General features: G+C 65.3%; 57 protein-coding genes and 2 riboswitches (2 of these 59 cut by a window edge). Of the genes, 27 read left to right on the top strand and 30 right to left on the bottom strand.

The features are described 5' to 3' along the window. The 4 genes from gcvPA to FHS94_RS13555 form a co-directional block, all read right to left on the bottom strand. Positions 1-329 carry the beginning of an aminomethyl-transferring glycine dehydrogenase subunit GcvPA gene (gene gcvPA, locus FHS94_RS13570; RefSeq protein WP_184058957.1) on the bottom strand. 1,030 nt of this gene lie to the left of the window's left edge, so 329 of the gene's 1,359 nt are visible here — the first part of the coding sequence; it begins with the start codon at positions 327-329; its stop codon lies off the left edge, out of view. A gap of 68 nt (positions 330-397) precedes the next feature. Then, entirely contained in the window at positions 398-769 is a 372-nt protein-coding gene (gene gcvH, locus FHS94_RS13565) for a glycine cleavage system protein GcvH (protein WP_184058751.1), read from the bottom strand. A 1-nt stretch (position 770) separates the two neighbouring features. Further along, positions 771-1,961 (bottom strand): glycine cleavage system aminomethyltransferase GcvT, encoded by a 1,191-nt coding sequence (gene gcvT, locus FHS94_RS13560; protein WP_184058955.1) that lies wholly within the window; start codon positions 1,959-1,961, stop codon positions 771-773. A gap of 70 nt (positions 1,962-2,031) precedes the next feature. Beyond that, positions 2,032-2,137, bottom strand: a riboswitch (glycine riboswitch). Further along, positions 2,138-2,227: riboswitch (glycine riboswitch) on the bottom strand. It abuts the riboswitch before it with no gap. A 78-nt stretch (positions 2,228-2,305) separates the two neighbouring features. Continuing rightward, positions 2,306-2,917, bottom strand: coding sequence for a hypothetical protein (locus tag FHS94_RS13555; protein ID WP_184058953.1), 612 nt, complete (start codon positions 2,915-2,917; stop codon positions 2,306-2,308). Between the two features lie 122 nt (positions 2,918-3,039). Here FHS94_RS13555 and ispH point away from each other — a divergent pair, with 122 nt between their 5' ends. From ispH to rnhA, 3 genes are read left to right on the top strand one after another with little or no spacing between them, the layout of a single operon-like run. Beyond that, positions 3,040-4,011, top strand: coding sequence for a 4-hydroxy-3-methylbut-2-enyl diphosphate reductase (ispH, locus tag FHS94_RS13550; RefSeq protein ID WP_184058749.1), 972 nt, complete (start codon positions 3,040-3,042; stop codon positions 4,009-4,011). After that, positions 4,011-4,967, top strand: coding sequence for a homoserine kinase (thrB, locus tag FHS94_RS13545; protein ID WP_184058747.1), 957 nt, complete (start codon positions 4,011-4,013; stop codon positions 4,965-4,967). Before ispH ends, thrB begins: the two co-directional genes overlap by 1 nt. Continuing rightward, positions 4,964-5,431, top strand: coding sequence for a ribonuclease HI (gene rnhA, locus FHS94_RS13540; protein ID WP_184058745.1), 468 nt, complete (start codon positions 4,964-4,966; stop codon positions 5,429-5,431). The genes thrB and rnhA overlap by 4 nt, the downstream gene beginning before the upstream one ends. 3 nt (positions 5,432-5,434) lie before the next feature. Here rnhA and FHS94_RS13535 read toward each other — a convergent pair whose 3' ends face one another. Both FHS94_RS13535 and FHS94_RS13530 read right to left on the bottom strand, forming a co-directional pair. After that, the gene (locus tag FHS94_RS13535) at positions 5,435-6,517 is read right to left on the bottom strand and encodes an NAD(P)/FAD-dependent oxidoreductase (RefSeq protein WP_184058743.1); all 1,083 of its coding nucleotides are present in this window, start codon (positions 6,515-6,517) and stop codon (positions 5,435-5,437) included. Next, a complete protein-coding gene (locus FHS94_RS13530; RefSeq protein ID WP_184058741.1) occupies positions 6,514-7,473 on the bottom strand; it encodes an alpha/beta fold hydrolase in 960 nt (319 codons plus the stop codon). Before FHS94_RS13530 ends, FHS94_RS13535 begins: the two co-directional genes overlap by 4 nt. A 51-nt stretch (positions 7,474-7,524) precedes the next feature. Here FHS94_RS13530 and FHS94_RS13525 point away from each other — a divergent pair, with 51 nt between their 5' ends. From FHS94_RS13525 to FHS94_RS13495, 7 genes are read left to right on the top strand one after another with little or no spacing between them, the layout of a single operon-like run. Then, entirely contained in the window at positions 7,525-7,998 is a 474-nt protein-coding gene (locus FHS94_RS13525; protein WP_184058739.1) for an A24 family peptidase, read from the top strand. Between the two features lie 56 nt (positions 7,999-8,054). After that, complete coding sequence (gene cpaB, locus FHS94_RS13520) at positions 8,055-9,089, top strand: Flp pilus assembly protein CpaB (RefSeq protein WP_184058737.1); 1,035 nt, start codon at positions 8,055-8,057, stop codon at positions 9,087-9,089. Further along, positions 9,089-10,744, top strand: coding sequence for a type II and III secretion system protein family protein (locus tag FHS94_RS13515; protein WP_184058735.1), 1,656 nt, complete (start codon positions 9,089-9,091; stop codon positions 10,742-10,744). Before cpaB ends, FHS94_RS13515 begins: the two co-directional genes overlap by 1 nt. 16 nt (positions 10,745-10,760) lie before the next feature. Then, positions 10,761-11,399 (top strand): CpaD family pilus assembly protein, encoded by a 639-nt coding sequence (locus FHS94_RS13510; RefSeq protein WP_184058732.1) that lies wholly within the window; start codon positions 10,761-10,763, stop codon positions 11,397-11,399. Continuing rightward, positions 11,399-12,688, top strand: a complete 1,290-nt coding sequence (locus tag FHS94_RS13505) for a CpaE/TadZ family protein (protein ID WP_184058730.1) — start codon at positions 11,399-11,401, stop codon at positions 12,686-12,688. Before FHS94_RS13510 ends, FHS94_RS13505 begins: the two co-directional genes overlap by 1 nt. Positions 12,689-12,745: 57 nt before the next feature. Then, on the top strand, positions 12,746-13,720 hold the full coding sequence (locus FHS94_RS13500) for a type II secretion system F family protein (protein WP_184058728.1): 975 nt from the start codon (positions 12,746-12,748) through the stop codon (positions 13,718-13,720). 11 nt (positions 13,721-13,731) lie between these two features. Next, a complete protein-coding gene (locus tag FHS94_RS13495) occupies positions 13,732-14,727 on the top strand; it encodes a type II secretion system F family protein (RefSeq protein WP_184058726.1) in 996 nt (331 codons plus the stop codon). Between the two features lie 69 nt (positions 14,728-14,796). Here FHS94_RS13495 and FHS94_RS13490 read toward each other — a convergent pair whose 3' ends face one another. Continuing rightward, a complete protein-coding gene (locus tag FHS94_RS13490; protein WP_246348617.1) occupies positions 14,797-15,570 on the bottom strand; it encodes a hypothetical protein in 774 nt (257 codons plus the stop codon). A 241-nt stretch (positions 15,571-15,811) separates the two neighbouring features. Between FHS94_RS13490 and FHS94_RS13485 the strand changes: the two genes are divergently transcribed. After that, positions 15,812-16,225 carry a hypothetical protein gene (locus FHS94_RS13485; protein ID WP_184058724.1) on the top strand — a complete coding sequence of 138 codons (414 nt, stop codon included), beginning with the start codon at positions 15,812-15,814 and terminating at the stop codon, positions 16,223-16,225. A gap of 42 nt (positions 16,226-16,267) precedes the next feature. On the opposite strand, the gene ppdK is transcribed toward FHS94_RS13485, so the two are convergent. From ppdK to FHS94_RS13470, 3 genes are all read right to left on the bottom strand, one after another. After that, positions 16,268-18,970, bottom strand: a complete 2,703-nt coding sequence (ppdK, locus tag FHS94_RS13480; RefSeq protein ID WP_184058722.1) for a pyruvate, phosphate dikinase — start codon at positions 18,968-18,970, stop codon at positions 16,268-16,270. A gap of 105 nt (positions 18,971-19,075) precedes the next feature. After that, positions 19,076-21,277 carry a glycine--tRNA ligase subunit beta gene (glyS, locus tag FHS94_RS13475; protein WP_184058949.1) on the bottom strand — a complete coding sequence of 734 codons (2,202 nt, stop codon included), beginning with the start codon at positions 21,275-21,277 and terminating at the stop codon, positions 19,076-19,078. After that, positions 21,277-22,116, bottom strand: a complete 840-nt coding sequence (locus tag FHS94_RS13470; RefSeq protein ID WP_184058946.1) for a glycine--tRNA ligase subunit alpha — start codon at positions 22,114-22,116, stop codon at positions 21,277-21,279. The genes glyS and FHS94_RS13470 overlap by 1 nt, the downstream gene beginning before the upstream one ends. A 169-nt stretch (positions 22,117-22,285) precedes the next feature. On the opposite strand from FHS94_RS13470, the gene FHS94_RS13465 reads away from it, so the two are divergent. The 4 genes from FHS94_RS13465 (at position 22,286) to FHS94_RS13450 (ending at position 25,218) form a co-directional block, all read left to right on the top strand. Next, positions 22,286-23,209 (top strand): TraB/GumN family protein, encoded by a 924-nt coding sequence (locus FHS94_RS13465; protein ID WP_184058720.1) that lies wholly within the window; start codon positions 22,286-22,288, stop codon positions 23,207-23,209. A 136-nt stretch (positions 23,210-23,345) separates the two neighbouring features. Continuing rightward, entirely contained in the window at positions 23,346-23,945 is a 600-nt protein-coding gene (locus FHS94_RS13460) for a 50S ribosomal protein L25/general stress protein Ctc (RefSeq protein ID WP_184058718.1), read from the top strand. A gap of 119 nt (positions 23,946-24,064) precedes the next feature. Then, a complete protein-coding gene (gene pth, locus FHS94_RS13455; protein WP_184058716.1) occupies positions 24,065-24,634 on the top strand; it encodes an aminoacyl-tRNA hydrolase in 570 nt (189 codons plus the stop codon). After that, positions 24,631-25,218 (top strand): TIGR02466 family protein, encoded by a 588-nt coding sequence (locus FHS94_RS13450; RefSeq protein ID WP_184058714.1) that lies wholly within the window; start codon positions 24,631-24,633, stop codon positions 25,216-25,218. Before pth ends, FHS94_RS13450 begins: the two co-directional genes overlap by 4 nt. Here the strand turns inward: FHS94_RS13450 and FHS94_RS13445 are convergent, their stop codons facing one another. Then, positions 25,219-25,701, bottom strand: coding sequence for a hypothetical protein (locus FHS94_RS13445; protein ID WP_221234776.1), 483 nt, complete (start codon positions 25,699-25,701; stop codon positions 25,219-25,221). Between the two features lie 277 nt (positions 25,702-25,978). Here FHS94_RS13445 and ychF point away from each other — a divergent pair, with 277 nt between their 5' ends. The 3 genes from ychF (at position 25,979) to FHS94_RS13430 (ending at position 28,902) form a co-directional block, all read left to right on the top strand. After that, on the top strand, positions 25,979-27,079 hold the full coding sequence (ychF, locus tag FHS94_RS13440; protein WP_184058944.1) for a redox-regulated ATPase YchF: 1,101 nt from the start codon (positions 25,979-25,981) through the stop codon (positions 27,077-27,079). A gap of 75 nt (positions 27,080-27,154) precedes the next feature. After that, positions 27,155-28,453 carry an alkaline phosphatase family protein gene (locus FHS94_RS13435; protein ID WP_184058942.1) on the top strand — a complete coding sequence of 433 codons (1,299 nt, stop codon included), beginning with the start codon at positions 27,155-27,157 and terminating at the stop codon, positions 28,451-28,453. Next, complete coding sequence (locus tag FHS94_RS13430; protein WP_184058710.1) at positions 28,453-28,902, top strand: MaoC family dehydratase; 450 nt, start codon at positions 28,453-28,455, stop codon at positions 28,900-28,902. The genes FHS94_RS13435 and FHS94_RS13430 overlap by 1 nt, the downstream gene beginning before the upstream one ends. A gap of 75 nt (positions 28,903-28,977) precedes the next feature. On the opposite strand, the gene FHS94_RS13425 is transcribed toward FHS94_RS13430, so the two are convergent. The 4 genes from FHS94_RS13425 to petA all read right to left on the bottom strand — a co-directional run bounded on the left by FHS94_RS13425 (position 28,978) and on the right by petA (position 32,706). Beyond that, the gene (locus FHS94_RS13425; RefSeq protein WP_184058708.1) at positions 28,978-29,775 is read right to left on the bottom strand and encodes a hypothetical protein; all 798 of its coding nucleotides are present in this window, start codon (positions 29,773-29,775) and stop codon (positions 28,978-28,980) included. 150 nt (positions 29,776-29,925) lie between these two features. Then, positions 29,926-30,771 (bottom strand): cytochrome c1, encoded by an 846-nt coding sequence (locus tag FHS94_RS13420; RefSeq protein ID WP_184058706.1) that lies wholly within the window; start codon positions 30,769-30,771, stop codon positions 29,926-29,928. 51 nt (positions 30,772-30,822) lie between these two features. Next, a complete protein-coding gene (locus tag FHS94_RS13415) occupies positions 30,823-32,109 on the bottom strand; it encodes a cytochrome b (protein ID WP_184058704.1) in 1,287 nt (428 codons plus the stop codon). 12 nt (positions 32,110-32,121) lie between these two features. After that, complete coding sequence (gene petA / locus FHS94_RS13410; RefSeq protein ID WP_184058702.1) at positions 32,122-32,706, bottom strand: ubiquinol-cytochrome c reductase iron-sulfur subunit; 585 nt, start codon at positions 32,704-32,706, stop codon at positions 32,122-32,124. A 160-nt stretch (positions 32,707-32,866) separates the two neighbouring features. On the opposite strand from petA, the gene FHS94_RS13405 reads away from it, so the two are divergent. From FHS94_RS13405 to FHS94_RS13395, 3 genes are read left to right on the top strand one after another with little or no spacing between them, the layout of a single operon-like run. Continuing rightward, entirely contained in the window at positions 32,867-33,313 is a 447-nt protein-coding gene (locus FHS94_RS13405) for a tRNA (cytidine(34)-2'-O)-methyltransferase (protein WP_184058700.1), read from the top strand. Between the two features lie 22 nt (positions 33,314-33,335). Continuing rightward, the gene (gene hemF, locus FHS94_RS13400) at positions 33,336-34,178 is read left to right on the top strand and encodes an oxygen-dependent coproporphyrinogen oxidase (RefSeq protein WP_184058698.1); all 843 of its coding nucleotides are present in this window, start codon (positions 33,336-33,338) and stop codon (positions 34,176-34,178) included. A 4-nt stretch (positions 34,179-34,182) separates the two neighbouring features. Then, positions 34,183-34,776 (top strand): GNAT family N-acetyltransferase, encoded by a 594-nt coding sequence (locus FHS94_RS13395; RefSeq protein ID WP_184058696.1) that lies wholly within the window; start codon positions 34,183-34,185, stop codon positions 34,774-34,776. On the opposite strand, the gene FHS94_RS13390 is transcribed toward FHS94_RS13395, so the two are convergent. After that, positions 34,755-35,525, bottom strand: coding sequence for a hypothetical protein (locus tag FHS94_RS13390; protein WP_184058695.1), 771 nt, complete (start codon positions 35,523-35,525; stop codon positions 34,755-34,757). The two genes, FHS94_RS13395 and FHS94_RS13390, sit on opposite strands and share 22 nt — an antisense overlap. After that, positions 35,522-36,451, bottom strand: coding sequence for a DUF7847 domain-containing protein (locus FHS94_RS13385; RefSeq protein ID WP_184058693.1), 930 nt, complete (start codon positions 36,449-36,451; stop codon positions 35,522-35,524). The genes FHS94_RS13390 and FHS94_RS13385 overlap by 4 nt, the downstream gene beginning before the upstream one ends. Between FHS94_RS13385 and lipB the strand changes: the two genes are divergently transcribed. The 3 genes from lipB (at position 36,450) to FHS94_RS13370 (ending at position 38,397) form a co-directional block, all read left to right on the top strand. Then, positions 36,450-37,112 carry a lipoyl(octanoyl) transferase LipB gene (gene lipB / locus FHS94_RS13380; protein WP_184058691.1) on the top strand — a complete coding sequence of 221 codons (663 nt, stop codon included), beginning with the start codon at positions 36,450-36,452 and terminating at the stop codon, positions 37,110-37,112. The two genes, FHS94_RS13385 and lipB, sit on opposite strands and share 2 nt — an antisense overlap. Positions 37,113-37,200: 88 nt before the next feature. Continuing rightward, a complete protein-coding gene (locus tag FHS94_RS13375) occupies positions 37,201-37,488 on the top strand; it encodes a hypothetical protein (RefSeq protein WP_184058689.1) in 288 nt (95 codons plus the stop codon). A gap of 207 nt (positions 37,489-37,695) precedes the next feature. Next, on the top strand, positions 37,696-38,397 hold the full coding sequence (locus FHS94_RS13370) for a hypothetical protein (RefSeq protein ID WP_184058687.1): 702 nt from the start codon (positions 37,696-37,698) through the stop codon (positions 38,395-38,397). A gap of 18 nt (positions 38,398-38,415) precedes the next feature. Here FHS94_RS13370 and queE read toward each other — a convergent pair whose 3' ends face one another. The 7 genes from queE to FHS94_RS13335 all read right to left on the bottom strand — a co-directional run bounded on the left by queE (position 38,416) and on the right by FHS94_RS13335 (position 46,134). Further along, positions 38,416-39,048 carry a 7-carboxy-7-deazaguanine synthase gene (gene queE, locus FHS94_RS13365; protein WP_184058685.1) on the bottom strand — a complete coding sequence of 211 codons (633 nt, stop codon included), beginning with the start codon at positions 39,046-39,048 and terminating at the stop codon, positions 38,416-38,418. Further along, a complete protein-coding gene (gene queC / locus FHS94_RS13360) occupies positions 39,048-39,734 on the bottom strand; it encodes a 7-cyano-7-deazaguanine synthase QueC (protein ID WP_184058683.1) in 687 nt (228 codons plus the stop codon). Before queC ends, queE begins: the two co-directional genes overlap by 1 nt. 35 nt (positions 39,735-39,769) lie before the next feature. Further along, the gene (gene hslO / locus FHS94_RS13355; protein ID WP_184058681.1) at positions 39,770-40,675 is read right to left on the bottom strand and encodes an Hsp33 family molecular chaperone HslO; all 906 of its coding nucleotides are present in this window, start codon (positions 40,673-40,675) and stop codon (positions 39,770-39,772) included. Between the two features lie 119 nt (positions 40,676-40,794). Further along, the gene (gene argF, locus FHS94_RS13350; RefSeq protein ID WP_184058679.1) at positions 40,795-41,721 is read right to left on the bottom strand and encodes an ornithine carbamoyltransferase; all 927 of its coding nucleotides are present in this window, start codon (positions 41,719-41,721) and stop codon (positions 40,795-40,797) included. After that, entirely contained in the window at positions 41,714-42,910 is a 1,197-nt protein-coding gene (locus tag FHS94_RS13345) for an acetylornithine transaminase (protein WP_184058677.1), read from the bottom strand. Before FHS94_RS13345 ends, argF begins: the two co-directional genes overlap by 8 nt. A gap of 225 nt (positions 42,911-43,135) precedes the next feature. Next, positions 43,136-45,118 carry a DNA topoisomerase IV subunit B gene (gene parE / locus FHS94_RS13340; RefSeq protein WP_184058675.1) on the bottom strand — a complete coding sequence of 661 codons (1,983 nt, stop codon included), beginning with the start codon at positions 45,116-45,118 and terminating at the stop codon, positions 43,136-43,138. A 353-nt stretch (positions 45,119-45,471) separates the two neighbouring features. Beyond that, on the bottom strand, positions 45,472-46,134 hold the full coding sequence (locus FHS94_RS13335; RefSeq protein WP_184058673.1) for a GcrA family cell cycle regulator: 663 nt from the start codon (positions 46,132-46,134) through the stop codon (positions 45,472-45,474). A 67-nt stretch (positions 46,135-46,201) separates the two neighbouring features. On the opposite strand from FHS94_RS13335, the gene FHS94_RS13330 reads away from it, so the two are divergent. Both FHS94_RS13330 and FHS94_RS13325 read left to right on the top strand, forming a co-directional pair. Beyond that, positions 46,202-47,056 carry an ABC transporter permease gene (locus FHS94_RS13330; RefSeq protein WP_184058671.1) on the top strand — a complete coding sequence of 285 codons (855 nt, stop codon included), beginning with the start codon at positions 46,202-46,204 and terminating at the stop codon, positions 47,054-47,056. Then, positions 47,056-48,336: a serine hydrolase gene (locus FHS94_RS13325; protein ID WP_184058669.1), complete on the top strand. Its 1,281-nt coding sequence runs from the start codon at positions 47,056-47,058 to the stop codon at positions 48,334-48,336. The genes FHS94_RS13330 and FHS94_RS13325 overlap by 1 nt, the downstream gene beginning before the upstream one ends. 1 nt (position 48,337) lies before the next feature. Here FHS94_RS13325 and FHS94_RS13320 read toward each other — a convergent pair whose 3' ends face one another. Genes FHS94_RS13320 through FHS94_RS13310 form a run of 3 tightly spaced genes read right to left on the bottom strand, consistent with a single transcriptional unit; the run spans position 48,338 to position 50,736 of the window. Continuing rightward, positions 48,338-49,129 (bottom strand): LysR family transcriptional regulator, encoded by a 792-nt coding sequence (locus FHS94_RS13320; protein WP_184058667.1) that lies wholly within the window; start codon positions 49,127-49,129, stop codon positions 48,338-48,340. Between the two features lie 6 nt (positions 49,130-49,135). After that, positions 49,136-49,534 (bottom strand): Co2+/Mg2+ efflux protein ApaG, encoded by a 399-nt coding sequence (apaG, locus tag FHS94_RS13315; RefSeq protein ID WP_184058665.1) that lies wholly within the window; start codon positions 49,532-49,534, stop codon positions 49,136-49,138. Then, positions 49,531-50,736, bottom strand: coding sequence for a trans-sulfuration enzyme family protein (locus FHS94_RS13310; protein WP_184058664.1), 1,206 nt, complete (start codon positions 50,734-50,736; stop codon positions 49,531-49,533). The genes apaG and FHS94_RS13310 overlap by 4 nt, the downstream gene beginning before the upstream one ends. A 65-nt stretch (positions 50,737-50,801) precedes the next feature. Between FHS94_RS13310 and FHS94_RS13305 the strand changes: the two genes are divergently transcribed. After that, a complete protein-coding gene (locus FHS94_RS13305; protein ID WP_343055288.1) occupies positions 50,802-52,040 on the top strand; it encodes a phospholipid carrier-dependent glycosyltransferase in 1,239 nt (412 codons plus the stop codon). Here FHS94_RS13305 and FHS94_RS13300 read toward each other — a convergent pair. The 3 genes in view from FHS94_RS13300 to recO are tightly spaced (at most 33 nt apart) and all read right to left on the bottom strand, a layout consistent with a single transcriptional unit that may run on beyond the window. Beyond that, positions 52,037-53,137, bottom strand: coding sequence for a glycosyltransferase (locus FHS94_RS13300; RefSeq protein WP_184058940.1), 1,101 nt, complete (start codon positions 53,135-53,137; stop codon positions 52,037-52,039). The genes FHS94_RS13305 and FHS94_RS13300 overlap by 4 nt on opposite strands. A gap of 27 nt (positions 53,138-53,164) precedes the next feature. Further along, positions 53,165-54,202, bottom strand: coding sequence for a 3-isopropylmalate dehydrogenase (gene leuB, locus FHS94_RS13295; protein WP_184058938.1), 1,038 nt, complete (start codon positions 54,200-54,202; stop codon positions 53,165-53,167). A gap of 33 nt (positions 54,203-54,235) precedes the next feature. Continuing rightward, on the bottom strand, positions 54,236-54,695 hold the 3' portion of the coding sequence (gene recO, locus FHS94_RS13290; RefSeq protein ID WP_184058662.1) for a DNA repair protein RecO. Its footprint extends 272 nt past the window's final position; only the last 460 of its 732 coding nucleotides appear in the window; the start codon falls outside the window, past its right edge; its stop codon occupies positions 54,236-54,238.

Below are 54,695 nucleotides of genomic sequence, written 5' to 3'. Positions count from 1 at the left end.
GTGCCCTGCGCGATCTCAGGCTGGTACGGCGTATAAGCGGTCAGGAACTCACCGCGCTGGATCAGGTGATCCACGCTGGCGGGCACATGATGCCGGTATGCACCGCAGCCAAGGAAGAACGGAACCTCACCCGCAACCGTGTTCTGGCGGGCGAGCTTGGTCATGTGCCGTTCGACCGCCAGCTCGGATGCGTGATTGGGCAGGCCAGCAATCGGGCCCGACAGTCGCGCCTCCTCGGGCACGTCCACGAACAGGTCGTCGATGGAGGATGCGCCGATCACGGACAGCATTGCGTCCCGGTCGGGCTGGGTCAGGGGAAGGTAGCGCAACATGGATCTCCGGCCGACGGCCCTATCGAAACCGTCACCCCGGCCCGATGCCGAGGTGACGCAAAACATCACAGCTTGGCGACGAACGCCTCATAGCTGGCCTCATCCATCAGCTCGTCGACCTCGGACGGGTCGGACAAGGTGATGCGGAAAAACCAGCCTTCGCTTTCGGGGTCGCTGTTGACGAGGTCGGGTTGGTCGGCGAGCGCGGGGTTTCCCTCGATCACCGTGCCGGACACGGGGCTGTACACGTCGGATGCCGCCTTGACGCTCTCAATCACCGCGGCCTCGTCGCCCTTGCTCAGCTCACGCCCGTCGGCGGGCACGTCGACGAACACGATGTCGCCAAGCTGACCTTGGGCGTAATCGGAAATACCGACCGTCCCGACATTGCCGTCGAGTTCGATCCATTCGTGGTCTTCGGTAAAGTAGCGGGCCATGTCACTTGCTCCCGTTTCGGACGTAGCGGTGGGGGACGAATGGCATCGCGGTAACGACGCCGGTGTGGATCTTGCCGCGCTGGGCAAGGCGGATGCGGGTGCCGGGCTGAGCCAGAGCAGCAGGCACATAGGCCATCGCGATCGGCTGGCCGACGCTGGGCGCGAAGCCCCCAGACGTCACGCGCCCGACGTCGCCATCGTCATCGTCGATCACCGCCGCGCCTTCGCGCACCGGCTGGCGACCGTCGACGAGCAGGCCAACGCGCTTGACGGCCGGACCATCGGCGCGTTCCGCCAGAATGCGCTCAGCGCCCGGAAAGTCCGCGGCCTCGCGCCGGCGCTTCGAAATGGCGAAACCCAGGTCGGCCATGACCGGAGTCGTTTCGGGATCGAGGTCATGGCCATAGAGCGGCAGGCCCGCCTCCAGCCGCAGCGAATCGCGCGCGCCAAGACCGATCGGCTTGACCTCTGGCTGGTCGGTCAGCGCATCGGCAAACGCCGCCGCCGCTTCCGCCGGAAACGAGATCTCGAACCCGTCCTCGCCCGTGTAGCCGGAGCGGCTTATCCACAGGTTGTGGCCGCCCCAATTGAACGCGCCCGCCGTCATGAAGGTCAGCGCCTCGACCCCGGGCACGATGCGGGAAAGCGCGACCACGGCCTCCGGTCCTTGCAGCGCCAGCAGCGCCTGCTCGTCCTGCAGGTTGATCGTCACCTCGTCGGGCAAATGCTCAAGCAGGTGGCCGATGTCGTCATACTTGGTCGCGCCGTTGACGACCATGTAGATCTCGTCGCCAGCGCCCGACGACCCGTCGCCCGAACGCCTTGTCACCATCAGGTCATCAAGGATTCCGCCGCCCTCGTTCAGCAGCAGCGAATAGCGCATTCTGCCCTGGCCCAGGCCCGTGACGTCACCGGGCAGCACAGCTTCCAGCGCGCGCGCAACCGCCACCACGTCGATGCCGTCGCCAGTAAAGACGAGCTGGCCCATATGGCTCACGTCGAACAGCCCGGCATGTTCGCGGCACCAAAGATGCTCGGCCATGATGCCTTCGAACTGGACGGGCATGTGATAGCCCGCGAACGGCACCATGCGGCCGCCGCGTTCACGGTGCCACCTATCAAGCGGCAAGTGCTGGATTTCCGGAACGTCGGGATCGGGCGCGTCGGGATCAAGCGCGAGCCCTTCGGGCAGATGCTTCAGGTCGGTCACTGGCCGTCTCCAAAAGGGCGGACGCGCGCGGCCAACGCCGCAACTCGTTCCGGTTTCCCCCTCTGTCACGGAACCTGAGAGCTTTCCCCGGATCAGGCGATCCAGGTTACCCCTTCGGTGGCGCCCGCTAAAAGCGGCCGCGCTTTCCAGAGTGTCGACAGACCCGCGCGGTCCTTTTGCCTGAGAGATTCCGGGGCGGTTGCTCCTTCGGCGGCCCCGTTTCCAGGGCCCTCTCCCGCGCGTTCCCATGCCGGATGAACCAGCATCAACAAGCATTCAACTGACTGCCGGGCGGCCCGCTGTCAATCGCCCAAAGGCCTTTGCGGTCAGCGGGTCGCGTTATAGCGAAGCTGGGCGTCGGTCAGCTGGAACCCGACCAGCGCTTCAAACGTCGCCCGCTGCACGGCCTGACGGACCTCCGGCGCGGTCAGCGGATCGATCGCAGCATCCTCGTCGCCCGCCTTGCGCCGCCGGGTCAGGCGCTCACGCACTTCGGCGGGCAGCGTCGCCGCGGCGCGGGTCACTTGCGAGGATGCCTGACCCGACGCCTGTGTACGCGCCTGGCCGGCGTTGAAGTGCAACTGCACCTGCCCGACCCGCTTCGCCACCACGGCGCTGCCGCCGCGCACCACCGCCATGAAGTAGGGCAATGAAACGTCGCGCGCGTCATCGGTGCGGGTGCGGCGGGCCAGAACGTCAAAGGTCACCGTTGTCGCCACCTGCTCCCCTGCATCGTTGCAGGTGGAGCGGACGTTGGTCATTGTCGCGGTGACGTCCATCGCGGTCGCGCTGGTATCGCTCACCGGGTTGAACAGGGTGATGTCGCCGGTGGCGGCGGGAATCGCCACGGCGGGACAGGCCGAACGCACGGCGGTGATGCCACCAGTCGCGTCGATTTCCCCCGACCGATTGGCGCATCCGCCGAGCACGAGGAGCATGGCAGCGGCGGCAGGAAACGGGGCTTTCACGGGGAACGCAAACCTTTTGTCGGGGGTCGTACCGGGTCGCGCGGCACCATACGGCTTTCCCGCCGCCAAGCAATCGCGTAAGCGCTTGTGTCATGACCGACCCGGCCACCACCGACGCCGCCCTGCCCCCACTGGAGCTGATCATCGCCGCCCCCAGGGGCTTTTGCGCCGGAGTGGACCGCGCGATCCGGATCGTTGAGCTCGCGATCGAGAAGCACGGCGCACCCGTTTATGTCCGGCATGAGATCGTCCACAACAAATTCGTGGTCGACTCACTACGCTCGCAGGGGGCGGTGTTCGTGGAGGAACTGGACGAGGTGCCCGATGACGCGCCCGTCGTCTTCTCCGCCCATGGCGTGCCCAAGTCGGTGCCGGCCGCTGCGCAGGACCGCGGCCTCGCATATCTGGATGCGACCTGCCCGCTAGTGTCGAAGGTGCATCGCCAGGCCGAACGGCTGGTCGCGTCTGGACGGCATATCCTGTTCATCGGCCACCAAGGGCATCCGGAGGTGATCGGCACGCTGGGCCAGGTTCCCGCTGGAACGATGACCCTGATCGAGACGGTAGCGGACGTCGAAGCGTTGCAGCCCGCCAACCCGGAGAACCTAGCCTTCCTGACCCAGACCACGTTGTCGGTGGATGACACGGCAGCAATGGTCGACGCACTTCACCAGCGCTTTCCGAGCATCGAGGCGCCGAAGGGTGAGGACATCTGCTACGCGACGTCCAACCGACAGGCCGCGGTCAAGGCGATCGCGACGGCGTGCGACGCCATGTTGGTGATTGGCGCGCCCAACTCGTCCAATTCGCTCCGCCTGGTGGAAGTCGCCGCGCGGGAGGGCACGCCTGCCCGGCTGATCCAGCGCGCGGTCGAGCTCGACTGGTCGTTCCTCCATGGTGTGCGAACCCTGGGCATCACGGCGGGCGCTTCCGCGCCCGAGTTGCTGGTGCGCGAACTCGTTGACCGCCTTGCCACGCGATACACGATCACGGAGCGTGAGGTGGAAACCACGCGCGAAACCGTCGCCTTCAAGCTACCGCGGGGTCTGGAGGTCGCCGCCTAGTGGCGGTGTACACGCCGGTTTCGGCCGAAGCGCTGACCGGGTTCCTAGGCCGTTACGACGCCGGCGAGCTCGTGTCGGCGAAGGGCATCGCGGAAGGTGTCGAGAACTCCAATTACCTGGTCGATACAACCCGCGACCGGTACATTCTGACATTGTACGAGAAACGGGTTTCCGCCGACGACCTTCCCTTCTTCCTGTCCCTGCTGGACCATCTCGCTGCGAAAGGTCTGCCCGTGCCGCCGGCGATCGGCGACCGCGGTGGCCGGGCAATACAGCAGCTTGAAAGCCGTCCGGCCTGCCTGATCCGCTTCCTGCCGGGCGTGTCGCTCTCCCATCCGACCCCGGCGCAAGCGCACGCAGCGGCCGCCATGATGGGACGCATGCACCGCGCGGTCGCGGATTTCGCTTTGGCCCGACCCAATTCGATGGGCGCAGACACTTGGCGTCCGCTGTTCGAGCGCTGCGGGAGCGACCTGGACAGCATTGCACCGTCGCTTCGCGACGAACTGGCAAGCGGTCTGGATCGGGTGCTTCACGCCTGGCCCACTGACGGGGATCGCTGCGTCATCCACGCCGACCTTTTCCCCGACAATGTCCTGATGCGGGACGATCAGGTGACCGGGCTGATCGACTTCTACTTCGCGTGCACGGACCTGCGCCTTTACGATCTCGCCGTCATGCATTCGGCCTGGAGCTTTGATGTACGGGGCGAGCGATATGATCTGGCCGTGGGGCGTGCGCTGCTGGACGGTTACGCGGACAGCTATGGGCTGGGTGCCGAAGAGCGTCAGCAGCTACCCGTCCTTGCCATGGGTGCCTGCCTGCGCTTCGCACTCAGCCGCGCCTGGGACTGGCTGAACACGCCTGCCGACGCACTGGTGACGCGCAAGGATCCGCTCGCCTATACGCGCCGGCTTGGATTCTACCAGGAACACGGGATCACCGCCTTTTCATGACTGATATGTCCCACGTCGAAATTGCCACCGATGGCGCGTGCAAGGGGAATCCTGGCCCCGGCGGCTGGGGGGCGCTGCTGCGTTTTGGCACGAACGAGAAGGAATTGTCGGGCGGCGACGCGCACACCACCAACAACCGGATGGAGCTGACTGCGGTCATCGAGGCACTGCGCATCCTGACGCGCCCGTGCCGTATCACCCTGTCCACCGACAGCAAATATGTGATGGACGGGCTGACCCGCTGGATCCACGGCTGGCAGAAGAATGGGTGGAAGACGGCCGACAAGAAGCCGGTCAAGAATGCGGAGCTTTGGCAGGCGCTGTTTGCCGAAACCCAAAAGCACCAGATCGAGTGGAAGTGGGTGAAGGGCCATGCCGGCAACGCCGACAATGAGCGCGTAGATCGACTGGCAAGCGACGCCGCGGTGGCAGCGGGGCGGAGCGGGGCGGAGCGGGGCGGCTAGCAGCTAGACCCGACGGAAACGCCCCGGCGAGAATATCAGCGGATCGACGCCCGGCGGTAGCTCGCCTTGCTGAAGAAGAAGTGCTGTCGACAGGGTAGCGGCGGCGGGCGCGGTCTGGATACCAAAGCCGCCCTGCCCGGCGCACCAGAACAGCCCGGGCACGACCGGATCGAAGCCGAACACCGGCAGGCGATCGGGAGCAAAGCTGCGAAGCCCGGCCCAGCGGCGCTCCACCGCCTCCACACGCCAGTCCACTGCGCTTTCCAGGCGATCGATTGCGATCGCCACATCGAGTTCGTCGGGGGCGGCGTCGCACGGATCGGTCGGGATCTCGTCATGCGGGCTCAGCCACACGCGCCCGCCAGCTTCCGGCTTGAAGTAAAAGGTGCCGTTCAACGCGGCGACATGCGGCAGCCCGGCACATGCCGGCGGATCGACTCGCAACTGCGCCATGGTGCGGCGGAACGGCGCGATCCCGAGCGGTTCTGCGCCAAATACCCGCGCCACCTGGTCGGCCCAGGCGCCGGCAGCGTTGACCACCGTTTCCGCGGTATACCGCCCAGCCGCGGTAACGAGATGCCAACGTCCATCGGATCGATCGGCACCGCGTAGCCCGGCACTGGTGACCAACGTCGCACCGGCCGCGCGAGCGCGCGCAAGGCAGGACGCATGAAGCCCGCCGACGTCGATGTAAGCGCAACTCGGTTCCCACACACCAACCGTCCAGCCGTCGCGAATTCCTGGGATTTGGTCTGCCGGATCGACCGCTTCCAGCATTACCGACGTGCCCGCGAAAGCCGCAAGCAAGGCATGAGCGGCAGCCCGATCGGCCTCACGCCCGACATGGATGGAGCCTAGCGGCTGGAGGAACCCGCCTGCACGCAGGGTGGGCCCCGATGCACTGGTCAGCGGCTGGATACCCGGCCCGCCATAGGTTTCGGACCAGAACGCCGCCGATCGACCGGTCGCGTGGTATCCGGGCGCGTCCTCACCCTCCACCAACAACACCCGAGCGTGCGGCGCAAGTTCGGCGGCAAGGCTGGCACCAGCTATGCCTGCCCCAATGATAGCAACATCGAAACTCATGTGCGTGGCACTCGCCGGTCCAGAAACGATCGGATAGCCGCAAAGGCGCGACCTCGCGCTGGGTCGCCCTCCCGCAGCACCTCGTGCGCCGCCTCGTTCGGGGCGAATCGGACCAACTCGCAATCGGGCAAGCGTTCAGCCACCCGCCGTGCTGCCCGCGGGTCGACCAGCTTGTCCCCGTCCGCGACCAGCATCAGCACCGGCGCTGTCACCCGTTCCAGCCCCGGATGACGCGCCAGCACCGCGCCTGCGCGGAACGCTTCGACCACCCAGCCCCAACTTGGCGGCCCCAACTCCAGTTCAGGGTTTGGGACCTGCCACCAGCGCTCGTCCTGCCCACGGCTGTTGTCGAGGGTCAGCCGACGCCGTCGGCGTGCCACCGAGTCGGGATCGGTGCTCCACCGCCAGGCGCTGCGCGTCGGCTCGCCCCGTCGAAGCATCAGCCGTGCGAGGACGCCCCCGGCCCACGCCCCAATCGGAGAGCGCACCTGCACCATCGGCGCCGACAGGATCACCGCATCGGGATCGATGACCTTATCGGCCAGCGCCCGGAGCGCGAAGTGACCACCCATTGAATGGCCCAGCAGGACACGCGGCCCCGCCCCCTCCGCCGTCCACGCTCGCCAGAAACCGGCTAAATCGTCCACCATGGCATCGAACCGGTCAGCATGGCCGACCCGGGGATCGCGGCCGAGCCGGCCGGACCCGCCCTGCCCGCGCCAGTCGAATGACGTTACCGACCAACCTTCCGCCTGCAATTCGGCTATTTCGTCCAGGTACTTCTCGAATACATCCGACCGTCCCGGCTGAAACAACAGCCGTCCTCGCTCAGCCCCGTCGGCCCGCCAGTCGAACCTGCGGTGCCTCCAGCCATCGGGCGCGAGCCAGCCCGCCACCCGCGCCTGAGGTGGCAGGGCGCGCAGCGGAGCCGGGCTGATGGAAGTCTCCTGCTTCATCTGTCTGCGTGGTTACGGTTTGGCAAGCCCCCTCGTCTACGGTGTTCAACAATGGGGTGGAACAATCCGGCCGTCGCGCTGCTCGCGACCCTTGCCGCGCTGCTATTGGCGGCTGCGATCGAGGACGTGCGCGGGCGCACCATCTCCAACGCGAAGAACCTGACGATCGCGCTGCTAGCGCCTGCCTGGTGGTGGGTGTCAGGGCTGGCGCTTTGGCCGGACCTGGTCCTCCAGCTAGTTACGGGCACGATCATCTTTGGATTGTTCGTCGGCGTGTTCGCGGCCGGATGGATGGGCGGCGGCGACGTAAAGCTGATCGGCGCGCTCGCCTTGTGGCTTCCGCTCGACTCACTGTCGTGGATGCTGATCGCCATGTCGGTCATCGGCGGCGTGCTGACGATCCTGATGCTCGCGCATCGATATGTCGCGCGTCGGATGGCTCCGATCGAGGTTCCATACGGGGTCGCCATCACCTGCGCCGCGCTTCTCGCGATGCGTGAACCGATTCTTCACCACTTGTCGTGATGCTTAACGCTCACGCAACCGGGCCGCACAGGGCGCGCCCCAGGGGCAACTAAGGCATGGACACTCGCAAGGTCTTTCTCCTGGTCGGGGCGCTTGTCGTCGCGGGCATCACCGCGTTCATGGCGCGCACGCTGATCGCCGGCAGCGCGGCACCGCAGGCGGCGGCTGCCGGCGTCGTCGCCGCTCCGCCGATCGACGGGCCTGAAGTGCTGGTCGCCACCCGCGCCCTGCCCGTTGGCACGATCCTGGACGCCACGGCGCTGAAATATCAGCCCTGGCCCAAGGAGCTGGTCGACGGAGCGTACTTCCTGAAGGAAAAGACCGACCTCAAGTCGCTGCAGGGCACGGTGGTTCGGTTCGCGGTGACGGCGGGCCAGCCGCTGACCCAGGGTGCCCTGGTAAAGCCCGGCGATCGTGGCTTCCTGGCTGCCGCACTCGGCCCGGGCATGCGCGCCGTGACCATCCCGGTCCAGCAGCAGAACGCCGTGGCAGGGTTCATCTTTCCTGGCGATCGGATCGACCTGGTCCTGACCCAGTCGGTGTCGGGCGGCGGTGACGGTTCACCGCTCAAGGTTTCTGAAACCTTCATGCGCAACGTCCGGGTACTCGCCACCGACCAGCGCACCGACAACACGCTAGGCGAGGACGGCAAGAGCAAGGTGCAGGTTTACGGCACCGTGACCATCGAGGCGACTCCCAAGCTCGCCGAGCAGGTGGCCGTCGCCCAGCAGCTCGGCACCATTTCGCTATCGCTGCGGTCGATCGCTGACAACTCGTCCGAGCTGGAACAGGCAATCGCCTCCGGGTCGATCAAGGTGCCCGAAGGCGCAGATCCCAAGGCCGAGAAGGCCATGATGACACAGCTTGCAAGCCAGCCGCAGACCGGCAACTCGACCTTTGTCACGGGCGCCGACGTGTCGCGCTTCGCTCGCCGGTCTGTGCCGGGCAAGGGCGGCGACAACGGCTCGGTCGGCCAGATGACGCCCGTAGCGGCTCCAAACACCGGCGGCACCGCGCCCGCCATCGGCCCGGTCGTCCGGATCGCGCGCGGTAATTCGATCACCGTGGTTCCCGTGGGGGGTAAGAACTGATGCGTGTTAGCACCATGACGACCGGGCTGTCGCTCGCGCTGGCTCTTGCCGCGCCGGCGCTGGTCGCCGCCGCACCTGGCGGGCCGACGGCGCCCGCCGCCGCAGCCGCCAGCACGGCAAGCGTAACCGGCACGCCGCTGGTCCAGATCAACACCGGCCGCGGCCGACTTGTGACGCTGGCCCGCCCGATGAGCGACCTGTTCGTCGCCGACGACAACGTTGCCGACGTTCAGGTTCGCTCGCCAACCCAGCTCTATATCTTCGGCAAGAAGTCTGGCGAGACGACGGTAAGCGCGACGACCAAGGGTGGCCAAGTCGTCTATGCCGCTACGGTCCGGGTCGGCCAGAACCTCGACTCGATCGGGTCGATGCTGGGGCTCGCCATGCCGGAAGCGCGGATCATCGCCACGCCGATGAACGGGCTTGTGCTGCTGACCGGCACCGTTGCCGCTCCACAGGACGCCGCAGAGGCCGAGCGACTGGTCCAGGCCTATGTCGGAGATGGAACGAAAGTCCTCTCTCGCCTGCGCACCGCGACGCCCTTGCAGGTCAACCTGCAAGTCCGCTTCGCCGAGGTTCGCCGCAGCTTCGCCAAGAACATCGGCGTGAACATGACGTCGATCGACAGCACTAGCGGGTTCAAGTTCGGGATTGGCGGTAGCCGCTCTCCAGCCAGCTATTTCGCCACGGATCGCGGTCTTCCTTTAGGGGTCGGCACAGCGGTTCAGGGCTACGGGATTGATCCGACGTCAATCAAGTATCTTCCTGGCGGCATTATCGATGAGAGCGCCCTCAAGATCATCCAGAAACCCGGCACCAATGTGACTCCAGGAGCTGAGCGCACGACTTTGGGCGCATTGACCAAGGTATTCGGCCTGGACCTGTTGTCGGCGATCGATCTGGGCGAAACCACCGGTCAGGTATCCATTCTGGCCAACCCGAACCTGACCGCACTGTCGGGTGAGACTGGCACGTTCCTGGCCGGCGGCGAGGTTCCGATTCCGCTCAGCCAGGGACTGGGCTCGATCTCCGTCGAGTACAAACAGTACGGGGTCAGTCTTTCTTATACGCCAACCGTGCTTTCCGATGGCCGCATCTCCCTGCGCGTCCGGCCAGAGGTGTCCCAGCTCGACTACGCCAACGCGATCACGATGGGCGGTACGCGCGTGCCAGGCCTCACCACCCGTCGTGCGGAAACGACGCTGGAGCTCGGCTCCGGCCAGTCGATGATGATCGGCGGCCTGCTTCAGAACCAGCAGGCGAACAATTTCGACAAGACACCCGGCATTGGCGACGTGCCAGTTCTGGGCGCACTGTTCCGGTCCAACGCCTGGCAGCGCAACGAGAGCGAACTGGTGATCGTCATCACCCCGTACCTGGTGAAGCCGGTCGACAACCAGTCGGACATCGCCCTGCCAACGGATGGAATGAAAGCGCCAACGGACTTCGAACGCGTGTTCGGGGGTCAGCTGGGCGGCGGCACCACCGGCGAGCGGCGACCTGTTCCGACCCTGGCAACACCCGGCGTGCCGGTCGCAGCCGGCGCCGCCGCCCCGGCCCGGCCCGTTCCCGCCGCCGACAAGCGTCGCGACGAAAAGGCGCCCAACACCTCACGCAAGGGAGCGCCGATTGTCGCCCCCGGCTTCTCCAACTGATCGGGGCCAGATCACGATGAAGATGAAAACGTCCCTTCCCCTGCTGGTCCTGCCGGCGGTCCTGCTCGCAGGTTGTGCGGGCGGCACGCAAAATCGGGGCCTGGAAAGCGTTCACCAGCCGGTGATTTCGCGCTCCGACTACCTGCTCGACCTGTCCACAGTCGGCGGCCAGCTCGCGGCCGGTGAGTCGCGGCGGCTGGCTGGCTGGTTCGGCTCCATGCGGCTTGGCTATGGCGACCATGTCGCGGTTGACGATCCCGCAGGCGACGCGCTGACCGCGCGCGAACAGGTGTCAACGGTCGTTGCCAGCTATGGCCTGCTGCTGTCCGACGAGGCGCCAATTACGGCCGCCACGGTCAGCCCCGGCACGGTTCGGGTGGTGGTCAGCCGCATGCGCGCCGGCGTACCGGGATGCCCGGACTGGTCGCGCAACTCCAGTCGCGACTTCGACCAGCATACCTCCTCCAACTTCGGCTGTGCGAGCAACAGCAATCTGGCCGCCATGGTCGCCAGCCCCAACGATCTCGTCCGTGGCCAGTCCTCGGGCAATTACGACGCCGCGACCGGCTACCGCGCGATTGATGCATATCGAAAGGCCACGCCTACCGGCGGTGGTGGCAACACGGTGAAGACCGAGAACGCGGGAGGTAAGTGATGAACGCACCCTGGAAACCTGCCGGCGTTGCCCATCGCGAACCTTTTGTGGCGTTCGTGTGCGACGACACCACCGTTGAGGCGCTGCGCCCGATCGCGACGGAGCTTGGCTGGTCGGCAGAGAAGATCAACAAGGGTGGCTTGCGCAATGCGGTCCAGACCCTGTCGGTCTCTGCCAGCCCGCAGATCCTGTTCGTTGACCTGGCCGAAAGCGGCGATCCTCTGAACGACATCAACGGCCTGGCCGAAGTCTGCGAGCCCGGCACGGTGGTGATCGCCGCCGGCCAAGTCAACGACGTGCGCCTGTACCGCGACCTTCTGGCGAGCGGCATACAGGATTACCTTCTGAAACCACTTCATCCCGACGTGTTGCGCGAATCCTTCAGCCACGCGCAGGCCATGCTGAATGCGCCCAAGCACACGGAGCAGGCGGTGGAGCGACCCCATGTCGCAGTGGCCGTGATCGGTACCCGCGGCGGGGTCGGCGCTTCGACCGTGGCGAGTTCCCTCGCCTGGCTCATGAGCGAAAAGGAAGGGCGCTCCACGGCGCTCCTGGACCTCGACGTGCACTTCGGCACGGGCGCGCTGGCGCTCGATCTGGAGCCGGGTCGCGGCCTGACCGACGCGATCGAGAACCCGAGCCGCATCGACGGACTTTTTATCGAGCGCGCGATGGTGAAGGCTTCGGAGAAGCTGGCGGTGCTGAGCGCCGAGGCGCCAATCAACGCGCCATTGGTCACGGACGGATCTGCCTTTTACCAGTTGCAGGAGGAGATGCGGGCGGCCTTTGAGGCGACCGTGGTTGACCTGCCGCGGTCCATGCTGGTTCAGCATCCGCACCTGATCGGCGACATCCAGGTTGCGATCGTCGTTACCGAGCTGACCCTTGCGGCAGCGCGCGATACGATCCGCATCCTGTCTTGGCTCAAATCGAACGCGCCGGGCACTCACGTCTTCACGCTGGCAAACAAGCTGCATCCGGGCGGCCAGCTGGAGATCACGCGCAAGGACTTTGAGGGCTCCATCGAGCGCAAGCTCGATTACACTGTCCCCTTTGATCAGAAGCTCGCAGCGCAGGCGGCCAAGCTTGGCAAGCCTTTATCCGAGGCCGGCAAGAACTCCAAGACCGCAGCGCCGCTGGTGGAGCTCGCGCAGAAGCTGGTCGGCGTCGCAGATACCGCAAGCGAAGACCTGGCCTCGAACAAGAAGGGCGCCGGCAAGAAGGGTCAGTCGCTAATGGGCAAGCTCGACTTCAAGTCGATGATGCCCGGTCGCGGTAACAAGAAGTGACGGCCCGCCGCCCTGGCCATCAGGGCGGCGCAGCATCGTGAGGGAACGGGCCAGGACATGAACATTGTGCCGCTGATGATTGTCGCGCTGGGCGGGGTAACGGTGCTCGGCATGATCGTCTTCGCCTTTGCCGGCCCCAACGCGCAGCGGGCCGGCAATCGCCGGCTTGGCGCCGTTCGCGAACGCCACAGCGTTACGCCTGTGTCGCTGGCCGACATGCAGCTTCGCCGGATCACCAACTCGCGCGATACCAAGGTCGACCTCGCGTTCGGCAGATTGCTGCCCAACAAGGCCTTGCTCGCGAAGCGGCTGGCCATGACCGGTAAGTCATGGACCGTGGGGCAATATGGCATGGCGACTGCGGGCATCGCGTTGGTCGTCGCGCTGCTGCTGACCATCAAGGGCATGCCGCTCGCCCTCGCCCTGCTCGCTGGCGCAGCGGTGGGCGGCGGCATTCCGCACCTGGCAGTCGGATTCTTCATCAAGAAACGCATTGGAAAGTTCACGACGAAGTTTCCGGACGCCATCGAGTTACTCGTTCGCGGCCTGCGATCGGGTCTTCCGATCACTGAAACCATGTCGGTGGTCGCAGCCGAGGTCGACGGGCCAGTAGGCGAGGAATTCCGGGCCGTAGCCGACAAGATGAAGATCGGCCGATCGATGGACGCCGCGCTACAGGAAACCGCCGACCGCCTTGGCACGCCGGAATTTCAGTTCTTCGTGATCACCATCGCGATTCAGCGTGAAACGGGCGGCAACCTGGCCGAGACGCTCGCAAACCTGGCGACTGTCCTGCGCCAGCGCGGACAGATGAAGCTCAAGATCAAGGCGATGTCGTCTGAGTCAAAGGCGTCCGCCTACATCGTCGGCTCCCTGCCCTTTATCGTGTTCAGCATGATCTACATGATCAACGGCGACTACATGCAGAACTTCTTCATCGACCAGCGGCTGATCGTCGCCGGCATCGGCGGCCTGATCTGGATGGGCATCGGCGCCGCTATCATGGCCAAAATGGTCAGCTTCGAGATCTAAGGCACCCACCGATGGAAGCTCCCCACCCCACCCTGCTCGGCGTCGACGTTCTCTGGGTCGCGACCCTGCTGTCCGGGGTCGCCGCCTTTGCCGTGATGCTCGCGATTTACGCGGCCACCACCGTGCGCGATCCCATGACGAAGCGCGTGAAAGCGCTGAACGACCGCCGCGAACAGCTGAAGGCAGGCATCACTGCCTCCACCAAGCGTCGCGCCAAGCTGGTTCAGCGAAACGACACGGCGGACAGGATGCGGTCGCTGCTGTCGGGCTTGAAGGTTTTGCAGGACAGCCAGCTGAAGGTCGCCCAGCAAAAGCTGCTTCAGGCCGGCATCCGGTCCAAGGACTGGGCGGTGGCCGTGATCTTTGGACGGCTGGTCCTGCCGATCGTGTTCGGCGGCATCATGCTGTTCTGGGTTTATGGCACCGACGGCTGGGCCGAATGGTCACCAATCAAGAAATACGGGATCGTCGCGGGGTCTTTCATCCTGTCCTACAAGGCGCCCGACATCTTCCTCAAGAACAAGATCAAAAAACGCTCGGACGCAATTCGCAAGGGTCTGCCCGATGCGCTGGACCTGCTGGTAATCTGCGCCGAGGCGGGTTTGACCGTCGACGCGGCGTTCCACCGTGTCGCACGCGAACTGGGGCGCGCGTACCCGGAACTTGGCGACGAGTTCACCCTGACCGCGATCGAACTGGGCTTCCTGACCGAGCGACGCCAGGCCTTCGAGAACCTGGCGCAGCGGGTCGACCTGGACGCCGTCAAAGGCGTGGTCACCACCATGATCCAGACGGAGAAGTACGGCACACCGCTGGCGTCCGCATTGCGTGTTCTGTCGGCCGAATTCCGGAATGAGCGAATGATGCGGGCCGAGGAGAAGGCCGCACGGCTGCCCGCCATCATGACTGTGCCGCTGATCCTGTTCATTCTACCGACCCTGTTCGTGGTCATCCTGGGTCCGGCAGCCTGCTCGATCAACGACAGCTTCCTGCACCCCAGCAACTAGGGCGGGACCTCAAAGGCGGCGGGTCAGCCGCCGCCCAATTGCAAGACGCGGGCCTCCAAGACCTGTCCGTCAGAGAGGAGGGAACGGCGGATAGGCGAGCGGAAGAAGCGCCTCGCCCGGCGAGCCGGCGGTCGCGGCAGAATAGATCGCCAGGCCGATTGGCGTTGAAGGGGTGACCTGGATCAGCAACTGCGCCGCTACCATGACGGCAATGCCCCACGCCCATGCGGGATGCACCCGCCCGGTCCGGCGAAGATCGGCCACCACGCCGGCCAGCGGAAACAGTAGCATGACCGCGAACAGGCTGGGCCCGACATAGGGGATGAGAAAGGGCGCGGGCAGCAGCCGGCCCAGCGACGGCCCCATCAGCATGGCCATGCCGCAGAAATGTAACCTTTTGTGCCACTCTGTCCGCCGCCGCAGCACGATGGCCCAACTCGACAGGCCGGCAAAAGTCAGCACGCCCACCGGGTTCATGATTAGGAAATAGCCCGGTTGGAAAAAGAAAGGCGCGTGCCCTCCCCTGACCATTCGCACGGTGACGATCGTCCCGAGCAGGACCATCGCCACCATCCAGCCCGCGGCGATCCAGCCCAGCTTGCGATGCAGGTGCAATTGGCCGCTTGACGCCAGGACGTTCTGGGCGACGTAGATCGTCACCCATCCGAAAAAGACCAGCGCATGAGCATGGACGATCAAGGGAGCGCCAAAGCTAGACCGCCCCATCGCGTTCGCAAACGCAAACGCGACGACGTTGATCCCCGCCATGACCAAAGCACTGATAAGGTAAAAGCGGTGACTGCCGCGAAAGATCGACTGACGCGTTGGTGCAAGCGTGGCCATGTTGCCCCCCGACACATTTCCCCGCAGGCGATGCTATCCCGTTTCGAACGGGGTCACAATTGATCCACCCCCACGTGGTTTTCGGGATGTGCTGTGGTCGTTGAAGCGAAAAGGTGTCGGCTTTGCCCGGCAAACCCCGCGGCCGTGAATCAACCACACCTGTTTGCACCCGCCCTCGACAGCAGGCGCAACCCCCTCGTCACGTGATCGTTGAGTGTGCGTAACAGGAGGGATGCCGACCATGTTGTTCTCAACCCCCGGCCAGTTCGCTGTGCTGGCCTTGGTGTTTGTCGCGGGCTGGCTGTTTGGCCTGGCCAGCCATTCTGGCGGGCGTCGCTGGCGGGATCGCTACACGGCAGAGCGCGATGCGCACGCGGCTTATCGCAGGGACGCCGACGCGCGAGTGGCGCAAGCCCGGGCAGATGCGGACGCCCAGCTTGCGGAGGCAAACCGTCGCCATGCCGACCTGGAGCGCGACCATGCCCGGCTGCGCGACGCCGCGCCTGCTCCAGTACAGCCAGTGACGACCTCAACGGTGACCACATTGCCAACCACCGCAACAACCGTCACTCCGGCGTCGGCTGCGCGCCCGGCCTATCCCGAGCGGACCGTGTATGCGAACCGGCCAAAGCGGAACTGGTTCGACTGGCGTTGACCTTTGATCGGGGCGCGACCGACCGGCGCGCCCCGATCACGATCATCGACGGGCGTTGAGAGCCGCTTGCGCTGCCGCCAGTCGAGCGATCGGGACGCGATATGGTGACGCGCTGACATAATCGAGACCGACCGCCTCACAAAACGTGATGCTTGCCGGGTCCCCGCCATGCTCCCCGCAAATCCCGAGTTTGATCCCCGGACGAGTCGCGCGGCCGCGCTCCGCAGCCAGCGTCACCAACTCTCCGACGCCCTCGACATCGAGCGACACGAACGGATCGCGCGCATAGATGCCCTGTTCGACATAAGCGCCCAGGAACCGCGCGGCATCGTCTCGGCTCACGCCCAGCGTCGTCTGGGTCAGGTCGTTGGTGCCAAAGGAGAAGAACTCCCCGACTTCGGCGATCTCCCCCGCTTTCAGCGCTGCACGGGGTAACTCGATCATCGTCCCGACAAGATAGTCCACCGTGCGCCCGCGCTCGGTGAACACGGCGGCTGCGGCCTTGTCGACCACTGCCTTCATCAATTCCAGTTCGCGCCGGGTGCCGACCAGCGGGATCATCACCTCCGGAATCGGAGCGCGGCCGGTCTTTTCCGCGACCTCGATGGCCGCCTCGAAAATAGCTCGCGCCTGCATCTCGTAGATTTCGGGATAGGTCACGCCGAGACGGCAGCCGCGATGGCCCAGCATGGGGTTGAACTCGTGCAGTTCGGCGGCACGGCGCTGCAACGCCTCGACTGACAAGCCGGTGGCCTTCGCTACCTCTTCGAACTCCGCTTCCTCATGCGGCAGGAATTCATGAAGCGGCGGGTCGAGCAAGCGGATGGTGACGGGTAGGCCCGCCATCACCAGGAAGATCTCGGCAAAGTCGCCCTGTTGTTCTGGCAGCAACTTGGCAAGCGCGACCCGGCGGCCCGCTTCATCGGATGCCAGGATCATTTCACGCACCGCCGTGATCCGCGCGGCATCGAAGAACATGTGCTCCGTGCGGCAAAGGCCAACGCCCTCCGCGCCGAAGTCGCGGGCAACCTTGCAGTCATTGGGCGTTTCCGCATTGGCCCGCACCCGCAAGCGGCGCACCTGGTCGGCCCAGCCCATCAGCACGCCGAAGTCGCCCGCCAGCTCCGGCTGCACGGTCGCGACTTCGCCCGCCATGACTTCGCCCGTCGATCCGTCCAGGGTCAGCGTGTCGCCCTGCCGCACCTCGCGCCCGCCGACCCGCATGACGCCCACCTTGGCATCAATGGAGATCGTGCCGGCGCCGGAGACGCAGGGACGGCCCATGCCGCGCGCTACTACGGCGGCGTGGCTCGTCATGCCGCCGCGTGCCGTCAGGATGCCGCGCGCCGCATGCATCCCATGAATGTCCTCGGGGCTGGTTTCGGTGCGGATCAGGATCACGGCCTTGCCATCGGCCGCCCATCTCTCGGCCGTGTCGGCATCGAACACCGCTTGCCCGCAGGCAGCGCCGGGGCTGGCGGGCAAGCCCTTGGCGATCACGTCGCGCCGCGCGTTCGGGTCGAGTGTAGGGTGGAGCAATTGGTCGAGAGCGTTTGGATCGACGCGCGCGACGGCCTCCTCGCGCGTGATCAGCCCCTCATTCGCCATGTCGACCGCGATCTTTAGCGCAGCCTTTGCCGTGCGCTTGCCCGATCGCGTTTGCAGCATCCACAGCTTGGCCCGTTCAACCGTGAACTCGATGTCCTGCATGTCCCGGTAGTGTGTCTCGAGCGTGCGGAACACGTCGGCGAGTTCGGCATAGACGGCGGGCATAGCCTCTTCCATCGACGCCGCCTTTGCGCCTGCGGCCTCACGCGCGGCGCGGGTCAGGTATTGCGGCGTGCGGATGCCGGCAACGACGTCCTCGCCCTGCGCGTTGATCAGGAACTCGCCGTAAAAGGCATTCGCGCCCGTCGACGGATCGCGGGTGAAGGCAACGCCCGTGGCGCTGGTGTCACCCATGTTGCCGAACACCATGGCCTGAACATTGACGGCCGTGCCCCAACTCGCCGGAATGTCATGCAGGCGACGATAGACCTTGGCGCGTTCCGACTGCCACGAGCCGAACACCGCGCCAATCGCGCCCCATAGCTGGTCCTGCACATTCTGTGGGAAGTCGCGGCCCCACTCGTTCCGGACCAGCGCCTTGTACTCGTCCACCAGCTCACGCAGTTCAGCCGCCGACAGCTCGGTGTCCAGCGTGAAACCACGATCCTCCTTCGCCACCTCCAGCGCTTCCTCGAAACCGTGGTGGTCGAGGCCGAGCACCACATCGGCGTACATCTGGATGAAGCGGCGATAGCTATCCCAGGCGAATCGATCGTCGCCGGACGCGCGTGCCAGCCCCTCCACTGTCTGATCGTTGAGCCCGAGGTTCAGCACCGTGTCCATCATGCCGGGCATCGACACGCGCGCGCCAGACCGGACGGACACCAGCAACGGATCAGCGGCGTCGCCGAAGCGCTTGCCCGTCACTGCCTCGATATGCGCGATCCCGTCAGCCACTTCGGCACGGAGGCTGTCGGGGAAGTGCTCGCCCTCGTCATAGAAGCGCGTGCACATTGCGGTCGAGACGGTGAAGCCCGGCGGCACTGGCAAGCCGATCGAGGCCATCTCGGCAAGGTTGGCACCCTTTCCGCCAAGCAGTTCCTTGCTGCGCCCCTGCCCGTCGGTGCGGCCGCCGCCGAACCGAAACACATACCGCTCGTCCGCTTGCGTCCTGTCACGGGTGCTCGCCGATGCCATGCTCACCTGCCCTCTCAACTGTTATGACAAGCGTTGTGCACGGCAGCACAGGGGCCGCAAGCGAGGTATCGCTATCAGGTGGTTTCTACCCGATTGTGAACGATCTCACCCCTCGATGCGGGAAAAGTCTGCAACCTGGTGAACGGCCGCGCGGACACGCTCCAGCAGCGCCAGCCTTGATTCGCGCTTCGCGGGATCGGGATCGTTGACCGTGACGGTGTCGAAAAATGAGTCGATCGGCGCACGCAGGCTGGCAAGCGCGGCCATCGCCCGCTCGAAATCCTCGCGCTCGATAGCGGCCACGGCGGCGGGCTCGGCCGTGTCCAGCGCGCTGTGAAGTGCCGCTTCGTCCGGCTCGGGCGAATAACTCGGCGCGACTGGCGTGTTACCGCTCTGATAGCCCTCCTTCTTCAGGATATTGGCGGCGCGCTTGTAACCGGCCAGCAGGTTGGTCCCGTCCGGCGTCCCGACAAACGCCTGCAATGCTCGCACACGGGCGAGCAGGCGAACAAGGTCGTCCTCCCCGCCCAGCGCGAATACCGCGTCGATCAAGTCGTGGCGAATGCCCGCTTCGCGCTGCTGCACCTTGAGGCGGTCGAGGATAAAGGGCGAGAACTTCGGAAGCCCTTCCTCCATCAGGCTGACCAGCGCAGCGCCCTCGCCCTCAAAGCTGACCTTGCGCTCATAGCCTTCCTCATGGACGAAGTCGGCCGGGGCACCCAGGCGCTCGGCCGCGGCAAGGTCCTGCGTCACCGCACGTGAGGCGACACGGCGGCCATGCTGCTCGATCACGGCGCCGCCGACCTGCTGCATGATGGCCTCCAATGACAAACGAAGGCCGTGGGTGGTGATCAGCGCCAGCGACGCCAGCGCCGCGCGACGCAATGCAAACGGATCCTTGGACCCGGTCGGCGCCTCGTTGATCGAGAAGAAGGCGAGCAGCGTATCGAGCTTGTCCGCCAGGCTGACGGCGACCGTGACGGGTGCGGACGGCACCTCGTCCCCTTGCCCGACCGGCTTGTAATGATCGCGCACCGCTTCTGCGACGGCCGGGTCCTCACCTTGCGCTGCAGCGTAGTAGCCGCCCATCAGACCCTGAAGCTCCGGGAACTCGCCCACCATGCCGGTGACGAGATCCGCTTTCGCCAGCCGCGCTGCACGCTCGGCATGGTCGGGGTCAGCGCCGGGCACGATACCCTCCGCCGCCAGCCAGCGCGCGAGCCGGGCGACGCGGTCGACCTTGTCCGCGACCGTGCCCAGCTTCTCGTGAAAGACGATGCGGTCGAGCTTTGCCACCTGGTCCTCCAGCGGCACCTTCAGGTCGGTGTCGTAGAAGAAGCGTGCATCCGACAGGCGAGCCGCGAGCACCTTGCGGTTGCCCTCGACAATGCGCGCTCCGCCGTCGCTCGCCTCTATATTCGCGGTGCAGATGAAAGCGTTGGCGAGCTTGCCAGAGGTATCGCGGCAGACGAAATACTTCTGGTTCACCCGGGCGGTGAGCTGAATTACCTCGGGCGGGACGTCCAGGAATGCCTCGTCGAAGCGGCCCAGCAGCGGCACGGGCCATTCGGTCAGGCCCGCATTCTCGCGCACCAATCCCTCGTCGGCGATCAGCTCAAGCCCAGCCTCGCCCGCGAGACGGTCCGCCGTGTCACGGATAGTCGCGGCGCGCACGTCCTGGTCGACGATGACATGGCAGGCGCGCAACTTCTCCTCATAGTCCGTCGCCGACCCGATCGTGATCTGGCCCGGATGGTGGAAGCGATGGCCGAGCGTCGCGGCGCCCGCGGTCACGCCTGCAATCTCGACCGGAACGATCTCCTCGCCGAGCAACGCTACAATGCCGTGGAGCGGGCGAACCCAACGGAGCGACTCCGTGCTGGCGGAGGCCGCGCCCCAGCGCATCGACTTGGGCCAGGGAAATGCGCGGATGATGGCCGGAATGGCCTCAACCAGCACGTCGGCGGTGGCACGGCCAGGCTTGCTGGTCACTGCAAAGAATACGCCGTCGCGTTCGACCAGCTGATCGCGCGTCAGCCCAGTCTTGCGCAGGAAACCTTCCAGCGCCTGTGGCGGCGCGGACGCGCGCGGACCTTTCACCTCTTCGGACACGGCATCAGTCGCGAGCGGCAGGCCACGGGCGATCAGGGCGAGGCGGCGCGGGGTGGCAAAGGTAACGACGGCGCTGGCGGAAAGACCCGCCCTGGAGAGCTCAGCCGTGAACAGGCGGGCAAGGTCGTCGCGCGCCTTGTCCTGCATGCGCGCCGGGATCTCTTCGGATCGAAGTTCGAGAAGGAAGTCGGTCATCACGCCGCCCACCCGTTCTTCGCCATATACGCTCCGCATGCACCCTTCGCGAGGTCGCGGACGCGGCCGATGTAAGCCTGTCGCTCGGCCACGGAGATCACGCCCCTGGCCTGGAGCAGGTTGAACGTATGACTCGCCTTGATGGCCTGTTCATACGCGGGGATCGGTAAGTCGGCCGCCAGGCAGTTCTCGCACTCCGCCGCCGCCTTGCGGAACTGGTCGAAAAGCGTTTCGGTATCGGCGATCTCAAAATTCCACTTCGACATCTGGCGCTCGTTTTCCAGGAACACTTCGCCATAGGTCACGCCCTGGTCGTTGAACGCCAGATCGTACACGCTGTCCTTGTTCTGGATGTACATGGCCAGCCGCTCGAGCCCATAGGTCAGCTCGCCCGCGACCGGCTTCATGTCGAAACCGCCCATCTGCTGGAAATAGGTGAACTGCGTCACCTCCATGCCGTCGCACCAAACCTCCCAGCCAAGGCCCCAGGCGCCCAGCGTCGGGCTTTCCCAGTCATCTTCGACGAACCGGATGTCGTGCAGGCCGGTGTCGATGCCGATCGCGGCCAGGCTGCCGAGGTACAGGTCCTGCAGGTCGGGCGGGCTCGGCTTCAGGATCACCTGATACTGGTAATAATGCTGCAGCCGATTGGGGTTCTCGCCATAGCGTCCGTCGGTCGGCCGCCGGCAAGGCTGCACGAAAGCGGCATTCCACCGCTCCGGGCCGAGCGCGCGCAGCGTGGTGGCGGTGTGGAACGTTCCCGCCCCCATCTCTATGTCATAAGGCTGCAGGATCAGGCACCCGCGATCGCTCCAATAGTCATGAAGCGTCAGGATCATTCGCTGGAACGAGAGAGGCTGGGTCACGGCGGGGCTTTGGCGGATGGGCCAAAGACGGTCAAGCAAGCGGAACCCTGTGCCGACGGGGTGCCGCCCCCATGCTAGCATTTGGTCACGCTTTCCCGGCAAGAACCCTCAGCCGGCCTTTCATCTCCCGCCAAAGGTGCCCATGAACACGCCCATGAAGCTGACTGCCACCGCGATCGCGTTGTTACTTGCCCTGCCCGCCTGCGCGAAGCAGCCGACGCCCGATCAGCCGGTCGCGACCAAGGCCCCCGATCCGAACGACGCCGATCCCGCGCTGTGGGTGGTCAAGGACCCGGACACGACAATCTACTTTTTCGGCACCATCCATGTGCTCAAACCCGGCCTCACCTGGTTCGACGAGGCCGTGAAGGCCGCTTTCGATAAGTCGGACCAAGTCGTGCTGGAGCTGGTGATGCCGGATCCGGCCGCCATGCAGAAGCTGGTGATGGCAAAGGGGATGACCACCGCAGGGCCAACGCTGACGCAGCAGTTGCCCGCGGCAAAGCGTCAGGCGTTCACACAGGCGCTGACCGGACTCGGCCTGCAAGCCGGCGCCTTTGATCGCATGCGTCCATGGCTCGCGGCGACCAACCTGTCCGTGCTACCGCTCAGCCGCCTCGGATATGACACCAGCGCTGGCCCCGAGGAGGTGCTAACGGAGGCCGCGAAACAGGCCGGCAAGCCCGTGATCGGGCTGGAAACCGCCGAACAGCAGCTTGGCTATTTCGACGGCCTGTCAGACACCGCGCAGATGCAGTTCCTCACCAGCACCGTTGACGAGCTGCCGACGCTCGACAAGACCATGGGCAGCATGGTCGCGGACTGGGCAGCCGGCAAGCCGGACGCGCTGGCCAAGGAAATGAACGACAGCCTGAAGGATTCGCCAGAGGTCGCCAAGACTCTGCTGCTCGACCGCAACAAGCGCTGGGCTGGATGGATCGAGAACCGGCTGAAGCAACCGGGCACCGTGTTCATCGCGGTTGGCGCCGGTCATCTTGCGGGCGGTGACTCGGTTCAGGCGCAGTTGCTGAAGGACGGGGTCAAGGCGCAACGGGTCGCCTACTGACCTGCCGCACCTCAATCTCGCGATAGCGGACTGAGTTGCCAAATCGGCCTCTCCCCGCTATGCGCGCCTGCTTCCGTCCATGGTCATCCCTGGAGGCGTGGCGGAAGAACATATCCCTTTGTTTCGGAGCATCAGCATGAGCGACACCATTACGCTCGCTGCCGAGACGCGTGATCGGGTTGGCAAGGGAGCCTCCCGTTCGCTGCGTCGTCAAGGCCGCGTCCCCGCCGTCATTTATGGAGCCGGGCAGGAGCCCACTTCCGTCCACCTCGAGGAAAAGGAGCTGTCGCGCGCGCTGCACACCGGCCACTTCTTCAACTCGGTCGTCATGGTGAACGGCACGCGCACCCTGCCCAAGGATGTCGCGTTCGACCCGGTCACGGACCGTCCTGTTCACGCCGACTTCCTGCGCATCGGTGAGCACACCGCCGTCACCGTGGCGGTGCCGGTCGTGTTCACGAACGAGGAAGAGTCGGTCGGCCTGAAGAAGGGCGGCGTGCTCAACATCGTCCGCCACGAGCTGGAGCTGATCGCCGACGCCGCCGAGATCCCCAGCGAGATCAACGTGTCGCTCGCCGGCCTGGACGTGGGCGACTCGCTCCACATCTCGGCCGTGACGCTGCCTGAAGGCGTGACCAGCGCGATCACCGATCGCGATTACACCATCGCGACGATCGTGGCGCCGTCGGCGCTGCGCAGCTCGGATGGCGCGGTTGAAGAGACGCCGGCCACGTAACACATCGTTGCGCGGAGCAATCGGGGGCAGGTGGCGGCGACGTCCCCTGCCCTTTTTGCTTCACGGACCAACACGTTGCCCAATGAGGCTTGGTTGATGGTCGATTGAAAGGCAGTTCAGTGCAGATCTGGGTCGGCCTGGGCAACCCTGGCCCGCAATATGCGATGCACCGGCACAATGTCGGGTTCATGGCGGTGGATGCGATCGCCGAAGTGCATGACTTCGGCCCGATCAAGAAGCAGTTCACCGGCTGGACCCAGGAAGGGCGCATCGGCACCGCCAAGGTCCTGCTGCTCAAGCCCGCGACGTTCATGAACGATTCGGGCCAGGCAGTCGGCGCGGCGCTGCGCTTCTTCAAGCTCGGCACAGAAGCCCTAACTGTTTTCCACGACGAGCTCGATCTCGCCCCCTTTCGGGTCAAGGTAAAGACCGGCGGCGGTGCGGCGGGGCATAACGGGCTGCGCTCGATCGACCAGCATCTGGGGCAGGATTACCGCCGCGTACGCCTGGGCATCGGCCATCCCGGCCACAAGGATCGCGTCACCGGCTATGTGCTCGGCAATTATGCCAAGGCGGAACTGGACCCGCTCGCCGACATGCTCGGAGCGGTGGCGGGCGAGGCATCGTGGCTGGCCACGGGCGACGATGTTCGGTTCATGAATGATGTCGCATCGAGGCTTGGCGCATGAGCACCCGTTCGCTGTTCCCGACCCTGTTCTACGAGGATACGCTCGCCAACGACGCCCTGGTCGCGGAGCTGGAGGAAGCGTGCCGCGACCTCGCGCAGGAGGATCGAGCAGGCGTACGCTGGTCGCGAGAGCATGGCTATCGCGGCTACACCTCCTACGCGTCGCTCAACGACCTGCCGCATCGGGACCCGGCCTTTGCTGACCTGAAACGCCAGCTGGACCGCCACGTCGCCCGCTTTGCCGAGGCTTGCGGGTTTCAACTTGGCGGGCGGAGGCTGAAGCTCGACAGCCTGTGGGTCAACGTTCTCAAGCCCGGCGGCGCGCATTCGGGTCACATCCACCCACACAGCGTAGTCTCCGGCACCGTGTACATCGCCGTGCCGCCCGGCGCGGGCGCGTTGAAGCTGGAGGACCCGCGGCTGCCCATGTTGATGGCAGCCCCGCCGCGCTCTGAGCCGAGCTTCGTCTACGCCGAGCCTTCGCCCGGCAGCGTCTTTCTTTGGGAAAGCTGGCTTCGGCATGAGGTTGTCGCAAACGCTGCCAAGGGCGAACGGATCAGCATCAGCTTCAACTATCGCTGGTGATCAGAATGGGTAGCGCACCGTCATCCGGGCAAGGCCGTTCACGCCCCGCGGAGCGCGGGGGCGGTCGCCGCCCCTAATCCGAAAGTCGGGGCTGGGATCGGTCTGCCCCACCAGCACACCCGCATCCAGCCCCAAAGCCAGGCCGTTGGGGCGCGTCTCGCTATACCCCATCAGCATCGCCGGGCTGAACCGCCGGCCTGCACGAGCGGAGCCCGTCCGCATGGCAGGCAACAGCTGAAGGCTCGCCGGGTCTGTCGATCGCGCAAACGAGCGGCTCAGCAGTCGCCCGCCCGCAGACAGGTGAAAGCGGTCGTCAAACGGAAAAAAGTCGATCAACGCCCCGCTCGCGCTGCGGCGCGCCAGCGGATCCGGTCCAATCATGCGCCAATTGGGCTCGCTCGCCGGCACCGCGACCCGAAGGCGGAAATCGGCCCTGATCGGAATGCTGACTGGCTGGGTCAGATGAAGAGTTCGCGTGGACACGGGACCATCGGCAAGCGCGGGCGAGGCTGCAAACAGTCCAACCACCACGCATGCGCATCTGCTCCGCACAGTCACCCCGTTCGCTAAGTGCCCTGAATCGCGGGCACTTGGTCATGATGGGACCATATTCCTTCAAACTCGTCACCAAGTCACGCGGGATCGAGCGTCGAAACGTGGCCGAACGACGCCCGACGGTGTCGGGCTCATACCCATGCTGGCCATTGCGCCCATGCATGACTATGGACGCCGCTTTCGCAATCTCTCGCAAGGCATCGTTATGGGTTTCCGCTGCGGCATCGTGGGCCTGCCCAATGTGGGCAAGTCCACCCTTTTCAACGCGCTGACGGAGACCGCCGCGGCACAGGCCGCGAACTATCCGTTCTGCACGATCGAGCCGAACGTCGGCAACGTCGCGGTCCCTGACCCCCGGCTGGAAAAGCTGGCCCAGATTGGGAACTCGGCCAAGGTGATCGAAACGCAGCTCGCCTTTGTCGACATCGCCGGTCTGGTTCGCGGGGCGTCCAAGGGCGAAGGGCTCGGCAACCAGTTCCTGGGCAACATCCGGGAAGTGGACGCGGTGGTGCATGTGTTGCGCTGCTTCGAGGATGGCGACGTCACCCATGTAGAGGGTAAGGTGGACCCGATCGCGGACGCCGAGACTGTAGAAACCGAGCTGATGCTCGCCGATCTCGACAGCCTTGAGAAGCGTGTCCCCAACCTCATCAAGAAGGGTCAGCAGGGCGACAAGGAGGCGAAGAGCGCTGCCACCGTTCTCGCCCGCGCGCTGGATCTGTTGCGCGAGGGAAAGCCTGCTCGCCTGACCGAGGCGAAGGACGCCGATGAAGAACGCCACCTCGCCCAGGCGCAGCTGCTGACTGCCAAGCCGATCCTCTACGTCTGCAACGTGGAGGAGGCGAATGCCGCGACGGGTAACGCCCACTCCGCACGCGTGTTCGAAAAGGCGGCGTCCGAAGGTGCCGAGGCCGTGGTCGTGTCCGCCGCTATCGAGGCGGAAATTGCCACTATGGCGCCGGAAGATCGCGGCGAGTTCCTGGCTGAGCTCGGGCTGAAGGAGACCGGCCTCGCCCGCGTGATCCGCGCGGGGTACAAGCTGCTCCACCTCCTCACCTTCTTCACCGTCGGCCCCAAGGAGGCGCGTGCCTGGACCATTCCTGCGGGCAGCAAGGCACCCCAGGCTGCAGGCGCGATCCACTCGGATTTCGAGCGCGGCTTCATTCGCGCGGAAACGATCGCCTTTGACGACTATGTCGCGCTTGGCGGCGAAGCCGGCGCGCGAGAGGCCGGGAAGCTGCGCCAGGAGGGCAAGGAATACGTCGTCCATGACGGCGACGTGCTGCTGTTCCGCTTCAACGTCTGACATAATTGCCGGCCATGGCGGCTTTTGACGTGGCATCGCGTTCGGCATCGCAGGCGACTGGGCGAGGGTAAGTACATGGCGGCACGGCGGTTGTTGGCAGCAGGCACTGCGTTGCTTGTGGGCGCGTGTTCCGCCCTGCCCAACACGCCACCCGCGTTATCACCCGTGACCCAGGCCGGGCCTGCGCCGGCTGAGCAGCGCCAGCCGGTCACGATCCTTGTCTCCATCGACGGCTTCCGCCCCGATTACCTGCAGCGCGGAGCAACGCCGGTGCTGTCCCGATTGGCGACCGAGGGGGTCAGCGCCTCGATGGCTCCGTCGTTTCCGTCCAAGACCTTTCCGAACCATTGGACGCTCGTGACCGGGCTTGTGCCGGACCATCACGGCATCGTCGGCAACTCAATGGAAGACCCGGCCCGCCCCGGCGAGAAGTTCACCATGGCGACCGACGACCCGTTCTGGTGGTCAGCAGCCGAACCGATCTGGGTCACTGCGCAAAAGGCGGGGCAGCATACCGCGACGGAGTTCTGGCCCGGCGCGAATGTCGGGTTGGGCGGCATTCGCGAACGCGGCGACGACACCACGATTGGTGGCGAGCGGCCGGCCGACTGGAACGAGTATGGCGGCGCGATCACCAGCAACCAGCGGACCGACGCCGTGATTGACTGGTTGCGCCGGCCCGCAGCTTTCCGCCCCCGCTTTGTCACACTCTATTTCGAGAGCGTGGATCACGCCGGCCATGACTTTGGTCCCGACGCGCCGCAAATGCGTCCAGCGCTGGCGGAGGTGGACGCGGCTGTCGGCCGGCTCATGGCGGGCCTGGAAGAGCTGAATCAGCCAGCAAACCTGGTGATTGTCGCCGATCACGGCATGGCCGCAACCTCAAGCGCGCGGACGATCCCCCTGGATCAGATTGCGAACCCGTCCGACTACCGCGTCCTCGAAACCGGCCCTTATGCCTCCATCTTCGCCCAGCCGGGGCGTGAGCGGAAACTGGAAGCGGCGCTGCTTCGTCCGCACCCGCACATGCAGTGCTGGCCCAAGCGAGACATCCCTGTGCGCTTCCGCTTCGGCACCCACCCGCGCGTCCCGCCCTACCTTTGTCTGGCGGATGTCGGCTGGGAGGTGGTCAAGACTGCCCCGACCAGGACCAAGGTCGGCGGCAATCATGGATATGACAACCAGGCGCCCGAGATGCGCGCCTTGTTCATCGCGCACGGTCCGGCCTTCCGCGGTCCGCGCGTCCTACCCTCCTTTCCGAACACCGACATCGCGCCGTTGCTTCGCCACTTGCTAGGCATCCCGGCCGGCTCGGGGCTGGACGGTGACGATGCCCCGTTCCACACCGTGCTGATCGGAAACGGGGCGAGCTAATGCGATTCTTCGAGGATATCGCCGTCGGCGAGAAGCACAGTTTCGGCTCCTACCCGGTGACGCGAGAAGAGGTTCTCGACTTTGCCCGAAAATATGACCCGCAACCCTTTCACCTGTCCGATGAGGCAGCGGCTGCGACGCACTTCGGCCGATTGGCGGCGAGCGGCTGGCATGTCTGCGCAATGGCGATGGCGATGCTGGTCGAGCATATGAAGGCGTTCGAGCAGGCGAGCCTGGGCTCCCCAGGGCTGGACGAGTTGCGCTGGCAGCGCCCCGTTCACCCGGGCGATATGCTGCGTTGCGAAACGGAAGTGCTGGCCGCCCGCCCCTCCGCAAGCCGGCCTGAGATGGGGTTGGTCAAGAGCCGGATGACCGTGTTCAATCAGGATGATGTGGCCGTCACCACCTTCGTCAGCAACGCCATGATCGCGACCAGGCCGGCAGGTTAGACCAACGCAAGTGTACTATTCGGCAGCCCGGCCGAGCCGCCCTTACCCAGGACCGCCCGACCGTCGCCACTTGTCTCAACGACGCCCGCGCCAGCCGCCCCCATTGCCGCCGCCGCCGCGATAGCCGCGGTTACCACCCCAGTTTCGCCCACCGCTCGTGCCAGCCTGTGGCTGAGCCGCGCCGGTGTTCGGCTGCGCCGTCGCGCCACCTCCTCGCCAGCCACCGTTGCCGCCACGATACGCACGATTGCCGTCCCAGCTACGCGTGCCAGGGGCTACCGCACCGCCCTGCGGCTGAACGCCACCGGCATTGGGTTGGGCGGTTACGCCAGTGCCGCGCCCGTCGAAACCGTTCGGACCGCGCTGACGATAGCTCTGCCCATTGCGCCCGGCAAAGCCGCGGTCGCCATAGGACTGCCCATTTTGAGGCGGAACCAGTCCCTCTGGGCCAGTGCCGTTGCCGTTTCCGCGATAGGCATAGCCGCGATTACCGCGCCCGGGCCGATTGCTGAAGCCGTTCCAATTGTTCCGAATACCGTCTCGTCCGGCATAGGATCCGCGGCGACCTTCCCAATATCGACGCTGAGTGTCGTTCCAGCGGAATGGGCGGCGGTTGCGGTCATACACGTAAAGACCGGTGCCCGGGTAATAGTAGTCATTGTACCAGCCGAAATAGGCCGGCGAGCCGCCATAGCCGTACCCGTATCCATACGGGTCGCCATAACCATCGCCGTCATAGTAGCTGTCGCCGTAATAGCCGCCCCCGCTGTAGCCCGCAGACAGCCCGCCATAGCCATAGCCGTCGGCACAGCCGGCAACACCTAGGGCAGCACCCAGCGCCAAGGCTGCCGCTGCCAGTCTCTTGATCAACATCCGGTCTCTCCCGTCAACGCGGGCGCGGCAGATACGCGCCGTTGAAATGAGGAACGTCGCGTGAACGTCGGCGGTTCCGGCGGCGGTCCGGACATGAAAAGGGCGGAGGCTTTCGCCCCCGCCCGGATCACACGAATGCTTGCGCGTCGATCAGTGCTTCACGTCGCGCCAGACGTTCTGATAGGCGCCCCACGCCAAGAAGCAGAAGATCAGGATGAAGATCACTGCTGCAAAGCCCGCGGAATGGCGCGCTTCTAGGTTGGGCTCCGCCGTCCAGGTCAGGAACGCTGATACGTCCTTCGCCATCTGGTCCACGCTTGCACGAGTGCCATCGGAATAAGTGACCTGCCCGTCTTGGGTCAGCGGCGGCGGCATCGCGATGTTCAGGTTCGCGAAGTACTGGTTGTAGTGCAGGCCCGTCGGGGTCTTGGCGCCCGGGAACTTGCGCAGCAGCTCGGCTGGCTGGTTCACATAACCATGGCCCACCAACGAATAGATGTAATTCGCACCATTGTGACGCGCCTTTGCCATCAGCGACAGGTCAGGCGGCAGCGCATTGTTGTTCGCAGCGCGAGCAGCAACTTCGTTCGCGAATGGCGACGGGAAGCGGTCGGACGGCACGTTCGGGCGCGTCGAGGCTTCACCGGTCTCGGCATTGATCGAGGGCTGCTCGATCTTCCAGCCCTTGGCGATCGCCTTCACTTCAGCTTCGCTATAACCGATCTGGCGCAGATCGCGGAATGAGACATACTTCAGGCTGTGGCAGGCGGAGCAAACCTCCTGGAACACCTGGAAGCCACGCTGCACCTGGCGGCGATCGAACCGGCCGAGCACGCCGTTGGACGGCAGGCCGGCGTCGAGCGCCTCGCGGTGGAACTCATGTTCGGCGCTTTCGGGCGGCGGATTGGTGATCCAGTCCGACACTGTGCCGAACAGCGCCAGCCCGAGCACGAACACGAACGCCGCGCCGACCAGGGATGCAATTAAACGAACCATCTTGATATCAGTCCCCCAATGGGCAGTTCGGTCGGGCCGCGGATCGGCCTCTTAGCTGGCCATCGCCGACTTGTGCGGCCCCAGCCCTGCGTGCTTCGCGAGCACCGCTTCGGTGATCGAGTTCGGCAGAGGACGTGGACGCTCAGTTCGGGCGACGATCGGCAGGATGATAAGGAAATGCGCGAAGTAATAAGCCGACGCGATCTGACCCATCAGGATCACCCACGGCCGTGGCTCCGCCCCGCCCACATAGCCCAGCACGAACAAGTCGAGCAGCAGGATGAGGAGGAACTTGCGATACGCGGGCCGGAAGTTCGCCGAGCGGATCGGCGACGAGTCCAGCCATGGCAGGAAGAACAGCAGCAGGATCGAGCCAAACATGGCCAGCACGCCCCACAGCTTCGCCGGCAGGATGAAGTCGGCGGTGAAGCTCTTCAGGATCGCGTAGAATGGCAGGAAGTACCATTCGGGCACGATGTGGGCCGGCGTCGATAGCGGGTTGGCTTCGACATAGTTGTCCGGGTGGCCGAGCAGGTTCGGGCTGAAGAACAGCAGCAGCGCGAATACCAGCAGGAACACGCCCAGGCCGACCGCGTCCTTCGCCGTGTAGTACGGGTGGAACGGCACGGTGTCCTGTTCGCCCTTCACGTCCACGCCGGTCGGGTTGCCCGAGCCGGGGATGTGAAGCGCCCAGATGTGCAGGATGATCACGCCCGCGGTGACAAACGGCAGCAGATAATGGAGCGAGAAAAAGCGGTTCAGCGCGGCATTGTCGGGCGCGAATCCGCCGAGGAGCCAGATGCGGATCGTCTCACCCACAACAGGTATCGCCGAGAAGAAGCCGGTGATGACCTGCGCACCCCAGAAGCTCATCTGCCCCCAAGGGAGCACGTAGCCCATAAAGGCGGTTGCCATCATCAGCAGGAATATGACCACGCCCAGCAGCCAGACCATCTCGCGCGGCGCCTTGTAGGAACCGTAATAGAGGCCGCGGCCGATATGGATGTACACTACCAGCAGGAACATCGACGCGCCGTTGGCGTGCGCGTAGCGAAGGAACCAGCCCGCGTTCACGTCGCGCATGATGCTCTCGATCGAGCCGAACGCAACGCCGCCGTTGGCGGCATAGTGCATCGCCAGCACGATGCCCGTGATGATCTGGATGGACAGCGCCGCACCCGCGAGCACGCCGAAGTTCCAGAAATAGTTCAGGTTGCGCGGCACCGGATAGCCCGCGCCCACGGCATTGTAGACGAGGCGCGGAACGGGAAGCTTCTCGTCCAGCCACCGCATCAGCGGCTGCTTTGGCTCGTAGTGCTTGGCCCAGGGAAAGCTCATGCTGGTACTACCTCAACCGACCGTAACGGTCGTGTCAGACGTGAAGACATATTCGGGCACCGTCAGGTTCTTTGGCGCCGGCCCCTGCCGAATCCGGGCCGCCGTGTCATACGCGGAACCATGGCACGGGCAGAAGTAACCGCCAAATGGACCACGATTCTCACCCTCGCCGGCGCCCAGAGGGACGCAGCCCAGGTGTGTGCAGACGCCCAGCGTGATCAGCCAGTTCCTCTTGCCTTCCTTGGTCCGCTCGGCGAGCGACTGCGGATCGCGCAGCTCGGACAGGGAAACGGCGTTCGCCGCCGCAATCTCCTGCGGCGTCAGGTTGCGGACGAACAACGGCTGCTTGCGAAAGCTGGCCTTGATCGCCTGCCCCGGCGCGATCTTGCTGAGGTCGAGCTCGGTGGTCGACTGCGCCAGCACGTCGGCCGAAGGATTCATCTGGTTGATCAACGGCAACACGATCGCGACGGCGCCGACGCCGGCAAAGGCAACGGCGGCAATGTTGATGAAGTCACGACGGCGTGGATCGGGCTCATGGTCGTGGAACGGCTCGGCGCTCTCGCCGGGAGGTACCATGTTGTCGACAGAAGCCATTCAATCGAACCCTTGATCTTGCGTTCCGGAATGCCCGCACGGACGGCGCGCACCCAAATGCCGGCCGCTTCCACGGCCAGGCTCGCGGTCTGATAACGACGGCTGCTCGGGTTTCCAACCGGATTTTGCGGCGGGGGTCATCCGCCGTTAAGGCCCGAGCATGCGGATCGCTCTTTTCGAACCCGATATCGCCGGCAACGTCGGCACCTTGTTGCGCACGGCCGCGTGTCTCGGCGTCGCGGTCGACCTGATCGAGCCGATGGGCTTTGCCTGGAGCGACCGAGCCCTGGCGCGCGCAGGCATGGATTATGCCCGCGATGCGGAGGTACGACGCCACGCGGACTGGGACGCCTTCGCCGCAACTCTCACGGGCCGCATCGTCCTGCTCACGACGCGTGGTGCGACACCCCTGCCGGCCGCAGCCTTCCGCCCCGACGACGTCCTGTTGTTTGGGTCGGAGGGCGCCGGCGTGCCGGACTCGGTTCACGACCGCGCCGACCTCAGGGTCGCAATCCCGCTCAAGCCGGGCTTTCGGTCGCTGAACGTCGCAGTAGCCGGCGCAATAGCGCTGGGAGAAGCGCTGCGCCAAACGGGTTGGCCCGCTTGACCCTCCTCGCTAGACCGCCGCGATGATCGAGCTCGACCCTCAGCAAGCCGCCGCCCGCGCATGGTTCGAGGCGCTTCGGACGCGAATATGCGCCGCGTTTGAAGCAATCGAGCGTGACGCGGGATCGGACGCGTCTTTCGAATTTCTTCCCTGGGACCGCGTCGACCAGTCCGGCGCGCCTGGCGGCGGCGGCGTCCGCGGTGTCATGAAGGGTCGCGTCTTTGAAAAGGTCGGGGTGAACGTCTCCACCGTAGGCGGCACGCTGGAGGGGGACTTTGGGCGCACCATCCATGGCGCCGGCGATGACCCGCGCTTCTTTGCCACGGGGATCAGCCTGGTGGCCCACATGGCGAACCCGCACGTCCCGGCGGTGCACATGAACACCCGCTTCCTGCGCACCACGAAGCAATGGTTTGGCGGTGGCGCCGATCTCAACCCGCCCCTGCCCGTCGAACAGGACACCGCTGACTTCCATGCGCGGCTGCGCGCTGCGTGCGACGCGCATGATCCGGCTTACTACCCGCGCTTCAAGCAATGGGCCGACGATTACTTCTACATTCCGCATCGCCAGGTCCACCGCGGCGTCGGTGGCATCTTCTACGATCATCTTGAGGGCGAGTTCGAAGAAGCGTTCGCCTTCACCCGCGACGTGGGTGAAGCGTTTCTCGACATTTACCCCGCCATTGTCCGTCGCCGCATGGCATTGCCATTCACTCCTCAGGACCTGGCGGTTCAGCGGGCCTGGCGTGGGCGCTATGCCGAATTCAACCTAGTTTACGATCGCGGCACGTTGTTCGGGCTGAAGACCGGCGGCAACATCGATGCCATCCTGATGAGCCTGCCGCCGGTCGCGACATGGGATTGATGCGATGAGCCTGGCCCGCGTAGCCGATTCGGACGTGGCCACGATTGTAACTACCCTGGAGATGCGCCAGTCGCCACCACTCCGGCCCGCTCCGTCATTTTCGCTGCGGCTCAAGCGATGGCACAGCCCTGAGCCGGAGCGCTACCGAGCCTTGTTCCGCCGCGTTGGGGAGCGGTGGCTCTGGTTCTCGCGCCTTGTGATGAGCGAGGACGCGCTGCTTGAGATCATCCGTGACCCCCGTGTGGAAGTCTACGCCGCGATCGATTCGCGCGGGATCGAGGTCGGGATGCTCGAACTGGATCTGCGCCGGGCAGGCGAAACGGAGATCAGCTATTTCGCCCTTGTCCCCGAGCTGGCCGGACAAGGCCTTGGGCGTTGGTTGATGGCACAAGCGCTGACGCTGGCATGGCGTCCGGGGATCAGCCGCGTCTGGCTGCACACCTGCACGCTGGACCATCCGTCGGCGCTGAACTTCTATCGCGCGCAGGGCTTCCGGCCAGTGGCGCGTACGATCGAGACCTTTACCGACCCACGCGCCATCGGGCTGCTTCCCACCGAGGCCGCGCCGCAAATCCCCTATTTGGCCAAAGCCCGGTAGATAATCGGCCCTGCCAGCGCGAGCACAAGGGCGCCGCTGGCAAGTACCATCGACGCGCCCGCATACACCATGGCGAGCACGATCGGGTTATCTCCCGCGCCGCTTCGAAGCGAGTGGGCCAGCGCCAGAAGCACCATCGCGCCAAGCTGGCTGGCCACCATGGTCATCGCCGCCAACGCCAGCAATGCACCGCGACTGCCACGTGACGCACGCCACGCACGTGCGACGGCATGCGCCGCGCTACCCGGTCCGGCCGCCACAGACGGGGCGACCAGGGTCAGCAACGCCAGAGCTGCTATGTACAGCACGGGGGCCAGACCCACCGCCAGTGCAGGGCCGCCTACCGATACCAGCAACGTGGCACCGGCGATCATCGGCGCCCAGACGATCAATGCCGACAGCAGGTAGCGACCGAAGGTCATCGCCGCTCGACGCAGCGCGCTTCCCACCTGCCCCGCGCCCGGCCCCATGTACAACGACGCGATCGCCAGGGTCCCGAACTGGCCAGCCAACGCCGCAAGGATGTACGCAAGCCCGTTTGTCGCGACCCAGGCCGACAGGGCCTGGCTCCAAGCGGCGCTTGCCTGCTCGTTGGCCCCACCCTCAAATGGCGGCGCTTCGGGCACCAGCAGCAATATCGCCCATTGCGGCACGAACAAGAACAGGCCCGCGATGGGCAACAACAACGAACGGTCGCGTCGCCACAGCGCGCGTGTGGCGCGCAGCACGCGCACGGGATGCAAGGTCATGCGAAAACGTCGGCCGCCCTTCGTCCGGATACTGCCGCATAAAGCTGCGCGGCGAAAACAGCCAGCACCACTGAATAGGCCGTGGTTGCTATCGCGCCAATCAGGGCCACGATGAAAGCGACAAGTTGCGGAGCGTCGGGGCCGATCAACAGCCGCGCAATCGACCCGACCACAAAAGTGGCGGCTCCTTGCACCACGATCCACACCAGTGTGAACAGGATATAGATGCCGAGGATGCGCCAGGCGTTTCCGCCCGTCAGGGACCAGCTGCGGGCAAATGCGCGCAGCCCTGCCCGCTCATTGACGATCACCGGGGTCAGGAGGAACAACCGCACCGCGATGAGGATCAATGCGACGACCAACACGAGCGAGTAGATCGCGACAAAGCCGATCCGCGGGGGCGCAATCGTGGGAGCAACACCGCTTGCCATGGCCGTCAGGTCGATGCCGCTACCGGCCAAAGCTATCACGATCGGCAGAGCCAGCAAGATCAAGACCAGGCCAGCAACCACGTAGACGCCGAGCGCGGGAGCATAACGGCGGCTAGCCAGCGCAGCAGCCTCTCTCTGCGTGACCGCAGGATCGGACGCCACGGCCGTGACTGCCAGCTGCCCCCAGATCATCAGCAGGGCTGCCACGAACCCCAGCACGCTGCCAACGGTGCCGAACGATGCTTGCGGCGGGGTGCTCGCGGGCGCGCTGAACGCCGTCCACCCGTCGCGAACCACGGCGGGGACAAAGATGGCCGGGATCGCAATCCGCGTGAGAATGCCGGATCGTCCGCGCAGCACCTCCACCGTCTGGTCCCAGATGTTGCTCATCGACACCATGGCGCCGTTCCCCTCCCCGTTGGCCTGCCCCGCGCCACCCGTAGCGGCACGGAACGGTCTTGCAACCCGTGCGGGGCGCTCCCACAGGCTCTCCATGATGTCGCCATCAACGCCCGAATGGCTCGTAACAGCAGGGCTCACCCCCTACCCCGATGCCCTGTCCATCATGGAACAACGCGCCGCTGCTGTGCTGGCAGGGGAAGCGCAGGAACTTGTGTGGCTGCTGGAGCACCCACCCTTGTACACCGCAGGGACCAGCGCCGACCCGAGCGAGCTGATCACGCCCCGTTTCCCGGTATTTCCGGCCGGGCGGGGCGGTCGCTACACCTATCATGGCCCGGGCCAGCGGGTCGGATACCTGATCATGGACCTGGCTCGTCGTGGGCGGGACGTACGATGTTATGTACACGGGCTGGAAGGATGGGTGATTGCCGCCCTCGCCAGGCTGGGCGTCGAGGCGTTCCGCGCAGAAGGACGCGTTGGCATATGGACGCGGATGGGCGGAAGTGAGGCCAAGATTGGCGCGATCGGCGTCCGGGTCCGTCGCTGGATCACCATGCACGGCTTCGCCGTCAACGTTGCTCCAGACCTGTCGCATTTCGGCGGCATCATTCCCTGCGGCCTGCCGGACTACCCGGTTACCAGCCTCCATTCGCTCGGGATCGCCGCGGATCTTGCAACTTTAGACGCCGCCCTCGCGTTCACATTTCCGGCATTCCTTGAAACTCTTTCTTGCGCCGGCGAAAACGAGACTTGAGGGTGATGCCGTGTGTGGGTAATGTCCACTCCGATTTGGGTGATAAGGGCAGCCAGCCGTCCAAATCCTCTTCTCAAGGGAGCTTCCAATGCGTGCAATGATTTCCAAGGTCCTGACCGGCTCCATGATCGCCGGCGCGGCGCTCGCGGTTGCGGCCTGCGGCCCGAAGACCGAGACCACCACTGACAACACCACGGTGACCGACATGAACGCGACCGAGGGCATGGACACGATGTCCGACAACATGACCGCCGTCGACAGCTCGATGAACTCGGGCATGATGTCGAACGACACCTCGATGATGTCGAACGACACTTCGATGATGTCGAACGACAGCACGATGTCGAACACCGGCACGACCACCAACGCAATGTAATCCGGGGCCTTCGGGCTCCGTTTATGCGAAGGTTCTCTAAAGGGGCCGTCCGGGATACCGGGCGGTCCCTTTTCGATTCCGCCGAGCTACTCCATGCTTGGGCCGTCCGCCGCATCCCGGCCACCGCCGAGCGCGGACTAGTTAATTTCGCTTGGGATTGGCCGGAAAACCACGTAGATTCCGCAGCCTGTGTTTCGGGAGGGTGTAATGAAGGGTTGGCGTAAAGCGGGCGCGGGGGCGCTCGTGGTGGCTCTGCTGGCAAGCGGCCCGGCGTCCGCACAATTCTATTTCAAGTCTAAGGACATGCGCGGTGAGCCCGTGACCGGCACTGAAACCGGCATCATGGAAGCCTTGCCCGGCGCTACCCCGGCGGAGCAACGTGCAGGCCTGATCTGGACCATGCGTGCGGCACTCAACGTCGCAGCCCTGCAATGCCAATTTGAACCGACGCTCCTGACGGTCAGCAACTACAATGCGATGCTGAAGGATCATGGCGACGAGCTGAAAGGGGCTTTCGACACGCTCACCAAATATTTCGCCCGCACTGCGAAGGGCAAGCCGGCGGGACAGAAGGCGCTCGATCAGTTCGGCACTCGCACCTATGCCAATGTCACCACTGTTTGGGCGCAGATTAACTTTTGCGAGACCGCGTCGGAGATTGGCCGGGACGCTGTATTCACACCGCGCGGCCATTTCGGCGACTTGGCGGAACAGCGGATGCGCGAGTTGCGTAACTCGATGACGCCTGCGGGTGAGCAGATGTTCTCCCGCTACGTGGGTCACGATCCCAACCGCCTGCCGGTGCCGCGCCTTGACGCTATCTGCTGGGACAAGAAGGCGCGTTGGCAGACCAAGAAGTGCGGCGCCCTGGGCTGGCCACCGGTCGGCACCAGCCTGGCCGCACGCTGATCATGCCTGGGCCTGCGCTTAGCGCAGGCCCAGCAGCTTGTGGGTCTGGATACTTAGGCGCCATTGTGGACGCGCCAACACAAGCTCAATCGCAGCCCGCTGGTGATCCGCCGCCCATGGATCGTCCAATGGCTGGATCAGCCGATGGGAAAAGTCCCAGCTCTCCAAGATATCCAGGTCAAAACCAGCCTGCGGCCAGACCAGCTTCAACTCGTCGCCGGATTGCTGCACCACTGTGCTGCCGGCTTTTGGGCTTATGCACACCCAGTCGATACCGGGGTGGACAGGTAAGGTGCCGTTGCTCTCGATCGCGATCCGGAAGCCGGCGCCATGCAGCGCGTCGACTATAGCGTCATCAGCCTGCAGCATCGGCTCACCACCGGTCAGGACCACGAAGCGATCCTTTAGCCCCGGTCCCCAGGCCTCCTCCACCGCCGCGATCAGCGCGCTGGCGTCGTTGAAGCGGCCACCGCCACCCCCGTCCATGCCGACAAAGTCGGTGTCGCAGAAACGGCATATTGCACTCGCCCGGTCGGCCTCTCGCCCGGACCACAGGTTACACCCAGCAAATCGCACGAACACGGCCCGTGCGCCGGCATTCACTCCCTCTCCTTGCAGGGTCAGGAACAACTCTTTGACGGCATAGGCCATCAGGGACGCGCGGCGTAGCGGGTCGGATCGGGCACGCCCGCTTCCTCGAACCCCTTTGAGCGGAGGCGGCAACTGTCGCACAGGCCGCAGTGTTTCTCATCGGGAGCCGGGTCATAGCACGACCAGCTCAGCCCCATGTCCAGCTCCAGCCGCGCGCCCTCGCGCACGATGTCGGCCTTGGTCATCGCTTGAAGCGGCGCCTGGATGCGGAACGGCTCGCCTTCTACGCCCGCCTTGGTGGCAAGCTCCGCCAGCCGCTCAAAGCCGGTGATGAACTCAGGACGGCAGTCGGGATAACCCGAATAGTCGAGCGCGTTGACCCCGATGAATAGATCGCGTGCACCCGCCGCCTCTGCCCAGCCGAGCGACAGGCTGAGGAAAATAGTATTGCGCGCCGGAACATAGGTGACCGGGATGCCGGGCTGCACCCCGTCCTTCGGCACGTCTATGTCGGCGGTCAGCGCGGAGCCGCCAAACGCCGAAAGGTCCAGCGGCAACACGACATGTCGCTCCGCGCCCAGCGCTGAAGCCACTCGGGCCGCCGCCTTCAATTCAACCCGATGACGCTGGTTGTAATCGACCGAGAGCGCAAGCAGCCGAAAGCCGGCCTCACGAGCAAGCGCGGCGGACACCATTGAATCGAGCCCGCCAGATACCAGGGCGACGGCAAGTTTTTGTTCGGTCATGATCGGTCAGCCGCTAGTGCCTCGCCCCATCCCGCTCAAGCAGGCTCGGCGACGCGAATGGGAAATTGGCGCGCGCAGAAGTGGCAATCGACCACGATGTTGCCGTCGTCGTTGGCCATGGCGCGCTGCTCGTCGGGCGGGAACTGGCCCAGCACGGCGGCGAAATGTTCGAGTGTGCAACGACAGCCGCGGACCAGCGGCGTGGACGCAAGCACCCGTACCTCCTGCTCCTCGTTGAACAATCGCCACACCAGCGTCTCGAGCGGCACTGTCGCGCTGGCAAGCTCGTCCGCTCCCATGGTCTCGCCGAGCGCAGCCACGTGCTCCCACTCGGGGTGATCGAGCCGTGTATGGAGGCGCTCTCGCCCCTCCTCACCCTCGGGCAGGTGCTGGAGGAAAAGGCCGCCCGCGACGCAGCGACCATCCGGGCCCTTGCGGATGCCCGCACGCACCAGCGTCGGAATCTGTTCGGACTGTACGAAGTAGCTCTGCGCGGCGTCGACCAACGTCACGCCGTCCAGCGGCACGATGCCCTGATAGCGCTCGCCCGTAGCCGCCAGGTCAAAGGTGATGGCGAGGTAACCCTGGCCGAACAGCGCGAACAGCGTCGGGTTCTCGGGCGCCATGGCCAGCCGCTCGGCGTCGAACTCGACATAGCCCCGCACCTCACCGCCCCGATAATCGCAGACCAGAAGCGTGACGACGCCCGTCTCGGTCCGCGACTGCATGGTGAGTTGCGCCTCCGGGTCCTTCAGCGTCGACCCGATCAGCGCCGTCAGCGTCAGCGCCTCGGCCAGCAACGCCTCAATCGCGGGCGGATAGGCGTGGGCGGACAGGATCGCATCCAACGTCGGCCCCAAGCGGACGAGGCGCCCCCGGGCGCTGCGGGAGGGGATCGCGAAACCGAGCGCGCGATCAAGGTCGGTGGTCAACTGTTCCATGCAATCCGTTCGGGCTGAGCGTTACGAAGCCCTCCCGCGTGAAAAGCAGGACGCCCCCGGATGGCCAGGGGCGCTAGGACTTTCGGACAGTCGCGAGATGGTGTCGCCAGCGGCGCGGGTCAACCGATCTGCCCGAAGCACCAACGCAGCACAGATTTTTGCGCGTGCAACCGATTTTCTGCCTCGGGCCAAATCAGCGACTGGGGCCCGTCGATCACCGCTTCGACGACCTCCTCGCCGCGGTGCGCCGGCAGGCAGTGAAGAAACCTCGCGTCCGGCTTCGCGCTGGCCATTAGCTCCGGCGTCACCTGGAACGGCATCATGGCCGCGAGCTTCGCCTCCGCGTGGGACTGCCCCATGGAGATCCAGGTGTCCGTGACAACAACGTCGGCCCCGGCGACCGCCTCGGCCGCACTATCGACCACCCGCGCACGCCCGCCGCCGCGCGCAATGTCGGCATTGCTCGGCCGGTAGCCGTCAGGACACGCCGCGACGACGTCGAAGCCCATCAGGCCGCCCGCCTCGATGATCGAGGCGAGCATGTTGTTGCCGTCGCCCAGCCACGCGACCTTCAACCCCGGCAACGCGCGGCCGCTCTCTACAATCGTCAGCAGGTCCGCCATGACCTGACACGGGTGTGACGCGTCGGTCAGTCCGTTGATCACCGGCACCGAAGCGTAGCGCGCCATCTCCTCAACCTTGGCATGGTCGTCCGTGCGGATCATGATCGCGTCGACATAGCCCGACAGGATACGCGCCGTGTCGGCAATGCTCTCGCCACGGCCAAGCTGCATCGAACCCGCATCGGCGACGATCGACGTTCCGCCGAGCTGCCGTATCGCCATGTCGAAGCTGAACCGTGTCCGCGTCGAGTTCTTCTCGAACACCATCGCCAGCACGTGCCCGGCGAGCGGGGCGTCGGCGTCGACGCGGCCCTTTGGCCAGTCTCGGCGTGCAGCCTTGCGGTCCAGCGCGTCCGCCAGCATCGCGGCGATCGCGTCGGCGCCGGCATCGGTCAGGTCGAGAAAGTGGCGCAGCTCAGTCATCGCTCGCCCCAACAAAGGTCCGTGCGCCCTCGCTCAGCTTCTCGACGCATTCGGCCACATGGCTTTCGTCGATGATCAGCGGGGGCAGGACGCGCACGACATTCTCGCCAGCGGCCACCGTGAGCAGTTGATGATTGTCGCGCAGGTGGGCCACGAACTCGCGCGGCTCGTTGCCTGCCTTGAGCTTGATGCCAAGCATCAGCCCGCGCCCGCGCACTTCCTCGAACAACCCGTCATGGTTGGGGATCATCTGCTCCAGCGACTGGCGAAGCCGCTGCCCAATCGTCTCCACATGCGACAGGAAATCGGGCTCCAGCATCACGTCGAGTACCGCCTGCCCGGCCGCCATGGCGAGCGGGTTGCCACCATAGGTCGACCCATGGGTGCCGATCACCATCCCCTTGGCGGCTTCCTCGGTGGCGAGGCACGCGCCGAGCGGGAACCCAGCGCCGATGCCCTTGGCCACCGCCATGATGTCGGGCGTGACGCCATAATGTTCGTACGCCCACATCTTGCCCGTACGCCCATAGCCGCACTGGACCTCGTCGAGCACCAGCAGCAGTTCATGCTCGTCACACGCCTTGCGCAGGCCAGTGATGAAGGCCTCGGTCCCGACCGAGACTCCGCCTTCGCCCTGGATCGTCTCAACCAGGAAACCGGCAGTCGTGCCGTCGATCAGCGCCAGCGCGGCGTCCAGGTCATTGAAGGGCGCATAGCGAAAGCCAAGCAGCAACGGCTCGAACCCGTCGCGCATCTTGGCCTGATTGGTCGCGCTGATCGCACCCATGGTGCGGCCGTGAAACGCGTTGTTGAAGGTGATCAGCGTCGTGCGCTGCGGGTTGCCGTTGGCGTAGTGGTAACGCCGCGCCGTCTTGATCGCGCACTCGATCGCTTCGGTGCCCGAATTGGTGAAGAACACGGTATCGGCAAAGCTGTTGGCGACCAGCCGCTCCGCCAGCGCCTCACCCTGCGGGCTGCCGTACAGGTTCGACACGTGCATCAACGTCGCCGCCTGTTCGGCAATCGCCTTCACCAAATGCGGGTGCCCGTGACCGAGCGCGTTGACCGCGATCCCGGCCGCGAAATCAAGAAATTGCTGCCCATCCTCGCCGTACAGGTACACGCCCTCGCCTCGCACCGGACGCACCCCGCACCGTGGGTAAACGGGCATGAGCGCAGGGGTGGACACGATGCTTCTCCTCCGAAACGAGAGAAGGCGGCCCAATCCAGACCGCCCGGAGCGGCCTTTTATCGGCGGCGGCGCACGGGAGCAACCGGCAAGGACCAACCTGCGTCATCACAAGATAGCTGGATGCGGCTGCCAGCGGTCATTGGAGAGGGCACCGCGGCGCCAGGCTGCTGTCGTCTCCCGTGGCCCCACGGCAGCCGTTCGGGGCAACCTGTCAGTTCAGCCTCACGCGTCGATCGCCTCGTCCTCCAGCCGTGCAGCATTCTCCTGGATAAAGGCGAAGCGGTGCGCAGGGTTATTGCCCATCAGCCGGTCGACCAGATCCTTGACGCCCGCCCGCTCCTCATATTCCTGGGGCAGCGTAATCCGGATCATGCCCCGGGTCGCCGGGTCCATGGTGGTTTCGCGCAATTGCTGCGGGTTCATCTCCCCTAGTCCCTTGAAGCGCGAAACCTCGACCTTCTTGCCCTTGAAAGCCGTGCGCTCCAGCTCGGCACGATGTGCGTCGTCGCGGGCGTAGAGCGACTTCGCGCCGGCGGTCAGTCGATATAACGGTGGTTGCGCCAGATACAGGTGCCCACGACGCACCAGATCCGGCATTTCCTGGAAAAAGAACGTCATCAGCAGCGTCGCAATGTGAGCGCCGTCGACGTCGGCGTCCGTCATGATGACGATCCGCTCGTAGCGAAGAGTGTCCGGCCGGCATTCCTTGCGGGTGCCGCACCCCAGCGCCTGGATCAGATCAGCAATTTCCTGGTTTGCCACTATCTTGGCGGACGTGGCTGATGCGACGTTGAGGATCTTTCCGCGGATCGGCAGGATCGCTTGTGTCTTGCGGTCGCGCGCCTGCTTGGCCGAGCCACCGGCCGAGTCACCCTCTACGATAAACAACTCGGTGCCTGTGGGATCGTCGGCCGAACAGTCGGTCAGCTTGCCCGGAAGACGCAGCTTGCGCGCGCTGGTCGCCGTCTTGCGCTTGACCTCGCGTTCCTGCTTGCGGCGCAGGCGGTCGTCCATGCGGTCCAGCACATAGCCGAGCAACGCCTTGCCCCGGTCCATGTTGTGGCCCAGCCAATGGTCGAAATGGTCGCGCATCGCCCGCTCAACCAGACCCGCTGCTTCCGGGCTGGTCAGGCGGTCCTTTGTCTGGCTCTGGAATTGAGGCTCGCGAATGAACACGGACAGCATCAGCTCCGCGCCGACCACGACGTCGTCCGCCGTGATGTCTTTCGACTTCTTCTGCCCGACCAGCTCACCAAACTGGCGCAGGCCCCGAACCAAGGCCTGACGCAGACCCTGCTCGTGCGTCCCGCCGTCAGGCGTCGGAATGGTGTTGCAGTACCAGCTATAGCTGCCGTCCGACCACAGCGGCCAGGCCACGGCCCATTCCACCCTGCCCTGATCGCCCGGAAAGTCCTGACGTCCTGCAAAGAAATCCGCGGTGGCGCACTCACGCGAGCCGATTTGTTCGCGCAGGTGATCGGCCAGGCCGCCCGGAAACTGGAACACGGCCTCTGGCGGCACGTCGGTGTCCGCCACGAGCTCGGGGGCGCAGCGCCAGCGTATCTCCACGCCGGCAAACAGATACGCCTTCGACCGAACGAGCTTGTACAAGCGCTGGGGCTTGAAGCCGAGCTCTGGCCCGAAGATCTCCGTGTCGGGGGTGAACGATACCGACGTGCCACGCCGATTGGGTGCCGCCCCGACATTCTCCAGCGGCCCCAGCGTCTCGCCCCGGCTGAAGCGCTGGCGATATAGCTGCCGGTCGCGCGCGACCTCCACAACCGTGTCTGAGGACAAGGCGTTCACCACAGAAACGCCTACGCCGTGCAGGCCGCCGGATGTCGCATAAGCTTTGCCCGAAAACTTGCCGCCCGAATGCAGCATCGACAGGATTACCTCCAGCGCCGACTTGTCCGGGAACTTGGGGTGCGGGTCGATTGGCATGCCGCGCCCGTTGTCGGTGATGGTCAGCCGATTGCCCGGCTCCAGCAGCACCTCGATGCGCGTAGCATGGCCTGCGACGGCTTCGTCCATGGCATTGTCGAGCACCTCGGCCGCAAGGTGATGGAGCGCGCGCTCATCTGTGCCGCCGACATACATGCCCGGGCGCCGCCGAACCGGCTCCAGCCCCTCGAGAACTTCGATGGACGATGCGTCATAGTTGGAAGGGGGCGGGGCGGGATTAGCGAACAAGTCGTCGGCCATGACACCGCCTTAGCGGATGTTCGCGCTTCGTGCCACTCGGACGATTGTCGCGAACTGCTGCTTCAGCAATGCGTACGGCTCATTCTCAACGCGAGTAACGGCATCGAGTACCGGATCGGAGCCACCTTCTCGATCGGACTGGAACACGCGCAAAAACTTTGACGAGAGTGAGGTCGCGGCGTTGGCACGACTGCCAGCCGACTCCCGCCGTTTGCACGGCATGTTCCGCTGGCGATCTTTGCGCCAAGACTGGCCTCCGCTTCTAAGCGTCGGGCGACCAGTAAGGCATGACATAGAAGACAAAGGCCCGCTGATCACGAGATTAGCAGACCTTTGTCGGCGGGAGCGTCAGCTTAGCGGACTCGCGGGCCGCCGAAGGGCAGCGGCGGCGGTGGGCGCCGGTCACGCCGTGGCATCTGCGCCTGATACGCGTGCCCGCAATGCTCGACGCAATAAGGGAATCCCGGGTTCACCTTGACCCCACAGAAATGGAAGTCGGGCTCACCCGGATGGCCCAGCGGCCACTTGCAGATGCGATCGTTGAGATCGAGCAGGCTGGTCTTGCCCGCCATCTCGGCGGACGGCTTGGCCGGAACCAGCCGACGTGGCGGGGCGGGCGTGGCCGGAGGCTGCTGCTCGCCGGGCGATTGGCGAACAAAGCCGCCCGGGCCGACGGAACGAAGAATTTGCTGCGGCTCCGCAGGGCGGGCCGCGGGCTCAGCCGCGGCGGGTGCCGGCGAGGACTCACTCTCGGCCTCCTCGAGCTCGTCGATTTCTTCGGGCTCGGGCGCCAGCTCCACCACGGGTGACACCACGACAGGTTCCACGACCTCGACCTTCGCTTCAGGCTCGTTCGGGCGGACCGGCGACGGGCGCGACTGCAGCCCCAGACGATGGGCCTTGCCGATCACCGCATTGCGGCTGACGCCACCAAGGGCTTCCGCGATCTGGCTGGCGGTCTGGCCCGCTTCCCACATCGTCTTGAGCGTTTCGATTCGCTCGTCGTTCCAGGACATTCCCGCGTTCCTCAATCAAATCGCGGCCGGTTGCGGGCGGCGCCAGCAGCCGTTACCCGCTTTGGCTATGAGCAGCCAGCCCCCCATCGGCCAATATGGTTCGGCAATAAGAGCCGCCCCCGGCGTTCCAGTTATCCGGAATGTGAACTGGGGCGGCCTGAGAACTCTCTATATCAAGGAGGTGCGTCGTTTCTTCAAGGTCCACCTCCAGACGATCTGGGCGCCTGCTATCACAACTCTGCTGTTCCTGATCGTCTTCACGGTCGCGACGGGGGCCAAGCGGCCGGTCGAGGTTGGTGGCGCGGTTCTTCCCTTTGCCGATTTCATCGCTCCCGGCCTGATCATCAGCCAGGGCATGATGGGGCCGGCATTCGCCAACGCCAGCTTCTCGCTCCTGGTAGGCAAGATCCAGGGCACCATCGTTGATTATCTACAGCCCCCATTGTCGACGGGCGAGCTGCTGGCCGCTCTCGTCGGTGGTGCCATGACACGGGCCTTTATCGTTGGCGCAATCTGCTGGCTGGCGATGGCGCTGTACCCCGGCGTCCACGTGTTCCCGCGCCACCCCGGCGCGATCCTGTGGTTCGGCTTTCTGGGTGCCATGTTCCTGTCACTGCTGGGGGTGCTGACCTCGATCTGGGCGGAGAAGTTCGATCATGCGGCCGCGGTGACCAACTTCGTCATCGCGCCGTTGTCGCTGCTGTCGGGCACCTTCTACTCGGTCGACCGGCTCGCGCCCGCGTTCCGGGCCTTCAGCCACGCCAACCCCTTTTTCTATATCATCTCGGGCTTTCGCTACGGATTTGTGGGCACCGCCGACTCGCCCGTATTGGTGGGCAGCCTCGTAATTTTCGCCATCGATGTCGCCCTGGCGGCGCTCTGCTATGCGCTGTTACGCCGGGGCTGGAAGCTGAAGAGCTGATGCGGGCGCTGGCTTTCACGCTGGCGCTCTTGTCCGGAATGGCGGAAGCGCAGGCGCCCGCTCCGCCGGCAGCCGCGGTGCAGGTCGACGCCGCCGTTCCCGCGCGCGCCAATGCGCTGCTCGGCCTCCTCAAAAGCGCGGGCAGCTATGACGAGCTGTTTGCGCCCAGCTTCCGCGCCGCGATCAGCGCGGAACAGTTTGCAGCCATCACGGCGGCCCTTACCGCGTCGCTCGGAAAGCCGGTGCGGATCGACACGATGGCCGTTCCGGTTCGCTGGCACGCCCAGCTGGCGGTCGAATTCGAACGAGGCAGCGCCACGATGGAGATGGTGCTGGACCCGGCACCACCGCACCAGATCACCGGCCTGCGCATCGTCGATCAGGTTACGCACGACGACACGCTGGCGCGGGTCGAGGCCGACTTGCGCGCCCTGCCCGGTACGGCTGCTATTGGTGTCTATGCGCTCCAAAAGGGCAGCCCAACGCCTCTACTCGAAGTGGCAGGCGACAGGCCGCAGCCGCTCGGCTCGGCGTTCAAGCTGTGGGTGCTCGCGGAAGCTGCTCGTCAGGCCGGAAGCCAGCCTGATCGTTGGCGTCAGGTCGTAACGATCGGGCCACGATCCCTGCCGTCCGGGATGCTGCAAGCCTGGCCACCGGCTTCGCCCGTCACCATCCAGACGCTCGCCACGCTGATGATCTCAATCAGCGACAACACCGCGACCGACACGCTGATGGGGCAACTCGGGCGGACCGCCATCGATCGCGCGGCGGCCGCCACCGGACTGTCGACCCCGGTGCTCACCACCCGCGAGGCGTTCGTGCTGAAGGGAGACGTGGCGCTGCGAGCGCGCTGGATCGCGCTTGATCCGGCCGGTCGGACAGCCCTGCTGGCCCGAGACGCACCGCGATTTGCCGTAACCCCGCTCGGCACGGGCGTGTTCGCCAATGGCCCTGTCGCGACGGATACGGTTGAATGGTTCGCCAGCCCGCGTTCGACTGCTTCATTGCTCGATCGGATCAGGGTGGCTGGCGGCAACACCGCGCGGGCCATCATGTCGATCAACCCCGGCGTTGATCCCGCAACCGCGGCGCGCTTCGCCTATCTCGGCTTCAAGGGCGGGTCCGAGCCGGGCGTGCTCAGCCTCAACTTCCTGGTCCAGACCAAATCCGGCCACTGGTTCGCCGTCGCGATCGGTTGGCACCGCCCTGATGGCTTCACATCAGAGGCTCAGCTGATCCCAATCGCCACGCGAACGCTACAACTGCTCGAAACGCGTTAGCTCAAGCCGTAAGGGCGTCTACCAGCGCGCGGACTTTCTTCTGTCGCCACTGCGGAAGCGGCGCGACCAGCCAGTATCCCGCACGTACTGCCTTGGCTTCCCCAAGCACCACGACTCGCCCGGCTGCTATGTCCGCTGCCGCGAGCAGCTCGGGAACCGTGGCACGGCCAAGACCCGCCGCCGCCGCATCGATCGCCAGCCCGGCGTCTGCGACCCGGAACGTCGATCCACCCTCTTCCGATGGAGCGCCCGGCCAAGCGATCGCGCCGGCTCCGCCGCCGTTCGGTGACGCCACCGTGACCATGCCGGCCGACCCCAGCGCCTCACCCTCATGCTCGCCAGGACCCGCGCCCCATCGCACCGCCAGGTCGAGATTGGCTTCGGTAAAGTCGATACTCTCGTCCGCGGCCAACAAGGCGAACCGCAAATCCGGATCACGCGCCGCGATCTCGGCCAGTCGCGGCATCAGCCACTTCTCGGTCACGTCACGCGGCGCTGCAATGGTGAGCGACTTGGAGGACTGGCCCGCCTGCATCGCCCGCACCGCTTCCTCGAATTGGAGAAAGCCGTCGCGCAACGGGGCAAGGCCGGCCTCCGCTTCCGGCGTCAGTTCCAACCCACGCGTCGTGCGCCGGAAAAGAACCACGCCCAGCGTATCTTCCAGCGCGCGGATCTGCTGGCCAACAGCAGCCGGCGTCACAGCCAGCTCGTCCGCGGCCCTGGTGAACGACAGATGCCGGGCCGCCGCATCGAGCACGCGCAATCCGTTAAGCGGAAGGTGAGTGCGCTTCATTCGCGCCTACTCCGCAACCGCAGGAGCGATCAGCTGAAAGCGAGGGATCTCGACATCGAACACTACCCCGCCCTCGTCGATCATACGGTAAGTCCCCTGCATTGCACCGGTCGGCGTCGCCAGTGGACATCCCGACACGTAATCAAAGCTGCCGCCCGGCTCGACCAACGGCTGCTCGCCGACCACTCCCTCGCCCTCCACAGTGTGGCGCGCGCCCCGACCATCTGTGATGATCCAATGGCGGGTCAGCAGTTGCACCGCCGCCGGCCCTTCGTTCTCGATCCGAACATGATAGGCCCAGAACCAACGCCCGCGCCGCGGTTCGGATTGTTCGGGCAGGTAGCTGACCGACACGCGCACGGTCACGCCGCGCGTGGTCGCCGCATGAGGGAACAGCGCCTTCATAGGCCCACCCGGTCAAGCGCCCGACCGAGGTCATCGACCAGGTCGTCGACATCCTCCAGCCCGACGTTCAGCCGCAACAAACCCTCGCCAACCCCCATTTGCTCACGCGTCTCGGCGGAAACGCCTGCATGGGTGGTCGAGGCAGGGTGGGTCATCAGCGAACGCGAGTCGCCGATGTTGTTCGAGATGTCGATCAGTTCCAGCGCGTCGAGCAGCGCATGCGCCTGTTCACGCCCGGCAACCTCCAGAGAGAAGATCGGCCCGGCCATGTCCATCTGGGACATGGCCAGGGCGTGCTGGGGGTGACTCGCAAGCCCTGGATAGTTCACCCGCGGAACACGCCTTTCCAGGAAGGCCGCCACCTTCAGCGCATTTTCGGACTGCCGACGAATACGCAGGTCCAGCGTTTCAAGCCCCTTCAGGACGACCCAGGCGTTGAACGGGGCCAGCGTTGGCCCTGTGTTGCGAATGAAGGGCAGCAGCTCGCCATTGATGAACTCCGCCGTACCGCATACCGCGCCAGCAAGCACCCGCCCCTGCCCATCCATCATCTTGGTCGCGGAATAGGCGGTGATGTCAGCGCCCCATTCCAGCGGACGCTGCAACGCCGGTGTCGCAAAAGCATTGTCCACCACCGTTCTGATCCCACGATCGCGGGCGATGCCGCAAACCGCTTTGAGATCAACAATGTCCATCGTCGGATTCGCAGGGGTTTCGAAGAAGAACAGCTTGGTATTCGCCTGCGCAGCGTCAGCCCATTGCTGCGGATCCCGACCGTCGACGATCGTTGAGCCGATACCAAATTTTGGCAACAGCGTGTCGGTCAGCCATCGGCACGACCCGAACGCGGCGCGACCTGCGACGACGTGGTCGCCCGCCTGCAACTGGCACAGCAGCGCCGCCGTCATCGCTGCCATTCCGGTAGCCGTGGTGCGGCACGCCTCAGATCCTTCGAGCAGGGCGATCCGCTCTTCCAGCATCTCGGTCGTGGGATTCTGCAGCCGGGAATAGGTCATCCCGACCTGCTCGCCGGCGAACCGGGCGGCGGCGTCGCCTGCCCGATCATAGCTATAGCCGGACGTCAGAAACAACGCTTCGGAGGTTTCACCCCATTCCGACCGCGCGGTCCCGCCGCGTATCGCGCGCGTGGCGGGCCGCCAGCCGCTGGTGATGGTCCGGTCCTGCCCCGTATTGCGCTTCATGGTTCCGCTTTGCCCGTGCCCGTGCCCGCTTGCAAGAAAGCGGATCAGCGGGAACAACGCGGCGCGTGCCGATCAAGTTCGACCGCCCCCTTCCTGTCGCGATCCTGTTGGGGATCATCACCCAGGCGCTGTTCTGCTGGCGCCTTGCCGTGCCGCACATGTTGGTATTCGACGAGGTACATTATGTCCCCGCGGCACGGACGCTGCTGACGCTCGCGCATCCCGCAAATGCGGAGCATCCGCTGCTGGGCAAGGAACTGATCGCGCTCGGCGTCTGGATGTTCGGCGACACCCCGGTTGGTTGGCGCGCGATGTCGACGCTGGCCGGCACTGCCACGGTGCTTGGATGCTACGCGGCCTTGTGGCTGCTTTATCGCCGGGTCTGGACTGCCACACTTGGCGCCGTGCTGGTGTTGCTCAATTTCACCGTGTTCATCCAGTCACGGATCGCCATGCTGGACGGGTTCATGGCCGCCTTTGTCGTGCTGGCCCTCGCCTGCCTGCTTTGGTCTGCCAAAGCCAACGGTGCCGAGGCGGTCTGGGCGCGCTGGATCGGCGGGGCCATGTTCCTGGGGCTCGCGGTCGCGTGCAAATGGGCAGCGGCACCGTATGTCCTCTTTGCCGCCCTCGCGTTCTTGTTGCTAAAAAGGGGAAACCCCCATCGCTGGCCCGGTCTGTCCTGGTGGGCGGGGCCGATCATGTTGGGGGTCGTCAGCGTCGCGACCTATCTCGCGACCTTCATGCCCGCCTTCTTCTACGCGACTGAGCCGATCAGCGTTTCCACGCTGCTGCCCTACCAGCTCGCCATGTTTAAGCTACAAGAACAGGTACTTCCGCCACATACCTATCAGTCGAGCTGGGAAGGTTGGGTGCTAATGATCCGGCCGATCTGGTACCTATACGAGCCGGTCGATGGCGCCCAGCGCGGCATCCTTTTCGTTGGCAACCCGGTGATCATGTGGGGCGGGCTCGTCGCGGTCGCCGCGAGTCTTTGGGCCTGGGCACGGGAACGGGACGTGCGTACAGGTGCCCTGGCCGGGCTTTGGGTGGCTTCTTACCTGGTCTGGGCTTTGGTTCCTAAGTCGCCGAGCTTCTTCTATTATTACTACCTGCCAAGTATCTGGCTGCCCCTCGTGCTGGCCGGAGCCATCCACCATTGGCACAAGCGGGGATGGCACCTGGATGAAGCGTTGCTGGGTGCCGCCGCGGTCTTGTTCATCAACTTCTACCCCGTTCTCGCGGCAACGGCGTTGGACGACCCGGGCAGCTTCCATCGCTGGACCTGGTTTGCGAGCTGGATCTAATATCGACCCCAGACGAAGCGGCTCGATAGTGCATAGTTCCACACGGCACTGACCGCGATTCCGGCGAGCGCGGGCACTACCCACGCCCCCTGGCGCGCGTCATGAAGGAAGTCGGCGACTCCCACATTGGCAATAGCTCCGACTGAGCAGGCCAGGCAGAACGATACCCAGCCTCGCAGCAGCGCGCCCAGCCCGCGCAACCGCCGCTCGCGATAAGTCAGCGCGTTGTTCAGCAGGAAGTTGAACGTCATAGCGACAGCCGTTGCCACAATCTGTGCAGTCCTGAAACTTGCGTCGAGGGCGAAGTGCACTAGTCCCAGCGTCGCCATGTGCGGCACGACGCCAATCAGCCCGATCAGGCAGAACATGGCAAAGCGCACCGGCACCACCCGCCCGACCAGCCGATCGTAAAGCGCGATCAGGAACTCCATCGCGACCACGTGATCGAGCTTGCTCTCTCCGGCCACTCGCGTCCTGAACATATAAGGAAGCTCGAGAAAGCGAAGCGGGCGCGGGCTTGCCGTCATGAGGTCGAGCAGGATCTTGAATCCAATGCCCGACAGGTCCGGGGCGAGGCTGCGGACAATATGAGTCCGAACCGCAAAGTAGCCGCTCATCGGATCGGCCAGGCCGGCCTTCAGGATCCGACGGGACAATCGAGTCGCAAGAGCCGACTTGGCGACCCGGTCCCGGTCCCAATCACCCGTCCCGCCACCCGTCACGAAGCGCGATCCCACCACAAGGTCGAGCGCAGGGTCGGCCGTGAGCGCATCCAGCATCGCGGGCAGCAGCGTTTCATCGTGCTGCCCATCACCATCGATCACTGCGACGATCGGGGCGGCCGTCGCGCACATCCCCTCGATACAGGCCGACGACAGCCCGCGCCTGCCGATGCGCTGGATGACCCGTATGCGGGGGTCCTGCCGCGCCAGTTGGCGCACCATGTCAGCCGTACCGTCGGCGCTATCGTCATCGACGACCATTGCTTCCCAACCGCGCCCGTCGAGTACCGTTGCGAGCCGGTCGAGCAGCGTCACGATGTTTGCACGCTCGTTGAAGGTCGGGATCACCACCGCGATCTGGAGCGGCAACGTCATCACGCGGTCGTTCCTACGGCTGCCGGCTCACAGCCGGGCGAGCACCGCGTCCCCCATTGCGCGGGTCGACGCTTCGCCGCCCAGGTCAGCGGTTCGCATTCCGTTAGCCACCGCCGCGATCACCGCCACCTCGATACGATCGGCAGCCTCGGGCTGGCGCAAGGAGTGGCGCAGCAGCATCGCTGCCGACAGGATAGCCGCACAAGGATTGGCGCGGCCCTGCCCAGCGATGTCGGGCGCCGACCCGTGGATCGGCTCGTAAAGACCCTTGCCATCCGCGCTCAGTGTAGCCGAGGGCAGCATTCCGATCGACCCCGCGCACATCGAGGCCTGGTCCGACAGGATATCCCCGAACAGGTTGCCGGTGACGATGACGTCGAACTGTCCAGGGCTGCGCACCATCTGCATCGCGGCATTGTCGACGTACATGTGGCTGAGCGTCACGTCAGGATAGTCAGCGGCGGCCTCAATCACCACGTCGCGCCAAAGTTGTGACGTCTCGAGCACATTGGCCTTGTCGACGGAGCACAACCGTCCACGCCGCCCCCGGGCCGCCTCAAACCCGACCCGGGCGATGCGCGCGACCTCTACCTCGTCATAGGCCATCAGGTCATAACCTTGGCGTAGGCCGGCGGGGGTAACGCGGGTGCCTTTCTCCCCGAAATACACGTCGCCATTCGTCTCGCGCACGATCAGCAGGTCGATTGCGCCCGCAACCTCCGGCCGGAGAGCCGACAAGTCCTCCAGGCCCGGAAACACCCGCGCGGGGCGGAGGTTGGCGAACAGCTTCAGCTCGCGCCGCAGTCCCAGGATCGCCTGCTCCGGCCGCAGGCCGCGGTCCAGTCGGTCGAACTCGGGATCGCCCACGGCACCGAACAGCACCGCATCCGCACGCCGCGCAAGGGACAGGGTTTCAGGCGGCAGCGGGTGCCCGGCCGCGCGATACGCTGCCCCGCCGACCGGGGCCTGCTCGAAATGCAAGTCGAGGTCGAGCGCCTCGAGCACGCGTTGCGCCTCCCCCGTCACCTCGGGGCCGATGCCGTCACCCGGCAGGATCGCGATCAAAGCCACGATGCCCTCCTGCCGGGCGGCAGAGGCTCACGCAACCGCCCTTTTCAATCGCTCCACCAGCCGCTCGCGTGCCGCCGCTACGTCCACCCGCCGATCGACCAGCAGGTCACGCGTCAGGAAATGCCCGGTCAGGCGGAGTCCGTCGAACACGTCGGGCCAGTCGGCTGGCCCGCCCACCGCCAGGAACGGCGGCAGGCGAAGCAGGCGCTCCTCATAACCGGCGGCACCTACTCGCGACACCGCACCTCCGCTGCGCGGGCTGACGAAGTGGAGCTGCTCGCCCGCTCCCGTCGCCACACACCGCGACAAGTCGAGCCCGAAGCCGAGCTCGGCCAGCAGGAGCAGTTCATAGCGGACCAGCGCCGGCGCCCAGCCGCGCGCGCTCGGCGCCGCCGCTACTGCGGCAACAACGCCGTCCAATGCGTCGAATAAATGCGGATAAGGCTGCGCCTCGGGCAGCGTAGCGGCGGTGAGTGCGGTCACCCAC

The sequence above is a fragment of the Sphingomonas aerophila genome, from assembly GCF_014199305.1.
In the GTDB taxonomy this organism is placed as follows: domain Bacteria; phylum Pseudomonadota; class Alphaproteobacteria; order Sphingomonadales; family Sphingomonadaceae; genus Sphingomonas; species Sphingomonas aerophila.
The sequence above is the reverse complement of the archived record's forward strand: the minus strand, read 5'-3'. Positions and strand labels throughout refer to the sequence as shown.

What these genes read in the sequence shown, in the direction of transcription:
- gcvH (WP_184058751.1), bottom strand. Translation starts at nt 769, where the DNA reads ATGGCCCGCTACTTTACCGAAGACCACGAATGGATCGAACTCGACGGC.
- FHS94_RS13555 (WP_184058953.1), bottom strand. Translation starts at nt 2,917, where the DNA reads ATGCTCCTCGTGCTCGGCGGATGCGCCAATCGGTCGGGGGAAATCGAC.
- ispH (WP_184058749.1), top strand. Translation starts at nt 3,040, where the DNA reads ATGACCGACCCGGCCACCACCGACGCCGCCCTGCCCCCACTGGAGCTG.
- rnhA (WP_184058745.1), top strand. Translation starts at nt 4,964, where the DNA reads ATGACTGATATGTCCCACGTCGAAATTGCCACCGATGGCGCGTGCAAG.
- FHS94_RS13535 (WP_184058743.1), bottom strand. Translation starts at nt 6,517, where the DNA reads ATGAGTTTCGATGTTGCTATCATTGGGGCAGGCATAGCTGGTGCCAGC.
- FHS94_RS13530 (WP_184058741.1), bottom strand. Translation starts at nt 7,473, where the DNA reads ATGAAGCAGGAGACTTCCATCAGCCCGGCTCCGCTGCGCGCCCTGCCA.
- FHS94_RS13525 (WP_184058739.1), top strand. Translation starts at nt 7,525, where the DNA reads ATGGGGTGGAACAATCCGGCCGTCGCGCTGCTCGCGACCCTTGCCGCG.
- cpaB (WP_184058737.1), top strand. Translation starts at nt 8,055, where the DNA reads ATGGACACTCGCAAGGTCTTTCTCCTGGTCGGGGCGCTTGTCGTCGCG.
- FHS94_RS13515 (WP_184058735.1), top strand. Translation starts at nt 9,089, where the DNA reads ATGCGTGTTAGCACCATGACGACCGGGCTGTCGCTCGCGCTGGCTCTT.
- FHS94_RS13510 (WP_184058732.1), top strand. Translation starts at nt 10,761, where the DNA reads ATGAAGATGAAAACGTCCCTTCCCCTGCTGGTCCTGCCGGCGGTCCTG.
- FHS94_RS13505 (WP_184058730.1), top strand. Translation starts at nt 11,399, where the DNA reads ATGAACGCACCCTGGAAACCTGCCGGCGTTGCCCATCGCGAACCTTTT.
- FHS94_RS13500 (WP_184058728.1), top strand. Translation starts at nt 12,746, where the DNA reads ATGAACATTGTGCCGCTGATGATTGTCGCGCTGGGCGGGGTAACGGTG.
- FHS94_RS13495 (WP_184058726.1), top strand. Translation starts at nt 13,732, where the DNA reads ATGGAAGCTCCCCACCCCACCCTGCTCGGCGTCGACGTTCTCTGGGTC.
- FHS94_RS13490 (WP_246348617.1), bottom strand. Translation starts at nt 15,570, where the DNA reads ATGGCCACGCTTGCACCAACGCGTCAGTCGATCTTTCGCGGCAGTCAC.
- FHS94_RS13485 (WP_184058724.1), top strand. Translation starts at nt 15,812, where the DNA reads ATGTTGTTCTCAACCCCCGGCCAGTTCGCTGTGCTGGCCTTGGTGTTT.
- ppdK (WP_184058722.1), bottom strand. Translation starts at nt 18,970, where the DNA reads ATGGCATCGGCGAGCACCCGTGACAGGACGCAAGCGGACGAGCGGTAT.
- glyS (WP_184058949.1), bottom strand. Translation starts at nt 21,277, where the DNA reads ATGACCGACTTCCTTCTCGAACTTCGATCCGAAGAGATCCCGGCGCGC.
- FHS94_RS13470 (WP_184058946.1), bottom strand. Translation starts at nt 22,116, where the DNA reads ATGATCCTGACGCTTCATGACTATTGGAGCGATCGCGGGTGCCTGATC.
- FHS94_RS13465 (WP_184058720.1), top strand. Translation starts at nt 22,286, where the DNA reads ATGAACACGCCCATGAAGCTGACTGCCACCGCGATCGCGTTGTTACTT.
- FHS94_RS13460 (WP_184058718.1), top strand. Translation starts at nt 23,346, where the DNA reads ATGAGCGACACCATTACGCTCGCTGCCGAGACGCGTGATCGGGTTGGC.
- FHS94_RS13450 (WP_184058714.1), top strand. Translation starts at nt 24,631, where the DNA reads ATGAGCACCCGTTCGCTGTTCCCGACCCTGTTCTACGAGGATACGCTC.
- ychF (WP_184058944.1), top strand. Translation starts at nt 25,979, where the DNA reads ATGGGTTTCCGCTGCGGCATCGTGGGCCTGCCCAATGTGGGCAAGTCC.
- FHS94_RS13435 (WP_184058942.1), top strand. Translation starts at nt 27,155, where the DNA reads ATGGCGGCACGGCGGTTGTTGGCAGCAGGCACTGCGTTGCTTGTGGGC.
- FHS94_RS13430 (WP_184058710.1), top strand. Translation starts at nt 28,453, where the DNA reads ATGCGATTCTTCGAGGATATCGCCGTCGGCGAGAAGCACAGTTTCGGC.
- FHS94_RS13425 (WP_184058708.1), bottom strand. Translation starts at nt 29,775, where the DNA reads ATGTTGATCAAGAGACTGGCAGCGGCAGCCTTGGCGCTGGGTGCTGCC.
- FHS94_RS13420 (WP_184058706.1), bottom strand. Translation starts at nt 30,771, where the DNA reads ATGGTTCGTTTAATTGCATCCCTGGTCGGCGCGGCGTTCGTGTTCGTG.
- FHS94_RS13415 (WP_184058704.1), bottom strand. Translation starts at nt 32,109, where the DNA reads ATGAGCTTTCCCTGGGCCAAGCACTACGAGCCAAAGCAGCCGCTGATG.
- petA (WP_184058702.1), bottom strand. Translation starts at nt 32,706, where the DNA reads ATGGCTTCTGTCGACAACATGGTACCTCCCGGCGAGAGCGCCGAGCCG.
- FHS94_RS13405 (WP_184058700.1), top strand. Translation starts at nt 32,867, where the DNA reads ATGCGGATCGCTCTTTTCGAACCCGATATCGCCGGCAACGTCGGCACC.
- hemF (WP_184058698.1), top strand. Translation starts at nt 33,336, where the DNA reads ATGATCGAGCTCGACCCTCAGCAAGCCGCCGCCCGCGCATGGTTCGAG.
- FHS94_RS13395 (WP_184058696.1), top strand. Translation starts at nt 34,183, where the DNA reads ATGAGCCTGGCCCGCGTAGCCGATTCGGACGTGGCCACGATTGTAACT.
- FHS94_RS13390 (WP_184058695.1), bottom strand. Translation starts at nt 35,525, where the DNA reads ATGACCTTGCATCCCGTGCGCGTGCTGCGCGCCACACGCGCGCTGTGG.
- lipB (WP_184058691.1), top strand. Translation starts at nt 36,450, where the DNA reads ATGATGTCGCCATCAACGCCCGAATGGCTCGTAACAGCAGGGCTCACC.
- FHS94_RS13385 (WP_184058693.1), bottom strand. Translation starts at nt 36,451, where the DNA reads ATGGAGAGCCTGTGGGAGCGCCCCGCACGGGTTGCAAGACCGTTCCGT.
- FHS94_RS13375 (WP_184058689.1), top strand. Translation starts at nt 37,201, where the DNA reads ATGCGTGCAATGATTTCCAAGGTCCTGACCGGCTCCATGATCGCCGGC.
- FHS94_RS13370 (WP_184058687.1), top strand. Translation starts at nt 37,696, where the DNA reads ATGAAGGGTTGGCGTAAAGCGGGCGCGGGGGCGCTCGTGGTGGCTCTG.
- queE (WP_184058685.1), bottom strand. Translation starts at nt 39,048, where the DNA reads ATGGCCTATGCCGTCAAAGAGTTGTTCCTGACCCTGCAAGGAGAGGGA.
- queC (WP_184058683.1), bottom strand. Translation starts at nt 39,734, where the DNA reads ATGACCGAACAAAAACTTGCCGTCGCCCTGGTATCTGGCGGGCTCGAT.
- hslO (WP_184058681.1), bottom strand. Translation starts at nt 40,675, where the DNA reads ATGGAACAGTTGACCACCGACCTTGATCGCGCGCTCGGTTTCGCGATC.
- argF (WP_184058679.1), bottom strand. Translation starts at nt 41,721, where the DNA reads ATGACTGAGCTGCGCCACTTTCTCGACCTGACCGATGCCGGCGCCGAC.
- parE (WP_184058675.1), bottom strand. Translation starts at nt 45,118, where the DNA reads ATGGCCGACGACTTGTTCGCTAATCCCGCCCCGCCCCCTTCCAACTAT.
- FHS94_RS13335 (WP_184058673.1), bottom strand. Translation starts at nt 46,134, where the DNA reads ATGTCCTGGAACGACGAGCGAATCGAAACGCTCAAGACGATGTGGGAA.
- FHS94_RS13330 (WP_184058671.1), top strand. Translation starts at nt 46,202, where the DNA reads ATGAGCAGCCAGCCCCCCATCGGCCAATATGGTTCGGCAATAAGAGCC.
- FHS94_RS13325 (WP_184058669.1), top strand. Translation starts at nt 47,056, where the DNA reads ATGCGGGCGCTGGCTTTCACGCTGGCGCTCTTGTCCGGAATGGCGGAA.
- FHS94_RS13320 (WP_184058667.1), bottom strand. Translation starts at nt 49,129, where the DNA reads ATGAAGCGCACTCACCTTCCGCTTAACGGATTGCGCGTGCTCGATGCG.
- apaG (WP_184058665.1), bottom strand. Translation starts at nt 49,534, where the DNA reads ATGAAGGCGCTGTTCCCTCATGCGGCGACCACGCGCGGCGTGACCGTG.
- FHS94_RS13310 (WP_184058664.1), bottom strand. Translation starts at nt 50,736, where the DNA reads ATGAAGCGCAATACGGGGCAGGACCGGACCATCACCAGCGGCTGGCGG.
- FHS94_RS13300 (WP_184058940.1), bottom strand. Translation starts at nt 53,137, where the DNA reads ATGACGTTGCCGCTCCAGATCGCGGTGGTGATCCCGACCTTCAACGAG.